This window comes from Salinibacter sp. 10B (assembly GCF_002954405.1).
GTDB lineage: Bacteria > Bacteroidota > Rhodothermia > Rhodothermales > Salinibacteraceae > Salinibacter.
Genome location: NZ_MQWC01000004.1, coordinates 4,076,790 through 4,134,460 on the forward strand (window position 1 = coordinate 4,076,790; position 57,671 = coordinate 4,134,460).

The window sequence follows — 57,671 nt, forward strand, 5'->3', positions numbered from 1 at the left end:
TGGTCGGCTGCTCGCCGGTGCCGGTAAGAAAGAAGCCGTCGGTGCCGACGAGCCCCTGCCAGGAGGTGCCGAACATGATCCCGAAGCCAACGCAGTAGAAGACCAGCGCCCCGGCGGAGGCGTCCATCACGTTTTTCATGATAATGTTGACCGCGTTTTTGGCGCGGGAGAAGCCGGCCTCCAGCAGGGCAAAGCCCGCCTGCATGAAAAACACCAGGGCCGCTGCGAGAATCGTCCACACGTAGTTGAGATTCGTTTGAACGCTTTCCGCCGCTTGTGGAACGCTTGCACACGGGTCGGCACCGAAAACGGAAGGGGCGATTCCCAGTCCGATCAACATGAGAACAACGGCCCGAAGAGACGTAGACATAAGCGAAGATCGATTTCGTGGAGGGACGTGGAGTGAACGCTGGCGGCCAGGCCGCCGAGCACGATCACTACCTTAGGCGATCTTCTGTTTTATGTCAAATAATAAGGGTGCGGAAGCGCTTTTAGGCGTGTAATTTTTCTGAGAGGTGGATTTGGGAGAAGAAACTTGTTTGGTAGGGCTTCCGGGAAAGCCCAAACGAAAATCTCTTCGATCAATTCTGTTGACTGCTGGCGCAAGAGAACGGGAAGAGGCGCGATCTCCTTCTCATTAGGATGAAAATAGCATAAACGGAGCGGGTCTCCACGTGAATGCCGTGAAGGACGGGAGGACGCAAGAGGGACAACAGTCTCGTTTGGGAAGGGACATATTCGGAGACACGTGCCCAGGATGAAGTGCTCCGCACCGTTGCCCGAAAGGGGGGGCAAAAGCATCTTGCTTCTGGGCACTCACCACAGCATCTGTTTGGGAGATGGATACGATTCTGAGACATTGGGCGAAGTGACAGAACGGTGCCCAAGTGCCCTCCTGTGGCGGAGCTGCTGGGGGAGCGCGGAAGCCGTTCTGCACGAGATCCACGAAAATAGCAGGCCGTAGACCATCCGCCAAACAGGTTCTCAACGTCAAGACAGGCAGACCGGAAGAGCCGCTCTCCCTTCCTCGTTCTCTGCTCGTGCTGAGTAGCAGATTACTTGAGGCGCTTCATTTGCAAGCACCGCTTCAGCCACTGTTTTTTTCGCCGCAAGAGCTTGAGACTCATATCCGACTGCGGCTTTCGGAATCGCTCTTTGGCCTTGGCGTGAACATCCCGAACATGAATATCCATTCCTCGATCCTGAAGGCTGCGGGCAAGCCGATTGGCCAGCTTGGCACACTCCTGCCGCAACTCCTCCTCCTGAGCCGACACGTCGAGGGAATTTGGATCCGGACGCTCAAACGGCTGGCGCTGCACCCGCAGATTCGAATTCGATCCGTTGTTCTCCAGTTCAAGCCGATGCGTTTCGATATCGCTCTCGTCCACGCCCGTCAGCGCCCACTCGGAGCGCTCGCTGTCCTCGGTCGATTTGTTGGGCGGCGTCTCATTGTTCTGCTTCTGCTGCCGCAAGCCCTCCTTCACCTCCCGCGTCATCCAGTCGAGGGTTTGGGAGAGCCCGAGATCGCCGGACGTGAACACGTCACAGACGTTGGCCTCCTCGTCCCAGCCGTCGTAGTACCGCATCCCCCGAAAGATCTGCTGCAGGGTCTTGGAACGGGCGCTCACCAGGTCTAGCTTCGCAATGACGCTGATCGTTTTAATGTCGGTCCCTTCCCCGATCATATCCACTTGCACCATGATGTCGACGTCGCCCTGACGGTAGGCATCGAGGCGCTTTTCGCGCTCGTCCCGGGGCACGTCCTGCCCAATGCGAGTGGCCGAGAGCCACGAGTAGCGCCGTTCGACAAAGTCGAGCACATCGGCCGCATGCCGGTTGCTCATGCAGGTGACGAGCATCTGGTGGTTGCGCACGTCCCCCGATCCAAAGAGCGTGGCGCGCTTCTCCTGAAGTCGGCCGATGGCCGGGCTCAGCAGAGTGTCGAGGTACACGTCGTGGAAGCGGAGGCTCTTCCGGGCGAAAAACTGGTCGAGATGGCTGGTGTCGCGCCCGACCTCGTCCTGGAGCTCCGCCAAGGTGAATTCGACTTCCTCACCGGTATCCTCCTCCACCATCGTGATCGTATAGTCGACCACGTGGGCCTCGATCCGCTTCAGGATCTCACCTTCAGCGTGAGCATCGCGGAGGCTCACCTCGTGGAGGGCCTTGTACTGCAGCTGCTCGTGTCCGCTGGGCGTGGTCTCGACCTCGTGCGGAACGCCGAAGAGAGGCTTGCCATCGCTGCGGAGGGGGGTGCCGGAGAGGCCGATCAGGGAGTCGTAGGGCAGCCGTCCCACGGCATCCGACCACGCGCTTTGTTCGGGAAGGTGGTGGATCTCATCAAGTACGAACAGGGGATTGCCGTCCCGACAGTAGCGCTGCAGGCTCCGGTTGCCAGACTCGCCGCAGGTGTACTGGTACGTTGCGATGACGATGGGGGTCGGATTTTTCAGGAAGACCCGGCTGGAGTCCGCCACGCAGAACTGCATAGGGGGCGCCCCAATCCAGCGCAGCATCCGCGCCATCTCCTCCTGGTCGGCGTACTGGTCGCGCAGGTTGCCGCGGGGAACGAAGACGACGAGTCGGTCGGCAACGCCCATGGCACGGGCCAAGGCAAACGACGCGAGCGCCGTCAGAGTCTTGCCGTAGCCGGGCACAAAGACGCCGAGATGATCGGTCCGGCCCTCCTGGTAGGCCTTCGCGAGCTTAATGAGAAAGGCCCGTTGGCCGTGCCGGAACGAGAAGTCGGGGGCAGGGTCAAGTCCGGGAAGGTCGGCGGCAGATACGGGCATGCGTTGCGTGTGTGGGTGTGGGCGTGTGGAGAGACGGACGTATCCAGGCGGAATGCCGGGTCGCACTGCACAAGACACAACTTGCGCAGAATAATCGGAACGTCCGGTCTTCTCACACGGAGATGCTGCGGAACGACAATTCGGAACGTACGGATCGGCGCGGGGAGGCGAAAGGCCCCAACGGCAATCTCACATTACCGGGAGTGGGGGAGAAGGAGCGTTGAGCGAATGAGAGCACTGGGAGAGGAGTAAGTGGGTGTGGAAGCGCGGAGGCAAGGAAGCGTGGAGGACGGCTACCGGTTGCGCATCACTCTCCAATTTCCAGATTTCTTACGCCCCAATCCGAACCCCGAATTCGTCAATAGTGCCAGGGCACATCGCTCCAGTCAGGATCGCGTCCCTCCAGAAAGGCGTCGCGTCCCTCCTGCGCCTCGTCGGTCATGTACGCCAACCGGGTGGCCTCGCCGGCAAACACCTGTTGACCCACCATCCCGTCGTCGACCGCGTTGAAGGCGTACTTGAGCATGCGGATGGCGGTCGGGCTCTTGCCGTTGATGGTCTCGGCCCAAGTGAGTGCCGTCGACTCCAGTTCGTCGTGCGGCACAGCCTCATTGGCCATGCCCATATCCACGGCCTCCACCGCCGAATAGGTCTTGCCGAGGAAGAAGATCTCGCGGGCCTTCTTTTGTCCCACCTGACGGGCGAGGAGGGCGGAGCCGAAGCCGCCGTCAAAGCTGGCCACGTCGGGGTCGGTCTGCTTGAACGCTGCGTGCTCACGGCTGGCGAGCGTCAAGTCGCAAATCACGTGCAGACTGTGTCCGCCGCCGACCGCCCAGCCCGGCACCACGGCAATGACGACCTTCGGCATGAATCGGATGAGGCGCTGCACCTCTAGGATGTGGAGACGGCCCGGCCGCGACTCATCGGGCTCGCCCTTTTCGTCCTCATATTGATAGCCGTCTTTTCCGCGAATGCTTTGGTCTCCCCCTGAGGAAAACGACCACTTTCCATGTTTCTCCGACGGTCCATTTCCGGTCAAGAGCACGCAACCCACGTCTGGGCTCTGACGCGCATGATCGAGGGCCTGATACAGTTCGTCGACCGTGGGGGGACGGAAGGCGTTCAGTACCTCCGGACGGTCGAAGGCAATGCGCACCGTCCCGTGATCCTGAGCACGGTGGTACGTGACGTCCTCAAAATCAAACCCGTCAACCGGCGTCCAGGCATCGGGATCGAACAACGCAGAAATCATTGGGGCGGGAGACTGTGCGGGAGAGAATGAGCGCCAGGCAGAAGGGGGCGTTACTTTGAGGGCCGCCCTGGCGACTCTATGGACGAAAGCACCTCCGAAAAAACTGCCGTAGCATCATGCGTCTACGATTCGTTCCAAAGAGCGTTCTGTGGAGCGCGGTCGTCAGTATTCTGCTGTTCGGGGTCGGACGTGCGGCTGTAGCACAAGTCGATTCGTCTTCGACGTCGCCTCGTTTGGGCCTTCGGGAGGAGACCGAATCCTCTCGTTCCATGTCGTCAATTCGCTCGGAGTCAAACGGGACCCAGTCCGGCCCTTCCCTCAATCCTTACGGATCGCTCGAACGGTTCGTCGCCTCTGGAGATAGGAAAACGTCGATCGGAGTCCCCCTCCATGCGCGCCCAAAATCCCACGTTGAACTCAGTCGAGGCGGACATCTCTTTTGGGGCACGGTCGGACTGGTCGTGCACTCGTATTGCGACGCGCGGACCGATGCGTCTTCCCCTGTGACGGATCCCCCGCCTGGGTATCCGATCTTAGATGACGATCGGTGCGATCAATGTGATCGGATTGGGAGTCGAGCGCTGGGAGCAGTGCTTGGAGGGCTGTTCGCCGGTGGGCCGTAGTCTGTTTCCGTTATTGTAATGGGCTCTATTAGCCACGAGTGCTTTTAAAAAGTAGCTTCAATTGCACCTTCGTCGCTCTAGAACATCTGAGATGTTCAGGGGCGACGACGGCAAGACATTTCCGCACTTAGAGTCCCTATCAAAACCGGGCACGTCCTCCTTACCATCGTGGAAGGAGCTCCCTAAACGTGGCTGCCCGCACCAAGAAGCTTCTTCGACAGGCTCAGAAGGACCTGCTCGTTGTTTTGATAGGGACTCTTAGCTCGACTTTGGCGCTTTCGAATGACCGAAAAACTGCCTATTCCAGCGGATTGAGGCACTTTTTGATTATTTCCATGTCGCGGTTTGCCCCCGACATCAAATAAATACTACGCCTACCGGCCTCCATCTTCTAGAAACGACGATTGGTCGAAGTCAAATGGCCAAAGTCGAGCTTAGAAGTGAATTCTACGCCGAGTCAATAGCACCATCCGTATTAGCCGGAGGGTGGAGACGCAGTGCCGGAGAACCAGCGTCGCAGCAGGGCCTCCGCGGGCTTGCCCTGCGGGGTAAAGGCCGTCGGGCGATGATTTCCCTCTGGGTGCCACTTCCAGATGATTGCCCCTTTAAACCACGGAACGCCTCGCATGGTAGAAAAGAAGGCACGAAAGCATCGGGCCTGGAGTGACGAGTCCGGCGGCACGTCATCATCGCGTTCGGGCCATTTCCATGGCGCTTCAGCGGCGTTGGGGGCGCTCCGGTAGCCGATCTCCGTAAACAACACCGGTTTCCCCGTCTCGCGGTGGAGTTGGGAGAGCGTCTGTCGGTGCGAGTGCCAGCGCGCCTGGAGGGTGTCGAGGGAGGGGTTGGCGACCTTGGAGAGTGGGAAATACGCCTGAATCCCCACGTAGTCGAGGGCGTCCCAGAATTCGATTTGCTGGTACTCCTTGTGCCAGTTGGCCGCGTAGGTCAGCTTTCCGTCGTAGACGGCACGGACCGTGTCGGCCAGGGCGCGCCAGTAGGCCGGGCGGGTGGTGGCTGTGCTCGTGAGCTCCGTGCCCAGCACCAGCACATCGGCGTCGATCTCCTGCGCCAGTCGGGCATAGTGCATCAGGAAGTGACGGTAGCTCTTCTCCCAGCGGTTCCACTGAGCCTCTGTTTCGAAGGTGATCTCGCTCCGGTTCTGGCCTTCGTCGTACCCCCCAATCCATAGGTGCGGTTTCAGGATGACGTTCATGCCCAGCGTGTCGGCCTGCCGGGATAAGGCCCGGATGCCGCGGTGAGACTCGCTGTACCAGCCCTCAGACGTGTCGACCCGCACGTTCGGGTCGTCGGTGCGCTCCTGCCAGCCGAACGACACAAGCGTGAGGTGCGTGACGCCGATCTCACTCAGGCGAACCAGCAGGTCCGGGTCGGGGCGGTTTCGGGCATCGAGGGTGACCGACCGGATGTCGAATATCGGGGCGTCCGGGGCCGAGTCGGGGACTGCCCGCGGGGCGTGCGAGGAAGGAGATGCAGACTCCGTGTCGGCGCAGCCCAGAAGGGCCACCGTGGTGAACACAGCGCCGAAGAGCAGACGAAGCGAGCGAGCCATAGTTGGGGGCGTTGATGAGGGCACATCGTCCAGCTAAACTCTCCCACCGCGTCCATGTTGCTTCGGGGAACGGACCATCGTAGGGAACGCTTTGTTGATGCTCCGTCTCAGGCCTCACGGATCAGTCCAATCATCGCTTGACGCATGTCCACGTACGACGTCGCAATCATCGGTGGGGGCATCGTCGGCCTCGCCACGGCCTACCGTCTGACCGAGCAGTATCCGGATCTCTCACTCACGGTATTGGAGAAGGAGGGCCAGCTGGCGGCCCACCAGACCAGCCATAACTCCGGTGTTATTCATTCGGGCGTCTTCTATGAGCCCGGCTCGCTGAAGGCCGAAAACTGCCGGGAGGGCAAGCGGGCCCTTGTCAAATTTTGTGAGCAGGAGGGGGTGGACTACGAGATGTGCGGGAAGGTAGTCGTGGCGGCAGAAGCCCACGAACTCCCCGAGCTTGACCGTATTCAGAAGAAAGGAGTTGCCAACCGCGTGGAATGCACACGGATTGGGGCGGAGCGGTTGCACGAGTTGGAGCCGCACGTCCGAGGCGTAGAGGCACTGCACGTGCCCGGAGCAGGCATCGTGGATTATCACGGGGTCGCACAGGCCCTGGCCGATCGGATTCGTGAGCACGGCCACACGCTGCGGACCGGTGCGGCCGTCCGCGATTTGCACCCGGAACCGAAGGGGGTTGCCATCGAGAGCACGGCAGGGACGACGCGGGCCCGGCACGTTGTGAACTGTGCTGGCCTATACGCCGATCGCGTCGCCGAAATGAGCGGGCAGGAGGGGCTTGACGTTCAGATTGTGCCGTTTCGGGGCGAGTACTACGAACTGGTCCCGGAGCGCCGCTCTCTCTGTCGCAATCTCATCTATCCGGTGCCCGATCCCAATTTTCCGTTCCTGGGCGTCCACTTTACGCGGATGGTGGATGGGCGGGTGGAGTGCGGGCCGAGCGCCGTTCTCGCGTTTGCGCGCGAAGGGTACCGGTTGGGGGATGTGCATTGGGACGAGCTCCGCGAGATTCTGACGTATCCCGGCTTTCAGCGGCTGGCCGCGAAGCATTGGCGAAAGGGGGTTCGTGAGCTCCTGCAGTCCATCAGTAAGGGAATGTACGTGCGGGCGGCTCGCCACTTGATCCCTGAGTTGCAGATGGACGACGTAGTGGCCGGCCGGGCGGGCGTACGGGCCCAGGCGCTGCATCCGGATGGTAGCTTAGAGGACGACTTCCTCATCATGGAGACGGACCGCGTGGTAAACGTCATCAACGCCGCGTCGCCGGCGGCCACCTCGGCGCTCAATATCGGCTCGCTCATTGTTCAGAAGCACCTCGCCGACCGGTTGAGGCAACTGCAGGTGCCATCGGATCGAAACGGGGCACTGGAGGGGGACCCCTCTTCGGATGCGTAACGTTTGGGGCCAGTGCACGACAGTTGCTTGTCTGTTTGTAACTTCAACCTGCACCTATTCCCATGGCCTGGATCGATACGATCGACCTCGATACTGCCGACGAGCAGCTCCGCGAACGCTATGAGGAGATTATAAGCGCGCGGGGGAAGGTGTCCAATATTATGAAGGCCCACAGCCTGAACCCGGCAGCAATGGCGTCCCATCTGGAGCTCTACGATACGCTGCTGTTTGACGGGTCTTCTCCTCTTTCCCGGGCGGAGCGAGAAGCCATTGCAGTCGTTGTTTCTGCCGAGAACGACTGCACGTACTGCATCGATCACCACCAGCAGGCGCTCGCGGCCTATTGGTCTCAAGACCGTGCCGAACGCTTGGCAACGGACTACCGCCTGATGTCAGATTTGAATGAACAGCTACAGGCCGCCTGCGAGACCGCAACGAAGCTTACCCGCTCGCCGAATGCGATGACGGAGGGAGACGTGGACACTTTACGCAATGCTGGATGGTCGGACCGGGCCGTTCTCGACATCGTTCTCGTCACGGCGTACTTCAACTTCGTCAATCGAATCGCGACGGGGCTTGGGGTCGAGGTCACGCCGGAGGAGGTATCCGGCTACGACTATGATCCGCACACGGCGCGGGATTCGGAGGAGTAGGGGCTACTGCTCGCCGTCGCCTTCCTCGCCCCGTTGAAGTCCGGGCTGTTCGAGACGGAGCTGGGCCGAGATGCGGTAGGAATAGCCGAGGTCCTGCGCCGTGAGCCCGGCAAAGTCGCCGAAGCTGAAGTCGATAGAGACCTGCTGCAGGTCGAGCCCGGCGCCAACGGAGGGCGTCAAGTCGAGCCCAATATTTTTGCCGTACTGGATGCGCTGAAGGCCACTTCGGAGCTCCACCACGCCCTTGTAGCTGAACGCGGCGCCGAGGCGCGGGTGGAAGGACACGTCGCCAACGTTGGGCACAAAGGCGCCCTGTCCGTCCACCGCCACGTCCACGTCGAGTCCCAGGGTGAGCCGGTGTCCGTCGCCGATTGGCCACACCGCCCCGGATCCAAGCCGCGCCACCGGGAGCACGAGGGCAGTGCCGCCGGACGGAATCTCCTGGGAGAACACGGCCTGGTATCGTGCCGCGTTGCCGGTATACACCGAGTCGGTTTCGGGGTTGATGCAGGCCTCGAACGGTTCGTTGTCCACTGGATTCGTGCAGTTGACGTCGAACGCACTGGGGTTTACGCTCCAGCTCTGCAGCATGGTCGACACGTCGCGAATGACAGCGCCAAAGCGGTAGGGACCGGTGCGGTATTGCGCCGCCACGTCCATGCTGTAGCCCCAGGCCTCGGCAAAGTCGCCGATGGAGCGATGAATGCCCTTGAAGTTGATCCCAAGGGTGAGACGGTCGTTCAGGCGGCGGCTGTAGTTGACGAAGAGGGCCCAGTCGGCTGCCGAGAAGCGCGTGATGCGGCTCTCGTAGCTTCCCACTGGCGTTCCGCGGTCCGGATTCCAGGCTTCCAGCGTATTGACGATGTCATTGACGCCGCTCCGGAAGGCCGAGATGCCCACGGTCGAGCGTTCGGTGACCGGGAGCGCCACGCCGCCGTAGTCGAACGAGACGGCCCCGGCGAACCGCTCGACGTGCATGTAGCTGATTTCGGGGTAGCTGAGGTGGCTCAGGCCGGCCGGATTCCAGTATCCCGCGCTCACCTCATCGGCGAGGCTCACGTAGGCTCCGCCCATGCCGAGGGCCCGCGCATCCACGCCGCCGGCGAGGAAGTCGGCCCCGTATTTGGCAATGCGTTGACCGTGGGCTGGGGCGATGCCGATCAGGGTCAGAAGAAGAACGACGACGCCCCGTCGGGCCATCCGGGAAGGAGACATGCTGGGCAGAATCGTGGAGAAGAGCCGACAGCAGTAGGACGAGCGAGGGCTCAGGATGTTACGTGTCGGAGGCGGACGGCGAAGGCCCCGTCGGTGCGGTGTCGATGGGGAAGGGTGGCAAGAAAGCCTTTGTCCGACACCACATCGTCGGGCACAAACCCCTCGGCCGACTCTATTGTGAAGTCGGGGTGGCGGGCGAGAAAGGCATCAATCCGCTGTTCGTTTTCTTCCGGCTCGATGGTGCACGTGCTGTAGACCAGAAGGCCGCCGGGCCGCACCATGGTTGCAGCCGCGTCGAGGAGGTCGTCTTGTAGCGCCGCGAGCTCGTCGAGATCCTCGGGCGATCGCTGCCAGCGGAGGTCGGCCCGTTTGGCGAGCACCCCCAGCCCCGAGCACGGTACATCAAGCAACACACGGTCGGCCTGCGGGGGCTCCGGAAGGTCGGCCATCGCCGTAAGGTCGGCGGCCTCCGTTTCGACCACATCCTCGGTGCCTTGTGCAATCGCGCCTTCCGTGACCTTCTCTAGACGACTCTCATTGGAGTCGATCGCGAGAATGGTGCCCTCACCGTCGAGGCGAGCAGCCATCGCCATCGTTTTCCCCCCAGGGGCGGCACAGCCGTCGACAATCGTGTCGCCCGGCTGCGGGTCGAGAAGCTGCACTACGAGGCCCGCACTCTCATCCTGAACTGCCACGTGCCCGTCGTCGAGAAGGTCGCCCTGCACGAGAGGCTGAAGCCGTTTTAATCGAAGATGGGTGTCGAGGTAGGGCGAGCCGGTAAAGATGACGTCGTGCTCGTCGAGCCAGTCCTCCACCGCGTCCCGATTCGTGCGAAGCGGGTTGATCCGGACGCTGTACATGGGCCGACGATTATTCCACTCCAGAAGGTCGGGCGTTTCGTCCAGCCCGAACCGGTCCAGCCACCGTCGGACCATCCAGGTGGGGTGGGAGTAGCGAATGGCCAGGTCCTCTGCGTCGTCTCCGGTGTCCGGGTTGGGAATGTGCTGCCGGTCCCGGTCGATGGTGCGGAGAAGGGCATTGACGAGGTTGCCCGCCCCCGGTCGGAGGGTCTGCTTTGCAAGCTCCACGTACTGGTGAACCACCGCTCGGGTGGGCGTCGACTGAAAGAGGAGTTCGTAAAGCCCAAGCCGCAGGATGTGGCGGAGGCGAGACTCCATCGAGTCGTAATCGTCGTGGTACGCTTCTGCAAGCACGAAGTCGAGCCACCGGCGCTGTCGAGTGACGCCGGCCACCAGCTCGCGCGCTTGTCGGCGGGTGCGGGCATCAGCATCATCGGCCTGTAGGCGCTCCACGAAGGCCTCATCGTGGTCGACCCGCTCCAGGTGTTCGAGGGCGAGGTAGCGGGAGGACGAGATCGAATCGGTCGAAGACGACATAGACGTTCGGACGTTCGGCGAGGACGTAAAAGCGCGGCTGGTACGATTCAGGCCCGGCGGCGTTTTCCCGATTCGTGCGAAAGTATCGCGACTTTTCTCGGAGTTGAAATTGAGGAGCTTGGGGGCAGAGCTCGAAGCCTGCGATTGCGTTCGCCTTTCCAGGAATCCGTCGTGCCCATCGGCTCGGAAATGTCCGGGCAAGGCAGAACGCAATCCACCTCGTCCGGCACACGTGCCGTTCACATAAAGTGCGGCGCATCCCGTAGCAGGGCACCGGACGGCAGTTGAGCAGGAATAGTCGCACCCGTGTTCACGGCTCCGCCCCACGCTGCGTGCACGAATGGACTCGTCACTGCGGGCTCACCTCGGCGGCCCGCTGGAGCGCGGCGTGAGCATTGACAACGGCCCCCGTACGGGACAACTGCCCGAAGGGAATTTTATCCGATCCTCCGGGTCTTCTTACCTGCACGTCCTTGTAGGACGTAGCGGTTTCCAGGATAATAGACCGCACCTGGGCCGTCGTGAGCTCCGGAAAGTAGGCCATGATAAGTGCCGCTACCCCCGACACCATCGGGGCGGCCATACTCGTGCCCGAATTGCGCTCGTACTTGTTTTCTGGCACGGTCGAGTAGATGGCGCGACCCGGCGCGAACACATCCACCGTCTCGTCTCCATAGTTGCTGAAAGGGGCAGCCAGGTCCGACTCGCCCTTCCACGAAGAGGCGCCAACCTCGATCCAGTGTTGCGCCTGTCCGCCCCCCAGGTAGTTTCGCGTCGGGTAGTTTTCGGTCGTGTCCACGTCGGCCCCGTCATTGCCCGCTGCGTGTACCATAAGCACGTCCATCGAGTCAGCGAACTGCACGGCAGCATCCACAACCTCTTTGGAGGGGGAATATCCTTTTCCAAAGCTCATGTTGATGACGTCCGCGCCGTTGTTGGCGGCGTAGCGAATGGCGTTGGCGACATCCTTATCGCGCTCATCGCCATTTGGCACGGTGCGGACGGACATGATACGCACAGCGGTGGCGATGCCGTTGATGCCGACGTCGTTGTTTCTGGCAGCAGCCACGATGCCGCCCACGTGCGTGCCATGGTTGGCATCGGGGCCGGTCACGTCGTTGTTGCCGTAGTACCGCTCCGTCTTGTCGGCGTAATCGTCACCCACGATGGAGCGCGGATTGAAGTCGGGGTTGTAGTTGTATTCCACCCGCCGCTTCAGGGCATCGTAGTACTCATAGATGTCTTCCGGCCCGAGATTCTGGTTGTAAAAGTACTGGAGGATCTCCCGGGCGCGAGACACCTTCTGCTCGGAGGTTGAGATGGTGTCGACGGCGGCCTGCGAGAGCGAGTCGGTCCCGAGGTACTCGGTGAGGATCTTTTCTGAGAACTGTACGGCATCCCGGGCCTTGCGGACGTTGGCGAGTTCCTGTTTTGCCTGCTGTCGTTTCTTCTGGAACTTTGCTTTGAGGGTCTGGAAGCGCTGATATGCATCGCGCTGGCCGGAGGGCACCTCTGCCGAGTCTACATCGGCAAAACGCTCCCGAAACTTGACGTAGAGCCGCGTCAACTCGTAGGTGTCTTGGTTGACATTTTTGCCGTTGGGGCCGCCGATGAAATTCCATCCGTTCACGTCGTCGACGTACCCATTGCCGTCATCGTCTTCGTTGTTGCCGGGCACCTCGTCGTCGTTCGTCCAGGTGGTCACACTCAGGTCCTCGTGCTCCACGTCGACGCCGGAGTCGATGATGGCAACCACGACAGTGTCTTGCGGGGAGCGGTTCTTCAGCACCGTCTCGTAGGCCGTGCGGGTGGCGAGGCCTGGAATGCGCGCCGATGCGCCATCGAGGTGAAACCAGTCTTGCGGGGCTTTCGAAGGAAGGGCCGTCTCCCGGGCGGACGTGTCGGATGCTGCCGATTGAGAGGCCGATGTGTTCGTTTCGGACTGGGGCGACTCGGATTGGGAAGGCGATTCCGTTTGGGGGGAGGAGGACGTTGTGGGCTGGCTGGAGGTGCACCCGGCCAGCAAGAGGGCACACGCAAGCGCGGCAATCGTGGGGAAGAAAACCGTGGGGCGGTACGTCATGAACAGAGGGGGGGACGATCGAGGGAAAAACACGAATCGGATCCCGAGCCGTCACCGGATCGGGGGGCGCCCAACGCAGTCGCGGTCGGGGCGGGGGCTATGCAAGCACCGGTCCCTGCAGGGTGCCCTTGAGCTCGGGAGGGAGTCCAAAGTGCTCGTCCCGGAAGCCCCCAAGCTCGTCTAACGTCTCATTCGAAAGGCGCTGCACGAGCTCATCGACTGCCGGCCCCCCAATCATGAGAGGAAGGTGCGTGAGCAGCATCTCGGTGCCCCGGCAATGGGCAAGAATCTGATATTCGCACAACTCTGCCTTCGGGGTGTCGTGGACGATGCAGTGTTGCGTCCAGCGTGTGGGGTCGAGGGAGTCCTGGTCGAGCAGCGAAGCAGTGCGCCTGGGAAGGTCGACGTGCTCGTTGAGGTAGGCCGTGCAGCGCTGCCTCGACTGTGCCGAAAACGACTGGCTCAGCGAGGCGTGGCAGCGAAGGCAGAGAGCATACCCAAAGACCGTTTCTTCCACGTCGTACGCCTCAAATGACCGATATCCCTTTTCGATGACGTACTCCGTCCCGTCCTGGTGGAGCGGACGGTCGCAGGCGAGGCACGTCTCGAATGGCGCCTCTGTGTCCTCGGCGTAGAACGAGGGAGGAATGGGAACCCGTTGGGGAAGCACAGGGAGGAAAGACACGTTCGGGAAAACCGGTTCACCCGTCGACAGTCACGACACTCCATTGTAAATACGATTCCGGGGGAAGTTCGGGCGGACGAGGGGCGCCCAGGCCTTTCGGCACGCTCGGGAGAGGAGTAGACGTTTCGCGATAGCGGGGCAGCATGTTGATTTTAGGGGGGATTGTTGACATTCCTTTTGAAAGGGGAGACCTTATAGAGTCCCTTTTACTGAGTATGGAGTTCATCCATTTTCGTCGTCGGAGAATCGCGGGCCCGAATCTCTGGGGACAGGGGTGTGACACGATTCTTGCCTCTTTCCTCAGAGCGTCTCTACCTGCAGTCGTCAATCGTTTTGTGACTTGGGGAGGAGAGGCTGGGGACAACTCCACAGCGATTGCTTCGCATCGCACGACAATCTCAAACAAGCCTCTTCCTGCGATGTCGTGGTTTCGGTTGGGCTGTACAGGGCTTACGCTCGTCGTTTTCGTATTCGTTGCCGCGTGTACGGCGTCGGAGACGGTCACACAGACGCAGACGCGTCTGCGGAGCGTAGAGAACTATCGTACGGTTGACGTTCAGGCGATGACAAATCTCCTGAAGGAGTACCGAAGGTCTGATGAGGATGAGGTGCTCTATGAGATGGAGAGCGGCATGCTACATCATTTTCGGGGAAACTGGGAGGAAAGTGCAGGCCATTTTCAACAGGCCGATCGGGCCATTGAACGTCACTACACGAAGGACATCTCCAAAAATCTAAAGTCGTTTCTGATCAATGATCTCCAGCTTCCTTATGAGGGGGAGCCGTATGAGAGCATTTACCTTACCACCTTCAATTGCCTGAACTATTTACACATGGGGGATATGCAGGGCGCCTTGGTGGAGATGCGGCGGATTAATCACAAGCTGGAGCTCTTAAATGACCGCTATCGAGGGATTGCCCAGTCCCTAATGAAGCGCGATACGGCCCTAACGGCCGTGAAAGAAGCCGACGAAAAGCTGGAAGGGGTTCAACTTCTCTCGAAAGATGGGATGGCGCCGGAGATTCGACAGAATAGCGCCCTGGGGCGGTTTCTTACCACCGTCCTGTACGGGAAGACGGGAGCGCCGGACGATGCTCACATTGAGCTTCAAAAGCTCCGGACGGCCCTCGAAGACCAGGGGCAGTTACGTTTTCTCTCGTCCCTCGCGCAGGCGAGCAGCTCCGAAAGGGAATCGGACAATGATGCGATCCCATCCACCTGGGCACAAGAGGAGTGGACAGCTTCGGATGTGCTTTCCTCTCTTTTCGAAATGCAGTACACGATGTCGGAGGAGCCGGCCGGGCCCACGACGGCTCCGGAGGCCAAGTCCGCTGCCGTGTCCATCCCGAGGCCCAGCCAACTTACGCAGGGGCGGCACTACAATACGCTTCTTCTCGCCTTTACGGGACAGGCCCCGATCAAAGAGGAGCGGGCCTTTCACATCCCGGTTCCCGTGAATGACGAAATCGTCCAGTTGCATTTTGCCGTCCCGATCCTGAAGTCGCCGGAATCCAGAGTAGAACAGGTACGAGTGCTTGCGGCCGGCGACACGGTGGACGTGCCAATGGTGGAAAATATGCAAAGGGTGGCCCACGAGATGTTCGATCAACGAAAGCCCATCGTGTACACCCGAGCGGTGGTCCGCGCATTTTTGAAGATGGGGGCGACGGAAGGAGCGCAAAAGTTGGCCAAAGATGAGTTGGGCGATACCGCTGGATTTCTCGCAAAGCACGCCGGGAATCTGATGAGCAGTCAGGCGGCACAGGCCGACACCCGGGGGTGGCAAACGATGCCGGGGCACGCACATGCCCTCGTGGCTCAACTGCCGAAAGGAGAGCAGACAGTCACCTTTGAGTATCTCTCCGATCGGGGCCACGTCCTGAAGCGACGAACCCGCACCGTGACCGTCCGCGAGGGAAACGATCTTGCCCTTGCGGAGTCGATCTATCTGAAATAGGAGCTCTCTACGTTGTTATGCATCGCCTCGATCGCGTCGTTCTCTCTGTGTTCGTTCTGAGCGGGCTCGCCTTTGGATTAACGGGTTGCTCCGGAGGGGCCACGGCCCAGCAAACCGCGTCGTCGCCACCGAACTGGTTTCTGAGTCCGGATGAGGCCTACAGTGAAAGTCGGTATCTCACCGCGGTCTCCTCCGCCTCGACGGCACAGGCCGCTCAGGACAAGGCGTTTGGCAACCTGGCCCGCATTTTTGAGGCCGACATTCAGGCAAGCCAGGCGCTCCGCGAGGAGTACGAGGAGGTACAACGGGGAGGCAACGTGACCCAGAGCCAACAGGACACGCGCATGATTACGCGTTCTGACATCCGGTCCAACCAGAAGCTGTTGAACTCAGAAGTGCTGGAGCAACAGCAAGTGGGAGATACCTATTACGCAATGGTTGGAATGGAACGCCAGGAGACGGTCAGTATCTACACCGAAGAAATTGAGACCAACCGGCGCAAGATCAAGGACTACCGGGCCACGGCCCAGCAGACGGAGAATCCGATTACTCGGCTTGCCTTTTTGCAGAAGGCCCTTGTGTTCGCCAAGGTCAATGATCGGCTGGTTACGCAGCGCAACATTGTGGCTGGCGGAGCGGCTCCGAGCACGGGCGCGTCCCCCGTCACGGCGTTGGAAAAATCCGTGCGAGAGGCTCAGGCGGCATGTCCGGTGGTCGTCCAGGCGGCATCCGACGATATTCCGTCGTCTATCGTGGACCAGGTGGGGGCCACCCTGGAAACGGCGGGCTTTCGGGTGGTTGCGTCGCCGGAGGAAGCAATCCTGGAGGCGCGAGTGAAGTACAACGAGCGTCCGGCCCTGGAAAGCCGGGACCAGGAGTTTTTACGGTGGACCCTTGCCATTGAGTTGACCGACCGTACGATTCAGCAAACCCTTGAAACCTTTACGACCGAGCAGCGCGCCGGGGCGATGTCGGAGGCCGCACTGAAGCGACGGGCCCACAATGGGGCGCGGCGAGCCGTGGAAAATGACTTCTCCACATTTCTTAATCAGACTCTTCTGAATATCAACCAGTAGTCGAATCCACTATGACCAGACCCAACGCCATGCTCGGTAGTCTTCGAATCTCGTCCTTTTTGCTTTTTGCTCTGTGCCTTTTCGTTGCGTGTGGCCCGTCGCGCACCACCACTCGGGTGAGTCCCGACCAGCAGACCGACCTGTCGGGCCGCTGGAATGAGACCGATGCCAAGATGGTGGTGGACGAAATGATTGGGGGAATGCTGGAAAGCGCGTGGCTACAGCGCTGGAATCAGGAGCACGACGACCGCCCGACGCTGATCATCGGGCCCATTCGGAACAAGACGATGCAACACATTGACGAGGAGATCTTCATCAAAGACATTGAGCGCAACCTCGTCAACTCCGGCAAGGTCCGATTCGTCGCGGCGGCTGATGAGCGGGAAGCCCTTCGGGCGGAGCGAGAAGACCAGCAGACCCATGCGACGATGGAGTCGGCCGCGCAGATGGCTCAGGAGGTCGGTGCCGACTACATGGTGTACGGCACCATCAGCTCTAACGTCCAGGAAAACCTTGAGGGGGACAAGTCGAGCTTGTTTTACACCGTCAACCTGGAGCTGCTGAACATTGAGTCCAACGTCAAGGCGTGGCTCAACGAGAAGGAAATCAAGAAGATCGTGGAGCGGAGCAAGGCGAGCTTGTAACCGCTATGTGCCGTGTCGTCGGGCGAGACGGAGGGGACCGGAGCGGCAAAAAAAGAAGGGGACGGCATGAGTGATGTCATGCCGTCCCCTTTGGAATGTGCGTCTACAGCGTGAACTGGGGCGTTACGTTGCCAGTCGGCTCCGGCGGGCCACCTGGGCGGGCGGTTCCACGTCTGGCGGCAGGTCGAGCTGCAGGTGAAGCGCCTCCAGTTGCTCCGGGTCGACCCAGTCAGGCGACTTGACCATCGGTTCCTGACCGCTCTGGTTTTTCGGGAACGCGATGACATCGCGGAGTGAGTTGGCGCCGGCCAAGAGCATGACCAGACGGTCGAGGCCGAGGGCAATGCCGCCGTGAGGCGGGGCCCCATGCCGGAAGGCATCCAACAGGAACCCGAACCGCTCCTGCGCCTCGTCTCGATCGATGCCGAGGAGATCGAACATCTGCTCCTGCGTCTCGCGATTGTGGATCCGGATGGATCCGCCACCGATCTCGTTGCCGTTGAGGACGAGATCGTACGCGCGCGCTTCTACGTCCTCCGGATTGTCTTCTAGTCGGTCGAGGTGTTCCGGCTTGGGTGCGGTGAACGGGTGGTGCATCGAGACGTAGCGCCCGGCCTCGTCGTCGTACTCCACGAGGGGGAAGTCCGTAATCCAGACGAACCGGTCCGGTCCTTCCCCGGGATCGGGGCGAAGGTTGAGCTTCTCGCCGAGGTGGAGGCGAAGCTGTCCGGCCTGGTGGTACACGGTGGGGGCCTGACCCGCAAGGACGAGCATGAGGTCGCCCGTTCCGGCCCCGATCTGATCGGCAGCGGCTCTGCCGTACTCCTTCGGCATGGCGTCGGTACTCAGATTCTGTTCCATGTCCGAGCCGTCGGACGGAAACTGGAAGTAGATGAGCCCGGCGGCTCCAATCTCCTCAGTGACGTGCTCTTCGAGGCGGTCCATTGCGGCGCGGCCGGTGTCGCCGGCGTCCGGCACCCGGATCGCGAGGATGTGGCCGCCGTCGTCCACGATGGACTCGAAGACGCGGAAGCCGCTGTCCGCAAAGGCGTCGGACACGTCGTTGAGCTCCAGGCCGAAGCGCAGGTCCGGCTTGTCGGTGCCGTACGTGCGGAGGGCGTCGTCGTAGCTCATGCGAGGGAAGGGGGTCTCCAGGTCCGTCCCCTCCAGATCGGCCCAGAGGTCCGCCATCAGGCCCTCGGTCAGGTCGTACACTTGTTCCTCCGTGGCAAAGGTCATCTCCACGTCGATCTGCGTAAATTCGGGCTGGCGGTCGGCCCGCAGGTCCTCGTCGCGAAAGCACTTCACGATCTGGAAATAGCGGTCCATGCCCCCCACCATGAGCAACTGCTTGTAGGTTTGGGGCGACTGCGGCAGGGCGTAGAAGCGGCCCGGCTGCAGGCGGCTGGGCACGAGGAAGTCGCGCGCGCCCTCTGGGGTCGATTTCATGAGCACCGGCGTTTCGACTTCCACGAAGTCCTTCTCGTCGAAGTAGTGTCGGGTGGTCTGGTAGAGGTCGTGGCGCAGAACGAGGTTGTCCTGCAGGGCCGGGCGGCGAAGGTCCAGGTAGCGGTGCTTCAACCGGACGTCTTCGCTCGTGTCCATCTGCCGTTCCTCATGGGCACTCACGAGGAAGGGGGGCGTCTCAGCCGTGTTCAGGACATTCAACTCCTGCACTTTCACCTCGATCTGGCCGGTACTCAGATCGGGGTTCACCATTTCGTCGCCGCGGGGGCGAACGGTGCCCCGTACGCTAATAACGTCCTCTCGCCGCAGGCGACCTGCCGCCTCGTAGGCTGCCTCGTTGTCCTGGGGCGAAAAGACGACCTGCGTAAGGCCGTAGCGGTCGCGCAGGTCGATGAAGATGAGACCGCCGTGGTCGCGGCGGGTATCGACCCAGCCCTTGAGCGTGACCTCCGCGTCCTCGTGGTCGGCTCGAAGGTCGCCGCAGGTGTGCGAGCGAGGGCCGTGGGTGTCAGGGGAAATGAGATCGGCACGGGGTTGCTCGGCCATTGGTGGTGTTCGGCTGCTGAGGGTTGTGTTCTGAATCGATGGGAGAATGTCTCCCTGCCAGGGGGCGGTGAGACGGAATCGTGAAGCGTGACTTGTGAGCACGTCCGGTCTAGCAGGCCGTCGTCTCGTTCATCATCTCACACGTGTCATGTGTTCACGTCTCACACAGAAAGCTACGAACGGCAACGGCAGAGTCAATCCCCGGTTCGTCCTCACGGTGAATTTAGACATGAAATTAGACAGAGCGAGCGCCAGCCGCTATCTTCGTTTCGTTCCGTTTTGATACGGTCCCTCTCAATTCGAGAAGAACGACGTTATGCGGCCATTTCTTTCTTTGGCGATCACGGGCCCTCAGGCGTCTCCGAATCGAGGGGCCGTGTACGGATGCGATCGGTCCCGTTCATTTTCACGAAACCGAGGCAGTTCATGGCTACGAGTGATTCGTCAGACGATTCGTTGCAGAATGGGGGTGGAAGCGCTTCCGCCAATACGGCCACGGTGCCCCAGCAGCAAGACTTTTTCGGCCACCCGCGCGGGCTCGCCACGCTCTTCTTCACGGAGTTGTGGGAGCGGTTCAGCTACTATGGGCTCCGGGCGCTGCTCGTCCTCTTCATGACCGCACCGGCAGGCGCGTCGGTTGCAAACCCCGGCCTCGGCTTCGGAACGGCCAAGGCGACCGCCATCTATGGTCTCTACACGGCCTTTGTCTACCTTCTGGCCCTACCGGGGGGATGGGTGGCCGACAACATCTGGGGGCAGCGGCGGTCCGTCTTCGTGGGCGGCTGCATCATCGCAGCCGGGCATTTTAGTCTCGCCATGCCCGCTGTGGGGCTCCCGGATACCTCGTTCTTTTATCTTGGGCTCGTTTTGATCGTCATCGGCACGGGGCTTCTCAAGCCCAACATCAGCACGATGGTGGGTGATCTCTATCCCGAAGGGGGAGCACGGCGAGATGCGGGCTTCTCGGTCTTCTACATGGGGATCAACTTTGGAGCCATCTTGGGGCCGACCCTCTGCGGCTTCTTGGGAGAAGGCTACAGCTGGCACTGGGGGTTCTCGCTGGCGGGGTTCGGCATGCTGGTTGGACTCCTCTCGTATAAGCTTGGGGTAGGGAATCTGGGGGAGGCAGGCACTCTCGACGTGGAGGACGAGGAAACGGTGCAACGGAAGAGTCGAAACTTCTACTTCAGTGCAGCCGCTGTTGCCGCCGCCCTCGTGGCCTTCGGGTTCCTGGCCACATCGGGCATCATCAATGTCACGCTGACCCAGGTGGCCGAGGCGGCAGGCGTCGGCATTGTGATCGTGACGGTTCTCTTCTTTGCACAACTGACCCTTGGCTGGCGATCGGTGGTGAGCATCGGAGCATTTTTCGTCGCGGCGACGTTTGTGACCGGGCAATTCGTGGACGGGATGGCGTTTGCGTCGCAGTTGGCTGTGGGGGCGACGGTTCTGCTCTTCATCATCGTCAACATCGTTCGGCTGGCCGCCCCCCAGTTTGATGTGACGCTGGAGAAGAAGCGCCTGTTCGTCATCTTCTGGCTGTTTCTACTCTCGGCCCTCTTCTGGTCGGGCTTTGAGCAGGCGGGCTCTTCGATGAACCTGTTCGCCAAAGACCTTACGGCCCGCGGCTTTGGCCCGTACGGTTGGATGCAGCAGACGACTCCGCTGCTGCCCGTGCTCATTTTGCTGATTCCAGTCGGGTACATCTGTTATCGCGTCTTTTCGCGGGACGATCTCTGGTGGATCGCCAAAGGCGGCGTGGCTCTCCTCAGTGTCCTCGTGCTCGGCTTTCTCGGATATGTGTCAATTCAGATGGCCGGAGGATGGACCATGCCGGCGAGCATTCTGCAGAACATCAATCCGACGTTTATTGTCCTGCTTGCTCCGGTCTTCGGAAGTCTGTGGACGTGGCTCGCCAACCGAAACGCCAATCCGTCGATTCCGGTGAAGTTTGGTCTCGGCCTGTTGGGATTAGCGGCTGGCTTCTTCGTCATCTCCTGGGGGGCCGTGCAGGCCTCGCCGGGCAGCCCGGTTGGGCCGCAATGGCTGGTGGTGACCTACTTTCTTCACACGTGCGGGGAGCTGGCCCTCTCGCCGGTGGGACTCTCGTCGATGACCAAACTCGCTCCGGACGACCGAGTCGGGCAGATGATGGGCATCTGGTTCGTGTCCACGGCCCTCGGGAACCTGTTTGCAGGATTGATTGCGGGTCAGCTTGAAGCCCTGGATCCCTCGGGGCTCTTTGGAACGGTGGCTCTGATTGCCGGGGGGGGCGGACTGATTGCTCTTCTCGCGGCTCCCCCGGTGAAGCGCCTCATGGGCGATATTGAGTAGCCTCCGTTTCGATTCCTGCGTACGCTACAACTGTAAAGGCGTCCCGTCCTCCGGGACGCCTTTACGATCGTTTTTTCTAGAGTCTATTTGTCTGTTCTCCGCCTATGCTTGACGTTGCCATCACGCGCCTGTCTCACGCGAAAGGGCTCGATCTACCGTCGCACGAAACCGATGCCAGTGCGGGGCTTGACCTGCGAGCGGCCGTGTCCGAAACGGAGCCCGTCACCCTCGATCCGGGGGAGCGGGATCTTTTGCCGACCGGCCTCAAGATCGCACTTCCGGAAGGCTATGAGGGGCAGATTCGTCCCCGTAGCGGTCTCGCGTATCGTCGCGGGGTGACGGTGCTCAACAGTCCGGGGACCATCGATGCCGATTACCGGGGCGAGGTGAAGGTCCTGCTGGTGAATCACGGAGAGGAGGCCTTTACCATTGAACGTGGAATGCGCATCGCGCAGCTCGTGGTGGCCCGGCATGCCCGCGTGTCGTGGGTGAGGCAAGACGCACTGGAGGAGACTGTGCGCGGGCCGGGCGGGTTCGGGTCGACGGGAACCGAGTGAATGTGCCGTTGGCGCTCGGTCCGGGCGGCCTTTGGGGATGCTATTCCGTTCCTGTGACTGTTCTGCTCGCGGGGGACTGATGGGAACGGACGGACGCCCGGCCTTTCTGGATCTCTTCTTGATTTTCGGTGACGGCTCTCCATGTCTCTCGTTGACGATGCACCCGCTAAAATCAACCTCGGACTTCACGTCCTCCGCAAGCGAGAGGACGGCTACCACGAGGTGGAGACGGTGCTCCACCGCATCGACTGGGTGGATACCGTCACGGTTGAGTCCGCGGATTCGCTGTCGATGACGTGCTCGGATCCGTCTCTCCCCACCGACACGGACAACCTGTGTCTGCAGGCAGCTCACGCATTGCGGGAGGCATTTGACGTGTCGGCGGGGGCCGCGCTTCATTTGGAGAAGCGGGTGCCCTACGGGGCTGGGCTCGGCGGCGGGTCCAGTGATGCCGCTACCACGCTGTACTTGCTTGCCCAACTCTGGGAGCTCGACGCCTCTCGTGAAGAGCTTCAAGCGGTGGCGAGCGGAATTGGCGCAGACGTGCCCTTCTTTCTTGGCGACACGCCGGCGGCCCTCGCCACGGGGCGAGGGGACGAGCTGAGTCCACTCCAAACGAACGGCACGCCGTATCGAGTGCCGTACCCCATTCTTATTGTCGTGCCGTCCGACGAAATTTCGACGCCGGAGGCCTATGCCCAGGTCACCCCCGACGAGGACTGGCGTCCTCCCCTCCGGGCTCTCGTGCAGTCGAACGACCTCGCGGCGTGGCGACGAGGTCTCCTCAACGACTTCGAGCGCCCGATCCGGCGCACCCATCCGGCGGTGGAGTCGGCGCGAGCGTGGCTGGCGGACGAAGTGGAGGCGGACTACGTGTCGCTCTCGGGGTCAGGGAGTGCGGTGTACGGGGTGTTTGAAACAGAGAAGGCAGCGGAGGCGGCACATCGAATGGGGCAGAATCGGGAGGAGCGCATGCATCTCATGAACGGGCTGGCTGACGAGTCAGACATGACGGGGCAGACGGGATCGTGACCCGAAATTCAACTGCGCAGTGTCTCCGAAGCGCTTCGCTCGTGAAACCGCTCGACGCTTCCACAGGTAGGTATCCCGATCCGCATTCCCTCCAAGTCACGCATCGAATACATGCTAGATGTCGTCATCATCGGCGCCGGGCCGGTGGGGCTCGCCGCTGGTATTGAAGCGCAGCGGAAGGACCTCGACGCGCTCATCATCGAGAAGGGTGCCCTCTGCAACTCGTTTCTTGGGTATCCCACCCAGATGGAATTCTTCTCCACGCCCGAGCGGCTGGAGATTGGGGGGTATCCGTTCTCGACACGTGAATACAAGCCGCGCCGTGAGGAGGCACTCGATTACTACCGGCGCGTGGCCGTGGCCGAGGACCTGAACGTCAACCTGTACGAGGCAGTGACGGGACTTCGGGGGAGCGACGGCAATTTTACGGTGGAGACTGAAGAGGGGACCTACGAAACCCGAAAGGTCGTGGTGGCCACCGGCTTCTACGACATTCCCAACCGAATGGACGTGCCGGGGGAGGACCTCGACAAGGTGCGGCACTACTACAAGGAGCCGTTCCCGTACGCTTTGACCGATGTGGCCATCGTGGGCGGGGGCAACTCTGCGGCGAAAGCGGCGCTGGCATGCTACCGCCACGACGCCAATGTGACGATGATCGTGCGGAGCGGGGCCCTCGACGACGGCGTGAAGTACTGGATCAAGCCGGACGTAGAGAACCGGATTGAGGAGGGGTCGATTGACGCCTACTTCAACACGACTGTGAGCGCCATCGAGGAGGATGCCCTCCACCTCGACACGCCTGAAGGATCCACACAGATCGACAACGATTTCGTCTTGGCCCTTACCGGGTACAAGCCCAATTATGACCTGCTGGACCGATTAGGCATTGCCATCCGAGACGACGAGGATCGTACGCCGGTGCACGACGAGGAGGGGGAAACCTTCGAGACGAACCGGGAGGGGGTGTATCTCGCCGGCACCATCTGCGGGGGATGCGACACGAGCCGATGGTTCATTGAGAACGGCCGGTTCCACGCGGAGAAGATTGTGGATCACATGGTCTCCCATCTCGACGCCGAGCCCGTGGCTGTTTGATTCTGTTTCGTGTGTACGTTTGTAAGTATGAAAGTGCGGAAGTGTGGTCGGCTTGCCCGAGATGTGATCGTCTGGAAAGACGTGGGAGACACCTCTGTACATCCATACTTCCAAACCTACATACGCCCATACAAAACCCCCACCCATCCGAGCAGACAGGTAGGGGGCTTTGCGGTTCGATAAGAGGAATTCCGAACAAACAGGTTACTCCACGTTCACTGCTCGAACGCCTTCCACGCCGTCGAGGTTGGCAATCGCCTCCAGCACGTCCTCGGGGATGTCGTCGTCCACGTTGACGGCCGTGAGCGCCATTTCGCCGCGCCCCTTTCGGCCGAGGGCGAGGGCGCCGATGTTGATGTCGGCCTCTGCCAGCAGGCTTCCCACCTTGGCCAGCATGCCGGGCCGGTCGATGTTGCGGTAAAAGAGCATCTCGCCCTCCGGCGCCGCCTCCAGGTCGTACTCGTCGACGCGGACAAGGCGCAGGTTTTTGCCTTCCAGAAGCGTACCGGCCACGACGTGCTCCGCGTCGTCGGTTTCGGCCACGACCTCAATGAGCGTCGTGTAGCTGCCGCCCTCGGCTTCTCGTTCCTCCCGAAAGCGGAGCCCGATTTCCTCCGCCAGCACGGGGGCGCTGATGAAGTTGACCGGCTCGTCGGTCCACTGATTGAGCGCGCCACGCAGGGCCGCCACCGAGAGTACTTCGGCGTAGCGACGTGGCACCTCGCCCCGGCAGCGCACCGTGAGGCTCTGTACGTTCTGATCGCTGAGCTGGTAGGCGATCTGCCCAAGTTTGTCGGCGAGCTGCATGTACGGTTGCACCTCGTCCTTCCCGGCCATCTTCAAGGCCATGCCGTTCACGGGCGTGTCCACCGGCTTACCGTTCAGGGCACTCACCACCTGTTCGGTAATCTGCTTGGCCACCTTCGCCTGGGCGGCTCCGGTTGTGGCGGCGATGTGCGGCGTAGCCACCACATTGTCGTGGGCGATGAGCTCGTGGAGAAAATCCGACTCTGGGGGCTCTTCGGAGTAGACGTCGACCGCGGCCGCCGCCACCTCTCCGTCGTTGAGGGCGTTCAAAAGATCCTGCTCGTCTACGATGCCACCGCGGGCGCAGTTTACGATGCGGACCTCATCCTTGCACTGGGCGAGCTCATCGGCCGCAATCATGCCCCGGGTCTCGTCGTTCATCGGGGCGTGGATGGTGATGAAGTCACTTGTCTCCAGCAGTTCGTCGAGCGAGACGAGCGAGACATCAAGCCGATTGGCGACCTCTTCCGACACGATCGGGTCGAAGCCGACCAGGTCCATGCCGTAGCCCTGCATGCGCTCGGCCACGGCGCGACCTACTTTGCCAATCCCGACAATGCCAAGCGTTTTGTCGTGGAGCTCCGCGCCGGCAAACTTGCTCTTGTCCCAGTTGCCGTCTCGCAGCGAGCGATTCGCCTGTGGAATGGTGCGAGCCATTGCCTGAAGCATTGCACAGGCGTGCTCGGCGGTGGAGATGGTGTTGCCGTCCGGGGCGTTGCAGACCAGAATGCCCTGGCGCGTGGCGGCGTCGAGGTCGATGTTATCTACGCCGACGCCGGCCCGACCGATGACCTCCAGGTTGTCGGCATGCTCAATGAGGTCCGGGGTAACAGTGGTGCCGCTACGCACGATCCATCCGTGAGCGTCCGCCAGATGCGCCTTGAGGGTCGCCTCGTCGTAATCGAACAACTCGACGATGTCCACGTCGTTCTCGGACAGAATTTCGTGCCCGAGAGGGTCGATGGGATCGGTGATGAGAACGGTGTGAGACATGTAGGGTCGGGGTGCTGGTTGGTCAAGAAAGCCAGAGGCCATCCTGTTAACTAAGGCCTGGGGTGGGGGGAATGGTAGGAGATCGGCGTAAAAAAACCGCCAAGTCTCCCGGAAGATGGTAGGGCAGGGCGGGAGAAAGCGGCGGAGCATTCCTCTGCGTTTCAGTTCGCCATCCGGCCTGGAAAACCGTCTGCGGCGAAGAGAAGGGAGAAATCAAAACAGGTTTTGAATCCAGTGACGAAGGTCGCCTACGCCGCGATTGGTGTTAGCAGAGGTGAGAATGACGGGGCGATCCAGGCCCAACTCGTCCAGGCACTCTCCGATGCGGCGCTGGGCCTGAGCGCGGCCGTTGCCGGAGAGCTTGTCCGCTTTGGTGAGGGCTAGCAGATGCGGACGTTCGGTTTGGGACAGGCGGTCGATGAGGGCAATGTCGCTGTCCATGGGCGGATGGCGGCTGTCGATAAGTTGCACCACCCCCCGGAGTGGGGAGCGTTCCGCGAGGTATCGTTCCTGCAATTGTGCCCACTGCGCGCGCTCAGATTTGGGGGCCTTCGCGTAGCCGTAGCCTGGAAGGTCGACCGCGTAAAAGCGGCTGTCGATCAAAAAGAAATTGAGTTGCTGCGTCTTGCCGGGCGTCTTGCTGGTGTAGGCCAGGTTCTTCCGGCCCAGCAGGGCATTCAGCAGTGAACTCTTGCCGACGTTCGATCGGCCGACGAAGGCAACCTCCGGCCGGCCGTCGTCAGGCAGCTGGTGCCAATGGGCAGCGCCGATTTCGAAGGTTGCCTGATCGAGCATTTCGGGGAGGGAGAAGGGCGTAGGGTACGGAGGGACCGGTGTCTGTAGACGCGCCGTCCCGATGTGGGATCCCAGTCTCCCGCGCATCAAGGGGATGGGAGCGTGGACGTGGGGGGGCGAGCGCGGAAGACTGGGCGTGGGGGCAAGCGACAGAGCGGAAGCCCTAGAGGCGAGGCAGAGCGGGGAAACAGCTTTTCCTCACGAACGCCCATACTCCCACACCGATCATGCAGCAAAGAATGGGGCCGATCCCGACCGCCAGCGATCACGGCAAGCAGGGAAGATCGGAGGCTATCCCATGACCTCCTTTACAGTCTCACCGATAAGCGCCGGGTTCTTCACGACCGTTGCCCCTGCCGATTCGAGGGCTTCGAACTTGGCTTCGGCCGTTCCGGAGCCGCCGGACACGATGGCACCGGCGTGGCCCATGCGTCGTCCCGGAGGAGCCGTGCGACCCGCGATGAATCCGAAGACGGGCGTATTCATGTGATCGCGGATGTATTTCGCGGCCTCCTGTTCGTCGGAGCCGCCAATTTCCCCAATGAGGACCACGCCTTCCGTCTCAGGGTCGTCTTCAAACATTTCTAGAGCGTCGATAAACCGCGTGCCGATCACCGGATCGCCCCCAATGCCGACGGCGGTGCTCTGTCCGTATCCGGCTCGGGTAAGCTGATCGACCGCTTCGTAGGTGAGGGTCCCGGATCGGGAGATGAGCCCAATCGGGCCGGGTTCAAAGATCATGGCCGGCATAATGCCCACTTTTGCCTCGCCGGGCGTAATGGCGCCCGGGCAGTTCGGACCGATGAGGTGGGCGCCCTGCTTCTTCACGTAATGATAGGTCGGCTTCATGTCCGCCTGTGGGATGCCCTCCGTGATGCACATGATGACCTCAATCCCCGCGTCGGCGGCTTCTTGAATTGCGTCCGCAGCAAATGGGGGCGGTACGAAAATGATCGAGGCATTGGCATTTTCGTACTCGACGGCCTCCGCCACGGTGTCGTACACCGGACGGTCGAGGTGGGTCTGGCCGCCCTTGCCGGGCGTAACGCCGGCCACCACGTTGGTGCCGTATTCGATCATCTGCTCGGCGTGAAACGAGCCTTCCGATCCGGTTAGGCCCTGGACTACCAGGCGCGTGTCGTCGTCGACGAGGATGCTCATGCGATTGAAGGGTTGTTGCGTGACACGTGAGGCGGGAGGCGAAGCCGGTCGTTCCGAAGAGGAGGAGACGACCTAGCCCATTGCACGGGTGATGGTAGGAGCCAGCGGGCGCAACCGCAAGATCTTTGCGCATTTCTATTCTGACGGGCGGTGTGGCCCAGGCGTGGCCCGATGGGAGGGGGCGTTGGGGTCAATTCAAGTGGTCGACGTGGCGGAGCGTAGTGGGCTCCAGCAGGCGGTTGATTTCATACTCCAGAAGATCACGGAGGCGCCAGCCGGTGGGTAACTCGCCTTGGGTGACCTCCGCGAATAGCGAGATGCGACCGCGCGTGGCGCGCATGGCCTGCTTCTCGGTTCCCTGCGGAGAGGGATGGAAGACTTCGAATGTAAAGCCGCGGTAGGAGTCGTCGTTCATGAGAGATCAGACCCGAGGGTGCAGAACATGGCGAAAGGACACTCGACCCCCCGACGATCGGTCGGGGAAGTCACCTCCTCACAACGTCCACCTTCAAATCGAGTTCGCTGTTGTGACCGTGATCGCTGGCTCCTACGTTACTAGCGGTTCCCATCAGAATGTTCAGAAACGCATGTCGCCATGGCCTGGAGTTCCATTCTTGACCAGGATCGGGTCGTCGAAACTCTGCGTCGTGCCCTTTCGCAGGATCGAGTAGCGCATGCCTATCTGTTCCACGGGCCGGAGGGGGTGGGGAAGCGGGCCGTAGCGCTGGAGATGGCTCGTGCACTCCAGTGCACGGAGCAGACCGAAGAGGCGTGTGGGGACTGTCAGGCCTGTCGAAAGACGGGGCGTATGGTGCACCCCGACGTGCATGTGCACCTTCCCCATCCGTGGAGCGAGGAGGCCGATCGGGACGAGGAGGACATTGGCAAGCGAATCCAGCGTCTTGGCGACAATCCGTACGCTGCCGTCGATTTTGTGCGGCGTCCCTCGCTTTCCGATCCCACGGAGACCTCGAACAAGCAGGTGCTTTACCGTATTGAGCAGGTACGGCAGGACTTGATCAAGCCCATGAGTCTGGCGCGGGGAGAAGGGCAGTACAAGGTCAATATTCTCATGGACGTAGAAAAGATGCGGGAGGAGGCGGCCAATGCCTTTCTCAAACTGCTTGAGGAGCCCCCGCCGCAGACGATTTTTCTGCTTACGACCAGCCGGCCCGAGCAGCTCCTGCCGACCATTCTCTCGCGCTGCCAGCGCCTACGATTCGATCCGCTGCTGCCGGAGTCGATCGAGTCCGCCCTCGTGGAACGGAATGAAATGGCCCCCGATGCGGCCGCCATGCTGTCTCGGATGGCCGACGGCTCGTACAGCCATGCCCTCGATCTTGCCCGAAACGAGGCGCTGATGACCAGTCGCGAGCGTGTGCTCGACTATTTTCGGGCGGCCTATACCCAAAAGGTTGAGTCGCTCACCGGTTGCATTCAAACTCTCTCTAATCAGGGGCGTGAGCAGGTGAAAATCGTCCTTCAACTGATGCTACGGTGGGTACGAGACCTCCTGCTGTACCGCTCGATGGGGGAGGAGGCCCCCCTCGTGAATGTGGATCAGAAGGAAGCAGTGGCGCGCTTCTGCAAAAACCTACCGGACGCCGACCTAAAGGGAATGGTTGGGCTGGTAGAAGAGGCCATTTATCTCACCGAGCGGAACGTGCAGGTCTCACTCGTGCTCACTGCCCTTGCACAGTCGCTGGGCAAAGCCATGCGGGGAGGAACGGTCGATTCGTTGTATGTGCCCCTGCCGGAGGCCGAACTCCGGACGGCGTAATCTGCTGTCACACGTCGGTTTTCCCTGCCAAAACGAGAAGCGAGCTGTGTTTACCCCATCTACCGAGTCGCCACTGCTCACTAACCGTTGTCGTCTCCCCCAACGGTCGCTCTGGTTTGGGCGCGCACTTCTGTACGAGGATCGAGTGCGGATTCAGGGATGGACGTGGCGTGGCCGATACGAACGCGTGATTCCGACGGATCGGATCGATCGGGTGCAGTGGTGGGCTGTGATTGACGATGTGAACTTTATGCTGCACCTGAAAGACGGCGGCGCCGTGCCTCTGCAGCTTTTGAAGGGGGCCGGGACCTGGAACGTAAAGCTTCACGATCTGCTCGGGCAGAGTCTGATGGCACATCATTCCCCCCCGTCCGTTCAACGAAAAGACGAGAAAGTGTCGTCTTGAGTGTCGGTGATTTTGAGCACCCCGCGTTTCTTTCTACACTTCTCGGTAAGGTGGTTATGGATCGGTCTGCGCCTACATGGCACCGTACGTTCTTGTTGAGGCGTTTTCTCCCGCTGCTCGCAGTGGGGCTTTTGGCTTCTGGGCCGGCACAGGCGCAGACGAGCCCGTCGCCGGAAACACCGGATAGTGTCCTCGTGCAGGTGGACGAGCTGCGGGGGGACGGGCGTTTCCAGAAGGCCATTTCCCGGCTCAAGACCCTTCGCCGTGAATACGGAGACGACGTCGAGATCCTCTGGCGGTTGTCGCTCACGGAGGTTGATCTTGCGAAAACACTGGAGGAGAAGGACGAACGGAAGCCCCACTATCGGACGGCACTGGCGTTTGCGGACACGGCCCTCACAGTGGACTCCACGAGTGCGCATGCTCATCTTGCGAAGGCCGTGGCGGAGGGGCGCATCGCGCTGGACGCGGGGACCCGCGAGCGCGTACAGCGGTCTCGGGCCGTGAAGACGCATGCCGATCGGGCAATCGAACTGGATGACACGTTGCCCGGCGCGTATCACACGCGCGCACGATGGAACCGAGAGGCGTCCGATCTCAATTTTTTCGAGCGTGCGATCGTGAAAACGGTCTATGGCGGTCTGCCTGAGTCTTCGTTTGAGCAGGCGGTTCGGGACTTCAAGCGAGCCATCGAGTTGGAGAATGTGCGCTTTCATCACCTGGAGTTGGCCAAAACGTATCTCAAGATGGACCGGACGGCCGAGGCACGAAGCGAGTTGCAGACCGTGCTCGAACTTCCGGCCCGGGAGCCGTTCGACCAGCAGTACAAAACGGAAGCGCAAACCCTTCTGGAGGAGTTGGAATAAAAAACGGAGACTCTGCATCTTCCGATTCCGTCCTCTCGTTCTCCGTGTGGGAGGGGGCAAAAGCTCTCTGTTCTTCTGTGGGGAGGATGAGGGATTGGGGAGACGAGTTAGCTACCGGACACTTTTCAATTTCGCGGTTGTGGGCACCGAAAAATCTCTGGCGATTCCGCTGATCTTTCTTTCGAGATCGCTACCTATGAGCGAAACTGCTCAAAAGTGCACCAACGATTTCCCGGTTCCCTAACGTCACTCCTGGACATCCGAGATGTCCAAACTTGATTTGGAGCCTATAAATTCGTAGGTCAGATAGGCTCTGGCCATCTAGATGGCCTAGATCGGGGTCTGGAGCGACGGCTGGAGAAGATTTTTCGGTGCTCTGAGCAAACTGTCCGGTAGGTAGGGAGACGAGTAAGTTTCCGGCTCATTTACATGCACGCCGGAACGACGGCGGGGGAGGGCAATGCGACTTTTGTTCGTTTTCGTTTGTGAACCCCGTTAGAGCGCATGCCGTATTCCGCCGAGATTAGCCGCCAGCAGCCCACCGCGTTTCTCTTTCTTCTCGATCAGTCGGCGTCCATGCAGGATCCGTTTGGGGGCGCCGAGCAAACGGGAGATGCGGCTCCGAGCAAGGCGCGCGTGCTCGCCGACACGGTGAACCAACTTCTGCAAAACCTGGTCTTGCGGTGTGCGAAAGAGGAGGGGGTGCGCGATTACTTCCACGTCGGCGTCGTTGGGTACGGCGAGCGGGTGCAGCCGCTCATCCAGCCAACCGGGGAGTATGAGACCGGCACCGGGCTGGTGCCCATTAGTCACCTCGCCGACCGTCCTCGTCGCATGGAACAGCGGGTAAAGGAGGTGGCGGATGGGGACGGAGGGATCACCGAGCAGCGCGTGAAAACGCCGATCTGGTTTGATCCACAGGCGAAAAATGGCACGCCGATGTGCCAGGCGCTCGATCTGGCCGCACAGACGGTGCGCGGCTGGATCGACGATCATCCTTCCAGTTTCCCCCCTGTGGTGCTCAATGTGACCGATGGGGAGGCGACCGATGGGGAGCCCCTTCGCTACGCGCAGCAGCTTCGCGAATTCGCGACGGATGACGGCGAGGTGCTTCTTTTCAATGTGCACCTCTCTGAGTCGGAAGCTCCTCCCGTTGAGTTGCCGTCGAGCCGGGCCGAGTTGCCGCCCGATGACGAGTACGCCGAGACGCTCTTCCAGATGTCGAGTCGGTTGCCGTTTTCAATGCGATCGGCGGCCGAGCAGGAGGGGTATACCGTTGATCTCGACACGCGGGGGTTCGTCTTCAACGCCGACCCGACGGCCCTGGTAGCCTTGCTGGAGATTGGAACGCGGCCCAGTAACCTACGGTGAGAAGAACCGTTGATAACCTGCTTCGTGGATCGATACGATGCCTGAGGCACCGTGGGCGACGTCACAGGCCGTAGACAATCCGCCAGACAGGTTCTGAGGCTCGTAATCTTCCTGCTAAGCGTTGCTCCCCCTTGTAATGACTGACGGAGTGTCCTCCTCGTCCCGTTCTCACAAGCGCATCGCGGTTGTGGGGCCGGTGCATCCGTACCGGGGGGGCATTGCCCACTTTACCGAGAAAACGGTCGAAGGGCTGGCCGGGCGCGGGCACGACGTTCTTCCCGTGAGCTTTTCGCGACAGTATCCGGAGCTGTTGTTTCCGGGAAAAACACAGTACGAACCGGATGAACAGGCCCCGCCGGCGGTACGGGGGGCCCCGCGCCTCCTCGACACGCTCAATCCGCTCTCCTGGCTTCGCACGGCCCAGTGGCTGCGCGAGCAGGCCCCTGACGCTGTGGTCTTCCAGTACTGGATGCCGTTCTTTGCCCCAGCCTACGGCATTGTCGCGTGGCTCCTTCGATGGGCGGGCATCCCGTCCTTCGCCGTGGTGCACAACGCGCTGCCCCACGAGCGGCACGTCGGCGACGCGTGGCTGAGCCGCGTCTTCCTGAAAGCGTGTGAGGGACACATCGTGATGTCCGACGCGGTGGCCGACAATCTTCGTCCCCTCCGTCGTCCGGAGGCGCCAGTGCGTCGGATCGAGCATCCGGTCTATGATCGATTCGGGGAGCCCATTCTTAAAGGAAAGGCCCGAGCGGCACTCGGGCTTCCCCTGGAGGCGCCGGTGCTTCTGTTTTTCGGCTTTGTGCGGGAGTACAAGGGGCTGCACGTGCTGCTGGAGGCACTGCCTGCGGTACTGGATGCGTTGCCGGATGCTACTCTCGTGGTGGCGGGGGAGCCCTACGGCGATCCGGAGCGCTACCGTCGTCTCATTCGGGCCCACGGCCTGGACGACCGGGTGCACTGGTACGACGAATACATTCCGTCCGGGGACGTCCCGACGTTCTTCTCAGCCGCCGACCTGGTGGTCCAGCCCTACGTGTCGGCCACCCAGAGCGGGGTGGCGCAGATTGCAACGCACTTCGAGGTGCCCATGATTGTGACGGATGTTGGGGGCCTTGCGGAGACCATCCCGCACGAGGAGGTGGGGTTCGTGGTCCCGCCGGAGGACCCGTCGGCACTCGCGGAGTCGGTGGTGCGGTTCTTCGACGACAACTGGCAGGAACGGCTCACCGACGGCGTTCGCGACCTCAAACAGCGCCAACACCCCGACCGCTTGTTCGAGGCCATCGAAGCGCTGATCACAGTCGCAGAGGACTGAGTTTGTCCCGTCCCGACCAATAGGAGGGAGAAGGACGGCCCCATGAGAATGGCGGTGCCCTGCGAAGTGTATTGCATGCCAATTCAATGGCACCAGCCGTATTAAAGGAAAATGGACGCCCCTGGGGGGAGGACTCTGTGGATTCGTTACAATTTGAAAGAGGCTCATTGCTGAGGGCTGTTATCTCTCGGGGCGCTTCTTTAGAATAGATCCAAATAAAATCCAGGATTAAGCGGAATGCCATTATGAAACGATTTCTCGGAAGCGGTCTCGTTTTTCTACTGTTGCTGACGAGCATTGGATGTCAGCAAAGTGAACAGGACGAGCTCGTTGTGTACAATGGGCGAAATGAAGCCCTCGTCGACACGCTGGTGAAGGAGTTCGAAAAGAAGACGGACATCCCGGTGAGCGTGCGGTATGGAACCGATCCACAGCTCTTGTCGGCCTTGAAGGAGGAGGGCGACCAGAGTCCGGCGGACGTGTTCTGGGCCAACACCACAGGAGCGCTCACGCAGGCACGGTCGGCGGGTATGCTGACGAAGCTGCCCGATTCGTTGCTGTCCATGCCGGGGTCGTTTGTGCCCGAGAGTGGCATGTGGGCACCGGTGACGGCGCGGTTTCGCGTTTTGGCCTACAACTCCGACGAGATCAATCCGGACGATCTTCCGTCGTCGGTTCTCGACTTGCCCGACCTCGATCAATATGAGGGACGTGTGGGGTGGACGCCGCCGTACTCCAGCTTCCAGGACTTCGTGACGGCGCTGCGAGTGCTCCACGGGCCGGACACGACGCGCACGTGGCTCAACGGGATGCAGGATCTGAATCCGAAGGGCTATTCGTCCAATACGCCCATGATTCGGGCACTTGCGGCCGGAGAGATCGACATTGCTCTTACGAATCACTACTACGTGCTCCGCCTCAAATACGGGGGGGCTGAGGGGTATTACGAGGAGGAAGAAGAGGGGGAAGAGGAAGAGCATGAGGAAGAAGAGGGCACTCCGTCTCCGAATGCGCCAGTCGAAACGTACCACTTCCAGGACGGAGACGTCGGGAATCTCGCGCTCGTGACCGGCGTGGGACAGTTGGCGACGAGCGACCAGCCGGAGGACGCACGACGGTTCATTCGCTTCCTGTGGTCGGACACCGCCCAGCAACTGGCCGCGACGCAGGTAAACGAGTATCCGGTCGTGGAGAACGTGCAGGTGCCGGAGTACATGACGCCCGTGAAGGAGGTTCTGCCGAAGAGTCCGACCTTTGATTTCGAGCGCCTGTCGGACCTCGACGCTACCCTCAAGCTGCTACGGGAAGAGGGGATCCTTTAACTTCCGACATCTCGCGCTCCACTTCCCGGTTTGCCTCTCGTTTCACCGTCAGGTGAGGCCAGGGCGCACCGGAGTGGAGCCCCCACCACGAGATTGGCTGTACGGTATCTGTGCCTGAGTTGCAGCAACATCCTTCTACAGACCAGGACACGCACGGGCGAGCGGCGGAGCACGAGACGGCTTCGTGGGCTCGCCCGTGGTCACTTGGGGTTGAGGTGCACGAATGGTATCTCTGGGCACCGGCCCTCTTTGTGGTCGTCGGGGTTCTGATTCCGATTGCCTACTTGGTGCTGCGGGCGCTAGAGGCGGAGCCGGCCCAGCTGGCAGATCTGGTGATTCGGACCCGCACGCTGTGGCTGCTTTGGAATACGGTCACGCTCACCGTTGGGGTTCTGGTGTGCACAACGGCGATTGCGTTTCCGATGGCCTGGCTCACGGCACGCACGAACCTGTGGGGCCGCCGGGCCGTCACCCTGCTCGGCGTGCTCCCGCTGGCCGTGCCGGGATACGTCATGGCCTACGTATTGCTGGCCACGACGGGAGGGCACGGCACGCTGGCTCAGTGGGTCGGAATCACGATTCCCCGATTGAGCGGATACACGGGGGCCTTGCTCGCACTCAGCCTCTACTTGTTTCCCTATCTGTTTCTCAATCTCCGAACGGCCCTGCTGGACCTCGATCCGGCTCTTGAAGAATCGGCTCGAGCGCTGGGGTATGGCCGATGGGAGGTGCTGTGGCACGTCATCCTTCCGCAGCTTCGCCCGGGCTTTTTGGCGGGCGGATTGCTTGTGGGGCTGCACGTGCTTGGGGACTTCGGCGTTGTGTCGCTGATGCGGTTTCGGACGTTCAGCTATGCGCTGTATTTGCAATATACGGCCTCGTACGATCGCATCTATGCGGCCTGTTTGGCCTTGATGCTGCTCGTGTTGACGATCGCCGTGTTGTTTTTGGAGGCTCGATTGCTCCGGGGACTGTTGCTGCACCGGACCGGAAGCGGGGCCGGTCGTTCGGCGACGCGCATCCAGCTCGGGGGCTGGAAATGGCTTGGCTATCTGTTCGTGGGAGTCGTGGGCGTGACGTCCGTTGGCATTCCGGTGGTTACGGTCCTGTACTGGATGGGAGCCGGAGCGACCATTCCGTGGGCGGGGCTCCAGGAGGCCCTCGTTGGGTCGGTTTCGGCCTCAGTTCCCGCCGCGTTCCTGGCCACAGCTCTCGCCCTGCCGATCGCGTATCTGGGCGTGCGGCGTGCGTCAAAAGGGACCCGGGTTCTGGAGCGGCTTGCCTACTTTGGGTACGCCACTCCCCCACTGGCCTTTGCCCTTGCGCTCATCTTCTTTACGCTACGCACGGTCTCACCGCTATATCAAACCCTGACCCTGCTCATTGTGGCCTATGCGCTTCACTTCTTGGCCGAAGCCATCGGGCCGGTCCGAACCGCTCTTTATCAGGCCTCCCCCCAGCTCGAGGAAGCCGCGCGATCTCTGGGACGGTCGCCCTTTCAGGCGTTCGTTGAAACGACCCTCCCGCTCCTGCGCAAAGGATTGCTGGTGAGTGTGGCCCTTGTGTTTCTGTCGGCGATGAAAGAGCTGCCGATTACGTTTTTGCTGTCGCCCATCGGCTTTCGGGCCCTTGCGTTGAAGGTGTGGAGCCACGCAGAAGCGGCGATGTTTGCCGAGGCGGCTCCGTATGCTCTCGCCATCATGGGCGTGTCTGCGGCGTTCGTTGGCCTGTTGCTGGTGCGTGAGCGATGAGTTTGGCGTCCCGACCCAGGAAACGCCCGCGTTACAATGCGGAAGGGGCATCCGGAGAAACGGTGAAGGCCGAACGTATTGCCGGGGCAGCAATTAGATCTACGGCGCAGACGGAGTGCTCTTCCCTTGCTTTGGATGGGAATCGATCTACTATGAACTCCATTCTCCAGGTGGACGCGTTGACGAAGCGTTTTGGCCCCGACATGCCTCCGGTGGTCGATCGGGTCAGCTTCGACGTAGAGGACGGGGAAATCTTTGCCCTCCTGGGGCCGAGTGGCTGTGGCAAGACCACGACGCTTCGGTGCATTGCCGGGGTGGAGCGGCTCACGCAGGGCACCATTCGAATGCGCGATCGAGTGCTTGATGGAGACGGTGCGCACGTTCCTCCCGAGAAGCGGGGGATCGGGCTCGTATTCCAGAATTATGCACTGTTTCCGCACCTCACGGTGCTCGAAAACGTGTTTTTCGGTCTGCGGGACGGCTCCGAGGCGGAGCGGGCGGAACGGGCGCGTGAGGCACTGGAGATGGTAGACCTCAAGGGGTTTGAGGATCGGCGTCCGCAAAACCTCTCGGGCGGACAGCAGCAACGGGTGGCTCTTGCTCGGACCCTTGCTCCCGAGCCAGATCTCATCCTATTAGACGAGCCGTTTTCCAACCTTGACGCGCTGCTTCGGGAAGAGACCCGGCAGGAGGTGCGGCATTTGCTCAAAGACAAGGGCATTAGCGCCGTCCTCGTCACACACGACCAGGAAGAGGCACTGTCGTTTGCCGATCGGTTGGCCGTCATGCGGAGTGGGCAGCTCGATCAGGTCGGCACGCCTGAAGACGTGTACTACCGACCCCGCACGCTCTTCGTGGCGCAGTTTCTGGGCCGAACCAATCTGCTTTTGTCTCAGGCCTCTGGCAGTGAGGCCGACACCCCCCTCGGCCGCGTGCGCCTTGACCGAGACGCCGACGGCACAGTTCTCGTCTCCTTGCGTCCAGAGCACCTCACGATTGCCGCGCCAGAGACCGCCGAAGGGCCCATCGGCACCATTGTCGATCGGGCCTTCAAGGGACACGACATTACATATCGCGTGTCCTGTGATGGCAATGAGTACCTCGTTCATACCAACAACCGAGAGTTGTATGAAGCGGGGGACACGGTGGGCCTACAGCCGCTGGAGCCCGCCGTGGTGCTGGAGCGGCAGTCTACCCCCGCCGACGTGCCCACTGGTGTGACGCCCGAACCGTCCGAGTCGGCGTAGACCCTGTTCGTACTGACGACGCTCGCTGGCCTCGCTGTCGGGACGTTTGCGCCGAATGGAGGAAGCGGGCCGAAGAGGCCGAGCCGGGAGCCGGTCGTGTCTATGGTCGGTTTTCCCGGCAGCATGACCGCGCGTGCACTGAAAGGAGCGCCGGAGACCGATTGGGAAAGGTGAGTCTTACTGGTTGGGCGTCAGCGGAATACGGAGATACGCGTGAGTATATTTGGGGCGCATATGGAGGGCTCTTGATTGCGCCCTCGGCAGTCCTTAGGTTCCTTTGAAATCAACATCGGAGCCCCCGTCGCATCGTCGCACCGATTCTCGTCTGCGAATCGGGGCTCTACCGGCGTACGCTTCCCTCTGCTCATTTCTGGACACTGCCCATGGACGCGCTGAACGTTTCTCTGTTGACCGACGCCGTGCAGGCCCTCCAAAATCCGGCGGCGTTTCTCGTTCTGTTCGTGGCTCTTTTTTTGGTGGGCAAGTGGCTCAACGATCTGGTAACAGATCATGCTCTGAACAAAGAGTTGACGGAGAAAGATAATCCTGCCCTCGCGATTAGCACAGCGGGCTACTACCTCGGGATCATCATTGTTTTTATCGGGGCCGTCATCGGGCCGTCGACGACGCTGCTGTGGGACGTGTTGCTGGTGGGAGGATACGGGCTCGGGGGTATTGTTCTGTTGCTGTTGTCTCGTGTGATTAACGACCGACTGATTCTTCGGGGCTTCTCGGCACAGCGAGAGCTCATTGAGGATCAAAATCCGGGCACCGGGGCTGTGCTCTTTGGCAGCTACGTGGCGTCGGCCCTTATCGTGGCGGGGAGTATTCAGGGAGAAGGTGGGGGGCCGCATACGGCACTCGTCTTTTACGCACTCGGGCAGGTGGCGCTCATCGTCTTTACCTGGCTGTACGACTGGATGGCTCCATACTCGCTTCTCGATCAGATCGAGCAGGACAATACGGCGGCCGGTGTGGGGTTTGGAGGGGCCCTCATTGCCATCGGCATTATCGTGATGCGGGCCGTGTCGGGCGACTTCCTGGGATGGGCCGCCGACCTGCAGTATCTGGGCTGGAATGTGCTGTTGGTCTTTGTCTACCTAGTGGTCGTGCGTCTCTTCTTCGACCGGGTTCTCATCCCGAATAGCGATCTCAGTGTGGAGATTACCCGTGATCGCAATGTGGGGGCGGGCCTGCTGGAGGGCGCTGTCTCGATTGGCTTTGCCGCGGTTCTCTTCTTCGTGCTCTAGCAGGCCGTTTCGGTCCCGATCTTCACTTCTGACGATCCTTCACATCAGTCATGGCTGCAGACGACACAGGCGATTCGGAGAGCGCAGGATGTCAGCAGTACGGGTGTGGGTGTGCCGGCGTTGGGGCAGCGCTCGTGGTGATTGCGATTGCGGTGTCCCTTCCGTCGGCAAGCTCATTCTCGACGCTCGAGGTGTTCTTTGTGCCCGCGTTTCTCCTCATTCCGGGGGCCATCTTGGGCTTGGTTGCCCGCAAGTTTGTTCCGGAGACCGACATCCGCGACTGGCTCGGCGTCGCAGGAAAGTACATGCTATGGTTTGCCGGCATTTGTTTAATCAGTGCCATTGGGCTGACGCTGCGGCCCGGGGGATTTTCGTATTACGAGGAGATTCCGGCCGACGGGGGGCTTGTGGGGCCGATTACCATTGAAAAGCAGGACATGCGGCTGGGCGTGGAAGTGGAGCAGTACATTGAGGAGGGGGCTGGGAGACGGTATCAGCGCTGGAGCTTCGTAACCATTGAGCTGCTGGACAATAACAAGGAGTATCTCTCCAGCTTTGGGGGAGAGTTTTGGCACTATGCCGGGTACGACGATGGGTACTGGGAGCAGGATGATACGGAGTACGAAGCGACTCTTGAGGTGCCGTCGTCTGGGACGTACTACCTCCAGCTCCAAACCGAGGCCAACGTCGACATGTCGGAGCTCTCCTCCATCGGGATCCAGTTGGAGGAGCAGGTCTGGTGGGGAAATCCAGCCCCCCTGCAGATGGCCGGGTATGTGGCGTTCTTTCTCGGGGTGATTCTCGTCATCCTTCCCACCGACGGGGCGGTCTCGCTGGGCTTTACGGACCTTTCGGGGCAGTTGAAAGAGGGAACGGAGTTCGACTACCGGGGGCACACCTGGACGGTGCGAGGACATGCCTACTACGATTATGGGGAGTGGCTGGCAGAGGAATGGACGGTCCAGTCGTCGGATGTGTCGGTGAAACGGCCCCGCTATCTCGAACGTGAATACGAAGCGGGCAGCGACTGGGAGGCGTGGTTCTGGTCGACCCCGATCGACATGGACACCCTCCGCTGCACCGATGCACAGGAGTCCGAAGTGCCCGTGGCCGACGTCATGACGGCGGAGGACGACGTCCCGGATCAGATTCAGTACGAAGACGCTGATTTCCGCCTCGACGATTCCGGGACGACCCAACGGGACGGTCGCTCCATTCGGTATCACACGTACAAGGAACGATGGGAGTCCGGCAGCCGGTCCATTACCATTGAGGGCGACCCGTCGGACGAGTGTAGTGCAGTGGTAACGGAGGAGATTAGCAGCAGTCAGATTGCGGTGAAGACGGAGGAGCGTGCCGCCGAGCCTGAATGGGAGGCTGGAGGGGGCGACCTTGGAGGGGAGTTTTAGAGAGGGGCGTCGGGGGGGGCAGGGGGACCGATGTTTTTCTGCACTTGGATAGACCATTTCCATCGGTATGAGTGAACGTGTTGTGCGAATTGCAGTGGCCGTGGTCCTGGGCGGATTGTATGTCGGGTTGCTGGGCTACAGCGTGATGGGCGCCCGCCAGCCGGCGACGGAGGCGGAGCAGCAGACCCGGCGAGGGACGGTGCCCCCGCGGGTGATGTATCACGATGACGATGTGGACGTGTACTCGCGTCGGAGTGTGCGCTCCAGCGGGCAGCGCGGTGGGGGGCTGCGGGGCGGAAAGTAGGGGGCGTCGTGCATTCTGTGTTGGCGCTGGAAGGGAGGCGGCAGTGGGGACCTCGAAGGAGTCATTTCTAAAGGTGTGATGGGATGCGACGGGTGTTGAGCAACAAGAATGTGGTGATCTTCTCGGTCTTTGTGGCCGGGCTGTGCTCCCTCGTCTACGAACTTCTAATCAGTACCACGGCGTCGTACTTTCTGGGGGACAGTGTCCAGCAGTTTTCGATCACCATTGGGCTGTACCTCGCGTCAATGGGGCTGGGGTCGTACATCTCCCGGTTCATCAAGACGAAACTGCTTCGCTCGTTCGTCGTCGTCGAAATCCTGCTCGGGCTGATTGGCGGGCTGGCCGTGCCGCTCTTGTACCTTGCCTATGCGTACGGCACGGTGTTTTGGCCCGTGGTGGTGGGCCTCATCATGGTGATTGGGGCGCTCACGGGACTGGAAATTCCACTTCTGACCCGCATCATGGACGGAGAGGAGTCGCTGGACGTCAATCTGGCGAACATCCTCTCGTTCGACTATTTGGGGGCGCTGCTCGCCACGCTTGCGTTTCCGTTCGTGCTGCTGCCGGTGCTCGGGACCTTTCGGGCATCGCTCACGCTCGGCCTGTTCAATCTCGTGGTGGGCCTCGTGAACCTCTGGTGGTTTGCCGACCGACTGGAGCGCCGCTCGCAGTGGCAGGGGTACGCCTTGTCGGCGGGGACTGCGGTGCTGCTGGGCGGACTACTGGCTGCGTCTGGTCCCATTATGGACCGGTGGAGCAACGATGTGTATGAGGACCGGGTGGTGTACCGCGAGCAGACGCCGTATCAGAAAATCGTGATGACGCGGTGGCAGGAGGACCTGCGCCTCTTCCTCAACGGCAACCTGCAGTTTTCGTCGCTCGACGAGCCCCGCTACCACGAGCCGCTCGTTCATGTGCCGATGGCCCAGGTGCAGGCGCCACGGCGGGTCCTGATTCTCGGTGGGGGCGATGGGCTGGCCGCCCGGGAGGTCCTGAAGTATGAGAGCGTCGAGGAGGTTGTGATCGTCGACCTCGACCCCAAGATGTTCGAGATCGCGCGGACGCACACGGCCCTCACGCGCCTCAACGATCGCAGCCTTCACAGCCCGCGGGTGCGGACCGTGGCACAGGACGCGTTCGTGTTCCTGGAGGAGACGGACCGGCGCTTTGACGTCATCCTGGCCGACCTGCCGGACCCCAACAACGTCTCTCTCGCACGCCTCTACAGCCGCACATTCTACGGCCTTGTCCGTACCCATCTGACTGGGCAGGGCGTTTTCGTCGCGCAGTCCACGAGTCCGTACTTTGCCCGGGAGGCGTTCTGGACGATCCACGAGACCATCGGGGCGGCGGACTTCCCGCACACCTATCCGTTTCACGTCAATGTGCCGTCGTTTGGGGAGTGGGGATTCGTTCTAGCGGCCGAGCGTCCGCTGGACCCGGATGCCGCGGGGCCGTCGGTGGACACCCGGTACCTAAACGCGGCCATCCTGCCCGGGCTCTTTCACTTTCCGAAGGACCTGCGCCCCGACACCGATCACCAGCCGTCGACGCTCGATCGTCCCCGTGTGCTGGACGCCTACCTCGACGGCTGGCGGTACTGGAACTGAAGGGCCGGTGCCGGAGGATCTGCCTCTGGTGGCGGTTCGTTACACACATCGATCTCCTACTTCACACATCCACGCAACCCCATGGGCTTTTTCGATTCACTCTTCGGCGGCAGTGCAGACGAGGACACGTCCTCGGAGGACCCCATTGAGGATCCCTCGCTCGACCAGCTGCGTGAGGGCTATATGCTCGACTACGAGATGCGCACGTGGGAGGTGACCAAGCACGCCAAGTACGACTACGAGGGCTGGCCCGCCGACGAATGGACGCTGGAGACCGGGGACGATCTGATGTTTTTGGAGTACGAGTACGACGACGGCGATGTCTTTCTCCTGTCCGAGCCCGTGGAGATTACGGCGGTAACGGCCGATGGGGAGCCGTTCCGGGCCGTGGTGCGCGAGCAGGAACCGCCCACGACAGTAACGTACGATGGACAAGAGTACGTTCTCTCCGAGGAGGGACCGGCCACGCGCACGGTGGATGACCGGACGAATGAGCTACACTACTGGGTGTACGACGGGGAGGAGGGCTTCGTGGCACTCGAACGCTACGGGTCCAGTGACTGGAACGTGTACGCGGGGCGAGAGGTGGAGCCGTTCGAATTTGACAATATTCTTCCCCGCGCGGCGTCGTAATTTGGGGCGGAGCCCGGAACCTACGTCCGGGCTTCCAATTCGACAGTCGCACTTCTGATGGGCATGCACACCGAGGGCATTCATTCCCCGAATGGATCGTCGTTGTGCAAGGCCTTCGACATGCCAGCCCGAGTGGCGGAATTGGCAGACGCGACGGATTCAAAATCCGTTGCCCTTCACAGGGCGTGAGGGTTCAAGTCCCTCCTCGGGCACTGCTTCTTTCAGCGGTAATCGCCCCTGAGCGGCACTGAAGGCCGGTTCAGGGGCGTTTTCTATTTCGACCGCATCGATGCCGAATTGCACTGAGTTGCATCGAAAAGGAGCTCTGTGGGCAACAGGCGGGAAACGGGGTTCTGGGAATCGCCGCGTCCAGACGCCGACGGCCGACTGTATATTCGTTTCCGATAGGGGCACCCCGAGGTCCGTCACAGGGCGTGAGGGGGCGAGTCTCTCTTCGAGCTCCGACAAGCCCCCACGCCCGCCATCGTCCGAGCGGTCAGGAGTCGGCTGGCACGCGAAGCACCATCGCCAGCCGAGCGTTCGCCGAAAGAATCCGATCGGGAGGACGTAGCCGGACGGCCAGAACCTCTTGGTTGGGAAGATCCACATCGGAGACGTGTTCAACGCGTACGGTGTCCGGTTCCAGCACGTCGTTCATTTCAGCGGCGACCCGCGCCTGTAGGTCAGTCAGCGGCGCCGTAAGGTCCAATGTGCGTCGCAGCGTGAAGAGGCGGTGCGCGACCCTGGCCAAAAACAAGCGGCACGGAAGGGACGCCTCCGCCCGGGCTTCCGCGGCGGCGGAGGGATCGTCGTAGACCGTCGGTTCGTGGACTGACGGAGCGTGTGCGATGCGAAGATCACCGTCGTCGGTTTCGTCCAGAACGACGAAGCCGGCCCGGGCCAACTCTGACTGCATACTTCCCGAAAACTGGGCCGAGAGCAAAGAGGCGTCGTTGGCAGATCCCCCGCAGCCGAACGTCTGTTGCGTCAGGTGCGTGGACCATCCGGTTTCTGCGTAGCTTTGGGCCGCGGCCACGCCCACTGCGAGCGCTCCGCTGCCAAACACCCCCTCATTCTCGTCTACAGCGATGACGGAATCGGAGGCGCTCTTCGTATGAGGGGGGCGGAGCTGTACAGAGGGAAGCGCAAGGGATAAGAAGGAGCTTGCGTCTTCCGAGCGGAGCTGGTCCCACTTGATGTACTCGTCTCCCTGCAGGTGCGGGCGAAGAGAGGGCAACTGGGTCAAGCCCCGCAGGTGCTCCAGGCCAAAGAAGTCTGCGCTCACCGACGCCACCACGGGGGTCTGAAGGCTTTGCCCCGTCCCCGCGAGATCAGCTAGTTGATCGACCTCGACGTGTGAATGCCCGAAGGCGTGGTCGATCATCAGCAGGGAGGTGGGCGGCTCGTCGTTTGCTTCATTGTGCTCGGGCTGTAGCACCTGGTGGTGCAGGGCGTCGTGCAGGTCAGCGCGCCTGCAGGGAAGCACGAGAAGATCGACATTGCCATTCAGGTCAATGTGGGACTCCAGGAAGCGAAGCCCTCGCCACGCAGCCTCCAGTTGCCGAAATTCCGGCACCGTGAGTACGGCGTGCACCTGCGCCGCGATTGCCGAATCCAGCCGATGGAGAATAGAGTCAGCAGCGTCGCGGATCGGGGCCGGATCCGCAGGAGGAGTCGTCTCCGGCTCAGGGGTATCGCCGGTATCCACCATGCTCATGACGCGGTCGAGAGCATCCTCCGGTTGTTGCTGCGGGGACGACACTTCGCGCGAATTGCCGTTTGCCGGTGGCGGTTCCTCATTAAGAAGCCGGTACAACTCGTCGGCCCAGTCGATGCTGAAATCGATCTCATCTAGCTGGTTCCGAAACGCCGTCGGACTCAGTTCGCCAGTTTTGACCTTCTGGACGAGCGAGCGGACGGACAGCAGGCGAGCCGTCGGTGGCATTTGCTGGGCAATCTGCCGTGGGGAAAACGCCTCCAGGGTTGGGAAAGAAAGTGAAACCGTCCATTGGTCCGGCTGATCGCTGAGCCGATTGGGAACCTCTACCTGAAGCTCCGGCCCAAGCTCAGCCTGAAGGTCCGCTACGGTTTTTGGACCGATATGGTGACGGCGGTCCGTTTCCGACCAGTCGGCGGGTGAGCGTTGGGGAGTGAGGTTGCTGACGAAAAGGAGCCGAAACGGCAGGGGAGAGCTCGACGAGGAGTGCGGATCTTCCCGGGGAGTCGTGACAACCTCCGAATCAATTTGGACGTCAGAGGGAGGATCCGATGCAGGAGCGGTCCGAGAGGACGAATCGTCAGTCATGTTTTGAGAAATCGCAATAGGGAGAAGAGGAGAGAACGGAGAGGCGCGCTCCATCACGCTTCGTCTTCAGGGGCAACAGGGCGGAAGGTTCGCATCATTCGTTCGATCTTGGGACCAAGCGTCTTCCGCGTTTTGGGCGTACAACCGGCGATCAGCACGTATCCGGTGGTTTTATGAAGGACGTACATGTGCTCCTGGTAGAGCGTCCGATGAGCGTCGGGGTGCCAACGGTAGATCAGTCGGTGGGCAGGGTGCCCACAGTCAAGTGAGATGGGGTCGTCGATAAGGATACGACACCCGTCGAGCTGTTCAGTCAGACGCCCCCGCTCGTGCTGGGCCAATGCAGATGCGTCTGACGCTTCGACGTCGGGGATTGTCGTAATAGAAAGTCGATGCGTCAGTCCATCGTGCGTAGGCCCTGTGAGCATGTGAGTGGACCGATCGGTCCACCCGTCGTGCGGAAGCGTACAGTGAAACGCATCTGCGTAGTACGGGCAAGGCTCGGCCGTCAACGATGCTGTCGGTGCGTTTCGCTGATTGTCGGGGTGTTGGTCAGTCGACGAGGCGAGATTTTGATAGTACTCGGGAAGATCGTTGCTCACGATGTGTAGTCAATTGTGCAGAACGGAGGGTAAATGTTCAAATAGTGAAAATAGATAACAGGTAAAAATACGGGTATTCCCGATTGAGGGGGGAATGGACGTTCACGACCGCCCAATTCGGGATCCTCGTCTCTGTGGCGGATTGAGACTAGCGGCGTCGGAGGGGGAAGTGCGGGTCGAAGCTTCGGATGATGTGCTCTACCGTTGGGCCGACGATGGGAAGACTATGTTCAGTAAATTGCGCCGATAACCGGTAGCCGACTCCGTGATGGACGACGTACCAGTCTTCCTGGTAGAGCAGTCGGTCGTCTCCTGACATTAACGAAAAGATGCACCGCGATGCCGGACGGTCGTTGTCGAGTTTGGTGCGAGAGCGGGCAAGAAGGTCACCGGGGTCGAGCGATGCGGTCTGTTGTGCAACCCGACGCTCAGCGTAATCAACCACAGAGATTTCCCCTACTTCCGGATTGACACTGATCCGGATGACGTGTTGAAAATTGTCCTGAACGGGGCCTTCTAGGCGGTACGCTGTGTCATTACACCAGAGGTCTCCGACAGACATTGTGAATCCGTCGGCGATGTACGTTGTGGACGGATCGGAGATCAGGTTCTCATGAACTGGGAGCTGCGAACCACGAATCGAGGCAGGGTCCGGCTCTGTTTGGGGAGGAGGCATATCCGTTCCAGCGATTACGGTCACATTCAGCATCGAAGATGTAATGGGCTGAATTTACACCGTTCTAGCGATTCAGGTTTATAAAAATACGGGCTTACGCGTTAATTCACTGTAGGAGAGGGGGCGACTCTGTCAGAATAGGCGAGAGAGGGGAATAGGTAGCCGGAGGTCTACCAGGGGCTGGTACCAACGGGGCAAGCGTTAAAAGACGTTTGGGAAGGGGGCGCTGAACTTAGAGTGTATACCAGCAACCAGGGGACGTGCACGTGCGTGTTCAGCATCGGAGAGAAGGACCATCGGGGGCCGCACGGGGAGGACCCTGATCCGGAGGCGTCGGGGATCCGAGGGCGAGAAGGACGATGAAGACGAAGAATGCGAAGTACCCCTGGGGGCTCCCCGGGCGCGTCGTTGGACGATGAGGGTGCGAGATGATTCGCCGGACGTGGGGGCCCTGTGGCGCACTCTAAAAGTACTTCCTCCCTTCGGTCAGGGCGCACTCTAAAACTGCGTCTAGGACGCCGTTCGACTCCAAGGACGCCATGAGGGTGCAAGCCTTTCAGAGGGCCCATGTCCGTGCGTTATGCCAGCGGTTACTCCCAGGAGAGTATACGCCCTCGACGGCCGGGGGGCAAAGTCCAGATACGACTACGCGGTTTCCACCATTGGGGACGCCTCGAACGCCCGGTTCACAAGCGCCTGCGCATCCTCGTGCAGTCGTTCGAGGTGGGCCTCGCCTTTGAAGCTCTCCGCGTAGATCTTATAGATGGCCTCTGTGCCGGAGGGCCGTGCGACGAACCAGCCGTTGTCGGTTTCCACTTTCAGGCCGCCAATTGGGGCATCGTTGCCGGGCGCTTTGGTTTGGATTGACGTGATCGGGTCCCCCGCGATCTCGTCTTGCGTGACCTGATCCGGCGAGAGGGTTTTGAGTGCCTTCTTTTGGGCAGGCGTGGCCGGAGCGTCCTTGCGCTCGAAGATCGGAGATCCGAGATCTGCCGTCAGTTCCTCGTAGCGCTCGCTCGGGTCTTCGCCCGTGCGGGCCGTAATCTCAGCAGCGAGCAGGCCGGCGATAATGCCATCCTTGTCTGTCGTCCAGACGTGCCCGTTGCGGCGCAGGAAGGACGCGCCGGCGCTTTCTTCACCAACGAAGCAGCACGTTTCGTCTAGCAGCACGTCCACGAACCACTTGAATCCGACCGGCACCTCGTGCACGTCGCGCCCGTGTTTTTCGGCCACGCGGTCGAGGAGGCTGGTGGTGACGACCGTCTTCCCCACCGAGAGATCAGTTGACCAGTCGTCGCGACTCTCGAGCAGGGCGTCGAGGGCCACGCAGAGGAAGTGGTTGGGCGACATGAGGCCGCCGCTGGCCGTCACGATGCCGTGGCGGTCGTGGTCGGTGTCGCAGGCGAAGGCCACGTCGTACTGGTCCTTCAAGTCGATGAGCGACCGCATGGCGGGCGCCGACGACGGGTCCATGCGGATGTTGCCGTCCCAGTCCAGCGTCATGAAGCGGAATGTGGGATCGACCTCCGTGCGGAGCACCTCCAGCGGCAGGTCGTAGTGATCGGCGATGGTCGTCCAGTAGTGCACGCCGGCGCCGCCGAGCGGGTCGACCGCGAAGGAGAGCCCCGAATCGCGGATGGCCTCCATGTCGATGACCGCGTCGAGGTCCTCCACGTAGTTGCCGAGGAAGTCGTGCGTCTGTGTGGTGGCCGCGGCCGTCGCCTGGTCGTAGGGAAGGCGCTCAACGTCCTCCAGGTCGTTTTCCAGTATGTCGTTCGCCCGATCCTCGATCCAGGAGGTCGTTTCCGGACTTGCCGGGCCGCCGGTGGGCGAGTTGTACTTGATGCCGCCGTCGGCGGGGGGATTGTGCGAGGGCGTGATGACGATACCGTCCGCCTGCCCGGCCGAGCGGTCGCGGTTGTGGGTGAGGATGGCGTGCGACACGGCAGGCGTGGGCGTGACCCCATCGTCGGCCGCAATGCGGAGGTCGACCTCGTGGGCCGCCAACACCTCCATGCAGGTGGCGTGGGCGGGGGCCGAGAGGGCGTGGGTGTCCATCCCCAGAAACAGCGGGCCGTCAATGCCGGCCTGCGAGCGGTATTCCGCAATGGCCTGCGCGATGGCCAGAATGTGGTCCTCATTGAAGGTGGTGTCGAACGCCGATCCACGATGGCCCGAGGTCCCGAACGATACGCGCTGCGAGGGAACCGATGGGTCCGGCGTTTTCGTCTGGTAGGCTTCGAGCAGAGCAGAGACGTCAATAAGGGAGGAGTCCGGCGCCGGTTGGCCGGCGAGGTCGTGTGCGCTCATGGTCGGGGAAGCGGATTGGGGAGGATACGGCGTAAAGGGGACGGTCAACAGTAAACGGAATTTCTATCGGAGTCTCCAGGGGCGTTCATGGCGGGCATCGATCATCAGCAAGGAGCGTTTCCCGTTCTCCGCTTTCCATTTCACGCCCAGTGGTGAGCACTACAACAATGTCCCATGTGGGGGCGGGGTCGTAGGCTTTTGCCACATCTTCGTGGCGGCAGCCCGAAACTTTCAGAAAAGCGCGTCGTGTAGCGAAGGTACTAAACATCGACGCCCCAACTTGAGCGACTGACATTCACGCCTGCGTTATGAAAAAGGACCTGCACCCGGAGTACAACGAAGTGACCATCAAGCTGGCGGACGGAACCGAGATCGTCACCCGCTCGACGATGGACAAAGACACTCACGAGTCCGAAGTTGACTCGACGAATCACCCGTTCTACACCGGTCGGCGCCAGTTTGTCGATACTGCGGGCCGCGTCGAGAAATTCAACCGCCGCTACGGCCTCAATCAGGACGACGAGGACGAGGAGGACGACGAAGAGTAGCTGCTGGGCCATCCAAACTGCGAGACTGGGGTCATCCGTCCGCCGGATGGCCCTTTTCTTTTTCCGTGGGAGTACCGCTGCGGACCCCCTCTGGGAGGAGGGCGAGCGGGACGTTCCAACGGTTCATGTCATCTCGGTTTACCGCCATGTCTGATTTCAATCCCGTCCGCTTGATCGCCACAAAACGGGACGGAGAGGCCCTTGCCCCGTCGGATTTGAAGGACCTAGTCGAGGCGTATACCAACGGTTCGGTGCCCGACTACCAGATGAGTGCCTTCCTTATGGCGGCCTACATCAACGGCCTCTCGGACGGGGAGGCGGCGGCGCTAACCGAGGCGATGCTCCATTCGGGCACGCACATCGACCTCTCCGACGTGCCGGGCATCAAGGTGGGCAAGCACTCCACCGGCGGCGTCGGCGACAAGGTGTCGCCCATTCTCGTTCCCGTGGTGGCCAGTTGCGGCGTTCCGGTGGCCAAACTCAGTGGGCGCGGCCTTGGTCACACTGGCGGCACGCTCGACAAACTGGAGTCCATTCCCGGCTTCCGGACGTCCCTGTCCGTAGAAGAGTATCGACGGCAGATTGAGGAGCTTGGGCTCGTTCTTGCCGGACAGACCGGCGACGTGGCCCCGGCCGACAAGAAGATCTACGCCCTGCGTGACGTCACGGCCACGGTCGACTCCATTCCGCTCATTGCTGCGTCCATCATGAGCAAGAAGCTCGCGGAGGGCAATGACGCCCTCGTCCTCGACGTGAAGTGTGGGCGCGGGGCGTTTATGAAAACAGAGCCCGAGGCGCGATCGCTGGCCGAAACGATGACGGCCATCGGAGCGAGGCACGATGTGCCCGCCACGGCGGTTCTCACCAACATGGACGTGCCCCTGGGGCGAACGGTGGGAAACTGGCCGGAGATGGTAGAGGTTATTGAGTGTCTTCGGGGAGAGCACACCGACACGCGACTCATGATGATTGTGCGGGCCCTCGCGGGAGAGATGATTGCGCTTGGGGGAAAGGCGGAGTCGGCTTCGGCGGGACGCGAGCAGGCGCAGCAGGCCCTCAACAGTGGGGCGGCCCTGGAGCGGTTCCGTCAGTTTGTCGAGGCACAGGGGGGCGATCCGCGTCTGATCGACGACCCGAGTGCCCGTCCCGATAGCGACTCGATCGCGGTGGTACGTGCACCGGAGGGAGCGAAGGGGTACGTCGACGATCTGGATGCACTTGCCATCGGGCACGCGGCGGTGGGGCTTGGGGCGGGCCGTCGGACCAAGGAGGAGGAGGTCGATCCGGTTGCGGGCCTGTCGGATTTGAAGAAGCCAGGCGATCCAATTGCGCCCGGGGAGGCGCTTGCCCATCTTCACACGCAATCGCCCGAGGCGGTGGAGCGAGCACAAGAGGCTGTTCGGGACGCCTACACGTTTGCTGATACGCCGCCCGACCGCGCCGCCCCGGTGCACGCGCGATACTCGGCTGAGGGATGGACCCAACTCGGATGAATGGGCGACAGAGGGGACGACTGAACTTTTGCCGACAGTGCGAAGTCCAATCCTTCAGAACAGCTCCTTCGACAAATTCCCGTATCGGCACGTGCGGTGCCCATGACGCGAACCGATTGGATTGGACTTACCGCGAGTATCCTCCTTCACGTTGGGATTGGGCTCCTGGCGGCCTCCCTCACCGCTTCGAAGCCTCCGCCCCGGCAGCTTGGGTACGTGGAGGTTGAGTTTGGAGAGTTTTCGCCGGGGCAGCCCGTCGACGCCACCCAGACCGTCGAGGAAGAGGCGGCCCCGGAAGCGCAGGAGAAGACGCCTGAGCCTGAGACCGAACCGGAGGAGGCGGCGGAGGAGCCTCAGACTGAGCAGGTTGAGCTTCCCGACGCCAATGATCCGCCCGAGGAGGAAGTCCCGCCCACAGAGGAGGAGGCCGAGCCCCCGCAGACCGAGCCGCAGCCAGAAGAAGAGACCATTGCTGATCAGCAGGAGCCCAGCGAGCAGCCGAGCGAAAATCAGCAGGGGGATGCGGGAGAAGGGGCGACCGAGCAGGCCTCTGCGCCCTACAACATCGAAGGCCTCGACCGCAATCCTGAGCGTGCACCGCTTCCCGCTTATACCGAGCAGGTCAATGCCCGCATCCGGGTGCGCATTACCGTTAATCCCGAGGGCCGCATCGTCCGGCGTATTCCGTTGATTAAGGGCGATCCGAAGCTGGAAGCTGCCGTGATGGATGCGTTGCAGCGCTGGAAATTCAATTCCCTTCCCCCGGGCGCCCCGCAGGAGAATCAGACGGGGACGATTACGTTTACCTTTCGGCTGGAGTAAACAGCACTGGCGGAAACGGGAGCGATTGACGACAGCTCGTTGCTGGTGTGGGGCGGCGTCCTGGATTCTGGACCGATAAGAGAGCCGGGGGCGGCAAACGTTCATGCCTCCGTCCCTACTACGTCAATGGGCGGCGCATTTTCGGTTTCATTCGATTCTTTTCGCTTTATGGCCTCACCATCGATCGATGCTCAGGAAAATCTTGATCTCCACGCCCTTGCCCGTGCGCTTCTTGAGCCGCGCGCGATCGAAGAGAAGATGTTGACGTTGCTCCGTCAGGGCCGCCTGTCGAAGTGGTTCAGCGGCATTGGGCAAGAGGCCATTGCGGTGGGGGCCACGTGGGCGCTCGAGGACAGCGACTATCTCTTGCCGATGCACCGCAACCTCGGCGTCTGGACGACGCGGGGAGTGGACCGGGAGCGCCTCTTCTGCCAGCTGATGGGCAGGGAGGGGGGCTTCACGAATGGGCGCGATCGCACATTCCACTTCGGCCTCCCGGAAAAGAACCTCATCGGGATGATTTCGCATATGGCCGCCATGCTTCCAGTGGCGTGTGGGATCGGGCAGGCCCTGCGCTACCGGGAGGAGGATCGGGTTGCGTGTGCCTTCTGCGGCGATGGAGGCACGCGGGAGGGAGACTTTCACGAGGCGCTCAATCTGGCGTCCGTCTGGAATTTACCCGTCATTTTCCTCGTGGAAAACAACGGGTACGGCCTCTCCACGCCAACGGAGGAAGCGGTGGCGCCGGACGATATTGCCGATGCGGCGGCCGGCTACGACATGCCGGGAACGGTGGTGGACGGCAACGACGTCTTTGCCGTGATCGAGGCGGTCCGAGAAGCGCGGGCCCATGCCCGGGATCAGGGACCGGTGCTCTTGGAGATGAAGACGTTCCGTGTGCGCGGACATGAGGAGGCGTCCGGCACTGCCTACGTGCCCGATGAACTGATCGCGGAGTGGAAAGAGAAGGATCCGATCGATCGGTTTGCCGCCGATGTGCAGGAGGAGGGGGCGCTTGGGTCGGAGGATCTGGACGCCATCCGTACGGAGTTGGAGACGGAGATTGATGATCGGGCGGAGTGGGCGCTCGACCAGCCTGCCGTCACAAGTACGCCCGAGGCAGAGCGGGACGCCGTCTTTGCCCCATCGCCTGTAGCGGATCCGCCGGCGTCCGACGTCGATACGGCGGAGGCGCGCTTCATTGACGCCATCCATGATGGGCTTTGGGAGGCGATGAGGGCAGATGAGGACGTGGTCCTGATGGGACAGGACATTGCGGAATATGGGGGGGCATTCAAGGTGACCGATGGATTCGTGGAAGTGTTTGGAGAAGAGCGTGTCCGCAACACCCCCATTATTGAGGATGGGGCCATCGGGGCGGGAATGGGGCTGGCGATCGAGGGACTCACGCCGGTCGTGGAGATGCAGTACGCCGACTTTATCTCCTGTGGCTTCAACCAGACCGTCAACAATCTGGCGACCACACACTACCGATGGGGGCAGCCCGTCAATGTGACCATCCGCGCGCCGTTTGGGGGCGGCATTGGGGCCGGCCCGTTTCACTCGCAGTCCCGAGAAGCATGGTTTGCCCACACGCCAGGATTGAAGGTAGTCATTCCTGCTACACCCCATGACGCTAAGGGGCTGCTTCGCACCGCGTTGGCCGATCCGAATCCGGTGCTCTACTTCGAGCACAAAAAGCTCTATCGCTCCATCCGCGGCGAGGTGCCAATCGGGTCCTATGGTCTGCCGTTCGGCGAGGCCCGGGTGGCACGATCGGGAACCGACGCGACAATTGTCACCTACGGCGTGGGGGTGCACTGGGCACTGGCGGAGGCTGACCATCAGGCGGAGGCCCACGGCGTGGAGCTGGAGGTGATCGACCTGCGGACCCTGGTGCCCTGGGACCGGGAGACGGTCCAGGAGTCCCTGCAGAAAACGAATCGTTTGCTTGTGCTGCACGAAGCGACGCGGACGGCCGGGTTTGGGGCCGAGGTCGCGGCGGAGCTCGGCGAGACGGCCTTCGAATGGCTGGATGCCCCCATCACGCGGGTGGCCGCGGAAGATCTGCCGGTGCCCAACGCCAAGCCGCTGGAGGACGAGATCTTCTCGGCGAAGGGCCGGCTGCGGCCAAAGGTGGAAGAGCTGTTGGCGTTTTAAAAAAGATGAGAGGACGGGCGAGCACGTCGGCGACGATAGTGGGACGGGGAGATTCTCCGCTCTTACCGAAGAGGAGCATACATTTCCGAGCTCCGGCTCATACAGACACCGCCGTCCTTGCGAAGAGCGTCATGCCACACCCGATGCGGGATTGACACCGGTTGAAAGGGGCGATTGAGGCCCGGCGATGTGTGTAATGACCGACGGGGGTTGAGGTCAGGCCCGGAACGCATCCGAGATGCGGGACAGGCTCTTCCGGACGGCAGGCCCCGGATCAGCCGTCCCTTCAAATTCCAGCGTCACGTATCCCTCAAACCCCGCGTCCCGGAAAATCTGGGCAATGCGCTCGTAGTCAAGATCGAGCGTGTACCACTCCCCGCCGCCGTAATAGGTCTTTGCGGACACCAGAATGCTGTGGGAGGCGAGCGCTTCGAGCTGAGAGTAGGTCTGGTCCGGAAAGTTGCCGGTGTCTGCGAGGACCTGGAGCCACGGCGAGTCGACGGCTTCTACGATCCGGAGGACGCCGTCGGCGGAGCTCGTAAGGCCCCAGTGGTTTTCGAGTGCCATCACCACCCCTTTGTCCCGAGCAACCGGCACGCACTTCTTAAAGGCGTCGATGCACCATTGGAATGCGTCCTCTCTCGTGTAGCCGTCGAGCGGCGGCTCGTTGCCCCCCTCGGCCATGAGTTTGTCGAAGGAGTCGATCGTACCCCAGCGCCCGGAGTTGACGCGAATGCAGGGAATGCCCATCTGAGCAGCGAGATCGAGCGCGTACTTCGTGTGGTTGATGTTATGCTCGCGCTGCCGTTCGTCCGGCGTCACGAAGTCCTGATGGATGGACAGACAAATCAGATCGACGCCCTGTGAAAAGGCGTAGCGACGAAGCTCCCGGGCGTACTCGGGAGTCTCGCGCGGCATTTGCCGGTGCAACACGTCGACGCCGCCCACCCCGATGGCCGAGGCTTCGTCAATCACATCTTTGATGGGAACCGGGGGACCGTCGAAGTGCCAGTACGAATAGGTCGAGATGCCAAGCTTTGAGCCTCGTGCCCATCCGTTGTCTGCGGCCGGACGGGTCAGGGAGACCGCTGAGGAGGACGCTCTGGCCCCGAGGAGGCCGCCGGCAGACCAGGCGCCTGCAGTTTTGAGGAAACCACGTCGAGAAGGCATGTCAGAAGAAGGGGGAATAGCAGCATCGGAGTGAAAAAATCGAACCGGGGGAGGATTGGGCTGTTTCTCCGGCTGAGGAGGAAGCCGAGGCCGAACCAATGTCACGAGTACGTGATTTGGATGACAGAAATTGAAATTTGTTATCTGTAAGGATAGAGTGTATTGCGCGCTTCTCATCCAAACACCTGCATTCCGATGCCGACTGTTCGCGTTACCATTCCGCAAGGCGACCTCAGCGATGAACAGACTGCCCGGTTTGTGGAGCGTCTCACCGATGCCGTGCAGCAGTTTTATCTTGACGAGACGGGAGAGGACCTTCGAGATGTCGTCAACGTGCAGATTCAAGAGACCGCTGAGAATGGGTATGCCGTGGGGGGAGAAATCATTGGTTGACGGTCTCGACTTGAGATGCGGCGGGTTGGGTCAATACATTGGGGGGCGAGTCGGGGGCTCTTGTTTGATGTGAATTGGAGGAACCGCATGCCCACGCCGGACGACATTCTGAATGCGACCGAACGCGTGCTCCGGCGCTTTGGGCCGGAAAAGACGAATGTGGTGGACGTGGCCCGTGCGTTGGACGTGAGTCACGGTGCCCTTTACCGCCATTTTTCGAGCAAGGAGGCCCTCTTTGATGCTGTGACCCGCCGGTGGCTGCGAGAGGTTGAGCGGCCGCTTGCGGCAATCAGGAGCAAGGAGGGCGCTGCCGACGAGCGTCTCTACCGGTGGCTCGACACCCTCATCCGTACCAAGCGTGAAGCTCGACACGACGATCCGGAGATGTTTGCGACGTACTACCAGCTCGCGCAGGAGGCTGAGGGAATCGTCGATCAACACGTGGAGGTACTGGTGGGGCAGTTGACCGATATTCTGGAAGACGGTCGGGCACAGGGGGTTTTCTATGTGAGCGACGCAGAGGCTGCGGCCCGAGCGGTTTTTCAGGCGACCTCTCGGTTTCATCATCCAGCGCGATCCGACACCTGGGACGAGCCGGCCATCGACGATCAGTTTGAGGCGATCTGGCAGATCGTGCGCACCGGCCTGACGACCGAAGGGTAGGCAATACCCAGGACGGGCACAGGCGCCAGAGTCCAGCAGGAGACAGTCCATGCTCCCATTAGCCGGCGACCCATGACCACAGAGACCTTTTACGACCAGTTGCCGCTCCTGAACGACTTCACGGAGGTCGCGAATCCGGAGCACTATCGGCCCGTCCCGGACGACTGGGTGGTTGCGGTGGGAGACGTGCGGGATTCGACCGGGGCAATCGATCAGGGGCTCTACAAAGACGTGAACGTGGTGGGGGCATCTGTGATTGCGGCCGTGCTCAATGCCCTCGGACACCGGTCGGTCCCCTATGTCTTTGGGGGCGACGGGGCCGCCCTGTGCGTCCCGGGAGAGCAAGCCGAGGCCGTGACGCAGGCGCTGGGCGGGGTGCGACGGATGGCCCGAGAAGAGTTTGGGCTCCGGCTGGACGTGGGAGTGGTCCCGGTGGAGGACCTCATCCACGAGGGACACACCGTCATGGTGGCCCGGTATCGGCTCTCAGAGGTGATTGAGCAGGCGGTCTTCATCGGGAGCGGGCTCTACGTGGCGGAGGAGCGGGTAAAGGCCGATCCGGACGGACCGTTTGGCGTGCCGTCCACAGTGACGGGCCCGGCAGATTTTTCTGGTCTCGAATGTCGCTGGGATCAGGTGCCCAGCCATCGAGACGAAATTGTGGCACTGCTGGTCCACGCCACAGGGGCATCCCTGCAGGATAATGCAAACATCTACGATGAGGTCATCACTCGTCTGCGCCAGATTTATGGAGGCGATGACACTCGACGACCGGTTCTGCATGGGCAGCTCCGCATGAGTTTCTCGCCCCGGAAGCTTTCCACGGAGCAGCGGGTCCGAACGCATAGACGAGGACGGCTTGATCGCCTGCTCTACTGGCCCAGGGTCATGGTGAAAAACCTGATAGGGTCGGCTCTCATGGCCCTGGACTGGTCCACAAGTGCGACCCAGTGGGGCAACTATAAACAGGACCTGGAGCGACACACCGATTTCCGCAAGATGGACGGGACCCTGCGGCAGGTAATCGCCGGCACGGTAGAACAGCGAAACAAACTCGAGGCCTATCTTCAGGAGCAGTACGAACGAGGGAATCTAATCTACGGCCTCGACG

The 57,671-nt window shown here is 61.3% G+C and carries 46 protein-coding genes, 1 tRNA gene and 1 pseudogene (1 of these 48 only partly in view); 30 read left to right on the plus strand and 18 right to left on the minus strand.

The genetic code is table 11. The features are described 5' to 3' along the window. The 4 genes and pseudogenes from BSZ35_RS16675 to BSZ35_RS16690 all read right to left on the minus strand — a co-directional run. A pseudogene (locus BSZ35_RS16675) lies at positions 1–370 on the minus strand (ammonium transporter); the annotation flags it as partial. A 685-nt stretch (positions 371–1,055) separates the two neighbouring features. Beyond that, positions 1,056–2,792, minus strand: coding sequence for a DEAD/DEAH box helicase family protein (locus BSZ35_RS16680; protein ID WP_105013500.1), 1,737 nt, complete (start codon positions 2,790–2,792; stop codon positions 1,056–1,058). Positions 2,793–3,150: 358 nt separating this feature from the next. Further along, the gene (locus BSZ35_RS16685; protein WP_105013501.1) at positions 3,151–4,044 is read right to left on the minus strand and encodes a 1,4-dihydroxy-2-naphthoyl-CoA synthase; all 894 of its coding nucleotides are present in this window, start codon (positions 4,042–4,044) and stop codon (positions 3,151–3,153) included. A gap of 1,098 nt (positions 4,045–5,142) precedes the next feature. After that, positions 5,143–6,240 (minus strand): hypothetical protein, encoded by a 1,098-nt coding sequence (locus tag BSZ35_RS16690; protein WP_105013502.1) that lies wholly within the window; start codon positions 6,238–6,240, stop codon positions 5,143–5,145. A gap of 144 nt (positions 6,241–6,384) precedes the next feature. On the opposite strand from BSZ35_RS16690, the gene lhgO reads away from it, so the two are divergent. Next, a complete protein-coding gene (lhgO, locus tag BSZ35_RS16695) occupies positions 6,385–7,650 on the plus strand; it encodes an L-2-hydroxyglutarate oxidase (RefSeq protein ID WP_105013503.1) in 1,266 nt (421 codons plus the stop codon). A 62-nt stretch (positions 7,651–7,712) separates the two neighbouring features. Continuing rightward, positions 7,713–8,303 carry a peroxidase-related enzyme gene (locus BSZ35_RS16700; protein ID WP_105013504.1) on the plus strand — a complete coding sequence of 197 codons (591 nt, stop codon included), beginning with the start codon at positions 7,713–7,715 and terminating at the stop codon, positions 8,301–8,303. A 3-nt stretch (positions 8,304–8,306) separates the two neighbouring features. On the opposite strand, the gene BSZ35_RS16705 is transcribed toward BSZ35_RS16700, so the two are convergent. The 4 genes from BSZ35_RS16705 to BSZ35_RS16720 form a co-directional block, all read right to left on the minus strand. Then, positions 8,307–9,518, minus strand: coding sequence for a PorV/PorQ family protein (locus tag BSZ35_RS16705; protein ID WP_146110140.1), 1,212 nt, complete (start codon positions 9,516–9,518; stop codon positions 8,307–8,309). A 50-nt stretch (positions 9,519–9,568) separates the two neighbouring features. Continuing rightward, a complete protein-coding gene (gene rsmB, locus BSZ35_RS16710; RefSeq protein WP_105013505.1) occupies positions 9,569–10,915 on the minus strand; it encodes a 16S rRNA (cytosine(967)-C(5))-methyltransferase RsmB in 1,347 nt (448 codons plus the stop codon). Positions 10,916–11,264: 349 nt separating this feature from the next. Then, entirely contained in the window at positions 11,265–12,998 is a 1,734-nt protein-coding gene (locus tag BSZ35_RS16715; RefSeq protein ID WP_105013506.1) for a S8 family peptidase, read from the minus strand. Positions 12,999–13,095: 97 nt separating this feature from the next. Continuing rightward, positions 13,096–13,683 carry a hypothetical protein gene (locus BSZ35_RS16720; RefSeq protein WP_258096756.1) on the minus strand — a complete coding sequence of 196 codons (588 nt, stop codon included), beginning with the start codon at positions 13,681–13,683 and terminating at the stop codon, positions 13,096–13,098. Between the two features lie 419 nt (positions 13,684–14,102). On the opposite strand from BSZ35_RS16720, the gene BSZ35_RS16725 reads away from it, so the two are divergent. From BSZ35_RS16725 to BSZ35_RS16735, 3 genes are read left to right on the plus strand one after another with little or no spacing between them, the layout of a single operon-like run. Then, on the plus strand, positions 14,103–15,641 hold the full coding sequence (locus tag BSZ35_RS16725; protein ID WP_105013508.1) for a hypothetical protein: 1,539 nt from the start codon (positions 14,103–14,105) through the stop codon (positions 15,639–15,641). A gap of 17 nt (positions 15,642–15,658) precedes the next feature. Continuing rightward, positions 15,659–16,717, plus strand: coding sequence for an LPP20 family lipoprotein (locus BSZ35_RS16730; RefSeq protein WP_105013509.1), 1,059 nt, complete (start codon positions 15,659–15,661; stop codon positions 16,715–16,717). An 11-nt stretch (positions 16,718–16,728) separates the two neighbouring features. Continuing rightward, on the plus strand, positions 16,729–17,361 hold the full coding sequence (locus tag BSZ35_RS16735; protein WP_105013510.1) for a penicillin-binding protein activator LpoB: 633 nt from the start codon (positions 16,729–16,731) through the stop codon (positions 17,359–17,361). 123 nt (positions 17,362–17,484) lie between these two features. Here the strand turns inward: BSZ35_RS16735 and aspS are convergent, their stop codons facing one another. Beyond that, a complete protein-coding gene (gene aspS / locus BSZ35_RS16740) occupies positions 17,485–19,374 on the minus strand; it encodes an aspartate--tRNA ligase (protein ID WP_105013511.1) in 1,890 nt (629 codons plus the stop codon). 426 nt (positions 19,375–19,800) lie between these two features. On the opposite strand from aspS, the gene BSZ35_RS16745 reads away from it, so the two are divergent. The 4 genes from BSZ35_RS16745 (at position 19,801) to BSZ35_RS16760 (ending at position 24,395) form a co-directional block, all read left to right on the plus strand. Then, positions 19,801–21,708: a peptide MFS transporter gene (locus BSZ35_RS16745; protein WP_258096757.1), complete on the plus strand. Its 1,908-nt coding sequence runs from the start codon at positions 19,801–19,803 to the stop codon at positions 21,706–21,708. 104 nt (positions 21,709–21,812) lie between these two features. Continuing rightward, positions 21,813–22,265 carry a dUTP diphosphatase gene (gene dut, locus BSZ35_RS16750; RefSeq protein WP_105013512.1) on the plus strand — a complete coding sequence of 151 codons (453 nt, stop codon included), beginning with the start codon at positions 21,813–21,815 and terminating at the stop codon, positions 22,263–22,265. A 141-nt stretch (positions 22,266–22,406) separates the two neighbouring features. Continuing rightward, positions 22,407–23,297 carry a 4-(cytidine 5'-diphospho)-2-C-methyl-D-erythritol kinase gene (gene ispE / locus BSZ35_RS16755; RefSeq protein ID WP_105013513.1) on the plus strand — a complete coding sequence of 297 codons (891 nt, stop codon included), beginning with the start codon at positions 22,407–22,409 and terminating at the stop codon, positions 23,295–23,297. Positions 23,298–23,408: 111 nt separating this feature from the next. Continuing rightward, complete coding sequence (locus BSZ35_RS16760; RefSeq protein ID WP_105013514.1) at positions 23,409–24,395, plus strand: YpdA family putative bacillithiol disulfide reductase; 987 nt, start codon at positions 23,409–23,411, stop codon at positions 24,393–24,395. Positions 24,396–24,599: 204 nt separating this feature from the next. On the opposite strand, the gene serA is transcribed toward BSZ35_RS16760, so the two are convergent. The 4 genes from serA to BSZ35_RS16780 form a co-directional block, all read right to left on the minus strand. Next, positions 24,600–26,195 (minus strand): phosphoglycerate dehydrogenase, encoded by a 1,596-nt coding sequence (gene serA / locus BSZ35_RS16765; protein WP_181149388.1) that lies wholly within the window; start codon positions 26,193–26,195, stop codon positions 24,600–24,602. Between the two features lie 213 nt (positions 26,196–26,408). Beyond that, entirely contained in the window at positions 26,409–26,990 is a 582-nt protein-coding gene (gene yihA, locus BSZ35_RS16770) for a ribosome biogenesis GTP-binding protein YihA/YsxC (RefSeq protein WP_105013516.1), read from the minus strand. Positions 26,991–27,281: 291 nt separating this feature from the next. Next, positions 27,282–28,151, minus strand: a complete 870-nt coding sequence (gene sucD, locus BSZ35_RS16775; RefSeq protein WP_105013517.1) for a succinate--CoA ligase subunit alpha — start codon at positions 28,149–28,151, stop codon at positions 27,282–27,284. A 190-nt stretch (positions 28,152–28,341) separates the two neighbouring features. Beyond that, positions 28,342–28,566 carry a hypothetical protein gene (locus tag BSZ35_RS16780; RefSeq protein ID WP_105013518.1) on the minus strand — a complete coding sequence of 75 codons (225 nt, stop codon included), beginning with the start codon at positions 28,564–28,566 and terminating at the stop codon, positions 28,342–28,344. A gap of 180 nt (positions 28,567–28,746) precedes the next feature. On the opposite strand from BSZ35_RS16780, the gene holB reads away from it, so the two are divergent. From holB to BSZ35_RS16850, 14 genes are all read left to right on the plus strand, one after another. Beyond that, the gene (gene holB / locus BSZ35_RS16785; protein WP_105013519.1) at positions 28,747–29,931 is read left to right on the plus strand and encodes a DNA polymerase III subunit delta'; all 1,185 of its coding nucleotides are present in this window, start codon (positions 28,747–28,749) and stop codon (positions 29,929–29,931) included. Between the two features lie 46 nt (positions 29,932–29,977). Continuing rightward, positions 29,978–30,337 (plus strand): hypothetical protein, encoded by a 360-nt coding sequence (locus BSZ35_RS16790; RefSeq protein ID WP_146110141.1) that lies wholly within the window; start codon positions 29,978–29,980, stop codon positions 30,335–30,337. Between the two features lie 56 nt (positions 30,338–30,393). After that, positions 30,394–31,203, plus strand: a complete 810-nt coding sequence (locus tag BSZ35_RS16795; RefSeq protein ID WP_258096758.1) for a hypothetical protein — start codon at positions 30,394–30,396, stop codon at positions 31,201–31,203. Positions 31,204–31,707: 504 nt separating this feature from the next. After that, the gene (locus tag BSZ35_RS16800; RefSeq protein WP_105013522.1) at positions 31,708–32,574 is read left to right on the plus strand and encodes a vWA domain-containing protein; all 867 of its coding nucleotides are present in this window, start codon (positions 31,708–31,710) and stop codon (positions 32,572–32,574) included. Between the two features lie 136 nt (positions 32,575–32,710). Further along, complete coding sequence (locus BSZ35_RS16805) at positions 32,711–33,892, plus strand: glycosyltransferase (RefSeq protein WP_105013523.1); 1,182 nt, start codon at positions 32,711–32,713, stop codon at positions 33,890–33,892. Between the two features lie 245 nt (positions 33,893–34,137). Further along, the gene (locus tag BSZ35_RS16810; protein ID WP_105013524.1) at positions 34,138–35,214 is read left to right on the plus strand and encodes an iron ABC transporter substrate-binding protein; all 1,077 of its coding nucleotides are present in this window, start codon (positions 34,138–34,140) and stop codon (positions 35,212–35,214) included. Between the two features lie 215 nt (positions 35,215–35,429). Then, positions 35,430–36,965, plus strand: coding sequence for an iron ABC transporter permease (locus BSZ35_RS16815; protein WP_105013525.1), 1,536 nt, complete (start codon positions 35,430–35,432; stop codon positions 36,963–36,965). A gap of 152 nt (positions 36,966–37,117) precedes the next feature. Then, positions 37,118–38,212, plus strand: a complete 1,095-nt coding sequence (locus BSZ35_RS16820; RefSeq protein WP_105013526.1) for an ABC transporter ATP-binding protein — start codon at positions 37,118–37,120, stop codon at positions 38,210–38,212. Positions 38,213–38,595: 383 nt separating this feature from the next. Then, the gene (locus BSZ35_RS16825) at positions 38,596–39,462 is read left to right on the plus strand and encodes a DUF350 domain-containing protein (protein WP_105013527.1); all 867 of its coding nucleotides are present in this window, start codon (positions 38,596–38,598) and stop codon (positions 39,460–39,462) included. Positions 39,463–39,512: 50 nt separating this feature from the next. After that, positions 39,513–40,871, plus strand: a complete 1,359-nt coding sequence (locus BSZ35_RS16830) for a DUF4178 domain-containing protein (protein WP_105013528.1) — start codon at positions 39,513–39,515, stop codon at positions 40,869–40,871. 67 nt (positions 40,872–40,938) lie between these two features. Then, positions 40,939–41,175, plus strand: coding sequence for a hypothetical protein (locus BSZ35_RS16835; RefSeq protein WP_105013529.1), 237 nt, complete (start codon positions 40,939–40,941; stop codon positions 41,173–41,175). 92 nt (positions 41,176–41,267) lie between these two features. Continuing rightward, a complete protein-coding gene (locus BSZ35_RS16840; protein WP_272483064.1) occupies positions 41,268–42,785 on the plus strand; it encodes a polyamine aminopropyltransferase in 1,518 nt (505 codons plus the stop codon). 81 nt (positions 42,786–42,866) lie between these two features. Continuing rightward, positions 42,867–43,418 carry a DUF4178 domain-containing protein gene (locus BSZ35_RS16845; RefSeq protein ID WP_105013531.1) on the plus strand — a complete coding sequence of 184 codons (552 nt, stop codon included), beginning with the start codon at positions 42,867–42,869 and terminating at the stop codon, positions 43,416–43,418. A 126-nt stretch (positions 43,419–43,544) separates the two neighbouring features. Continuing rightward, a tRNA-Leu gene (locus tag BSZ35_RS16850) sits at positions 43,545–43,630 on the plus strand. A gap of 284 nt (positions 43,631–43,914) precedes the next feature. Here BSZ35_RS16850 and BSZ35_RS16855 read toward each other — a convergent pair. The 4 genes from BSZ35_RS16855 to pgm form a co-directional block, all read right to left on the minus strand. Continuing rightward, on the minus strand, positions 43,915–45,723 hold the full coding sequence (locus BSZ35_RS16855; protein ID WP_181149389.1) for a type VI secretion system contractile sheath large subunit: 1,809 nt from the start codon (positions 45,721–45,723) through the stop codon (positions 43,915–43,917). A 53-nt stretch (positions 45,724–45,776) separates the two neighbouring features. Next, positions 45,777–46,325 carry a DcrB-related protein gene (locus tag BSZ35_RS16860; RefSeq protein WP_105013533.1) on the minus strand — a complete coding sequence of 183 codons (549 nt, stop codon included), beginning with the start codon at positions 46,323–46,325 and terminating at the stop codon, positions 45,777–45,779. A gap of 148 nt (positions 46,326–46,473) precedes the next feature. Beyond that, on the minus strand, positions 46,474–46,887 hold the full coding sequence (locus BSZ35_RS16865; protein WP_146110142.1) for a hypothetical protein: 414 nt from the start codon (positions 46,885–46,887) through the stop codon (positions 46,474–46,476). A 759-nt stretch (positions 46,888–47,646) separates the two neighbouring features. Continuing rightward, positions 47,647–49,311, minus strand: a complete 1,665-nt coding sequence (gene pgm / locus BSZ35_RS16870) for a phosphoglucomutase (alpha-D-glucose-1,6-bisphosphate-dependent) (protein WP_105013535.1) — start codon at positions 49,309–49,311, stop codon at positions 47,647–47,649. Positions 49,312–49,619: 308 nt separating this feature from the next. Between pgm and rpmE the strand changes: the two genes are divergently transcribed. The 4 genes from rpmE (at position 49,620) to BSZ35_RS16890 (ending at position 54,334) form a co-directional block, all read left to right on the plus strand. Beyond that, entirely contained in the window at positions 49,620–49,859 is a 240-nt protein-coding gene (gene rpmE, locus BSZ35_RS16875; RefSeq protein ID WP_105013536.1) for a 50S ribosomal protein L31, read from the plus strand. Positions 49,860–50,005: 146 nt separating this feature from the next. Then, positions 50,006–51,352 (plus strand): thymidine phosphorylase, encoded by a 1,347-nt coding sequence (locus BSZ35_RS16880; protein ID WP_105013537.1) that lies wholly within the window; start codon positions 50,006–50,008, stop codon positions 51,350–51,352. A 102-nt stretch (positions 51,353–51,454) separates the two neighbouring features. Continuing rightward, a complete protein-coding gene (locus tag BSZ35_RS16885) occupies positions 51,455–52,174 on the plus strand; it encodes an energy transducer TonB (RefSeq protein ID WP_105013538.1) in 720 nt (239 codons plus the stop codon). Positions 52,175–52,342: 168 nt separating this feature from the next. Continuing rightward, complete coding sequence (locus tag BSZ35_RS16890; RefSeq protein WP_105013903.1) at positions 52,343–54,334, plus strand: dehydrogenase E1 component subunit alpha/beta; 1,992 nt, start codon at positions 52,343–52,345, stop codon at positions 54,332–54,334. A gap of 216 nt (positions 54,335–54,550) precedes the next feature. Here BSZ35_RS16890 and BSZ35_RS16895 read toward each other — a convergent pair whose 3' ends face one another. Continuing rightward, entirely contained in the window at positions 54,551–55,504 is a 954-nt protein-coding gene (locus tag BSZ35_RS16895) for a TIM barrel protein (RefSeq protein ID WP_105013539.1), read from the minus strand. Positions 55,505–55,699: 195 nt separating this feature from the next. Here BSZ35_RS16895 and BSZ35_RS16900 point away from each other — a divergent pair, with 195 nt between their 5' ends. From BSZ35_RS16900 to BSZ35_RS16910, 3 genes are all read left to right on the plus strand, one after another. Continuing rightward, entirely contained in the window at positions 55,700–55,897 is a 198-nt protein-coding gene (locus BSZ35_RS16900; protein WP_105013540.1) for a tautomerase family protein, read from the plus strand. A gap of 87 nt (positions 55,898–55,984) precedes the next feature. Further along, complete coding sequence (locus BSZ35_RS16905) at positions 55,985–56,560, plus strand: TetR family transcriptional regulator (RefSeq protein WP_105013541.1); 576 nt, start codon at positions 55,985–55,987, stop codon at positions 56,558–56,560. 72 nt (positions 56,561–56,632) lie between these two features. After that, a protein-coding gene (locus BSZ35_RS16910; protein ID WP_105013542.1) for a DUF3095 domain-containing protein crosses the window boundary here: on the plus strand, positions 56,633–57,671 show its 5' portion. It continues 137 nt past the right edge of the window; the window shows 1,039 of its 1,176 coding nt (coding positions 1–1,039); its start codon is at positions 56,633–56,635; the stop codon falls past the right edge of the window.

What these genes read in the sequence shown, in the direction of transcription:
- BSZ35_RS16885 (WP_105013538.1), top strand. Translation starts at nt 51,455, where the DNA reads ATGACGCGAACCGATTGGATTGGACTTACCGCGAGTATCCTCCTTCAC.
- rsmB (WP_105013505.1), bottom strand. Translation starts at nt 10,915, where the DNA reads ATGTCGTCTTCGACCGATTCGATCTCGTCCTCCCGCTACCTCGCCCTC.
- BSZ35_RS16880 (WP_105013537.1), top strand. Translation starts at nt 50,006, where the DNA reads ATGTCTGATTTCAATCCCGTCCGCTTGATCGCCACAAAACGGGACGGA.
- pgm (WP_105013535.1), bottom strand. Translation starts at nt 49,311, where the DNA reads ATGAGCGCACACGACCTCGCCGGCCAACCGGCGCCGGACTCCTCCCTT.
- BSZ35_RS16795 (WP_258096758.1), top strand. Translation starts at nt 30,394, where the DNA reads ATGGATCGGTCTGCGCCTACATGGCACCGTACGTTCTTGTTGAGGCGT.
- BSZ35_RS16780 (WP_105013518.1), bottom strand. Translation starts at nt 28,566, where the DNA reads ATGAACGACGACTCCTACCGCGGCTTTACATTCGAAGTCTTCCATCCC.
- BSZ35_RS16690 (WP_105013502.1), bottom strand. Translation starts at nt 6,240, where the DNA reads ATGGCTCGCTCGCTTCGTCTGCTCTTCGGCGCTGTGTTCACCACGGTG.
- rpmE (WP_105013536.1), top strand. Translation starts at nt 49,620, where the DNA reads ATGAAAAAGGACCTGCACCCGGAGTACAACGAAGTGACCATCAAGCTG.
- BSZ35_RS16685 (WP_105013501.1), bottom strand. Translation starts at nt 4,044, where the DNA reads ATGATTTCTGCGTTGTTCGATCCCGATGCCTGGACGCCGGTTGACGGG.
- sucD (WP_105013517.1), bottom strand. Translation starts at nt 28,151, where the DNA reads ATGAGCATCCTCGTCGACGACGACACGCGCCTGGTAGTCCAGGGCCTA.
- BSZ35_RS16680 (WP_105013500.1), bottom strand. Translation starts at nt 2,792, where the DNA reads ATGCCCGTATCTGCCGCCGACCTTCCCGGACTTGACCCTGCCCCCGAC.
- BSZ35_RS16715 (WP_105013506.1), bottom strand. Translation starts at nt 12,998, where the DNA reads ATGACGTACCGCCCCACGGTTTTCTTCCCCACGATTGCCGCGCTTGCG.
- lhgO (WP_105013503.1), top strand. Translation starts at nt 6,385, where the DNA reads ATGTCCACGTACGACGTCGCAATCATCGGTGGGGGCATCGTCGGCCTC.
- BSZ35_RS16905 (WP_105013541.1), top strand. Translation starts at nt 55,985, where the DNA reads ATGCCCACGCCGGACGACATTCTGAATGCGACCGAACGCGTGCTCCGG.
- yihA (WP_105013516.1), bottom strand. Translation starts at nt 26,990, where the DNA reads ATGCTCGATCAGGCAACCTTCGAAATCGGCGCTGCCCATTGGCACCAG.
- BSZ35_RS16800 (WP_105013522.1), top strand. Translation starts at nt 31,708, where the DNA reads ATGCCGTATTCCGCCGAGATTAGCCGCCAGCAGCCCACCGCGTTTCTC.
- dut (WP_105013512.1), top strand. Translation starts at nt 21,813, where the DNA reads ATGCTTGACGTTGCCATCACGCGCCTGTCTCACGCGAAAGGGCTCGAT.
- aspS (WP_105013511.1), bottom strand. Translation starts at nt 19,374, where the DNA reads ATGGCCGAGCAACCCCGTGCCGATCTCATTTCCCCTGACACCCACGGC.
- BSZ35_RS16890 (WP_105013903.1), top strand. Translation starts at nt 52,343, where the DNA reads ATGGCCTCACCATCGATCGATGCTCAGGAAAATCTTGATCTCCACGCC.
- BSZ35_RS16895 (WP_105013539.1), bottom strand. Translation starts at nt 55,504, where the DNA reads ATGCCTTCTCGACGTGGTTTCCTCAAAACTGCAGGCGCCTGGTCTGCC.
- BSZ35_RS16830 (WP_105013528.1), top strand. Translation starts at nt 39,513, where the DNA reads ATGGCTGCAGACGACACAGGCGATTCGGAGAGCGCAGGATGTCAGCAG.
- BSZ35_RS16820 (WP_105013526.1), top strand. Translation starts at nt 37,118, where the DNA reads ATGAACTCCATTCTCCAGGTGGACGCGTTGACGAAGCGTTTTGGCCCC.
- BSZ35_RS16825 (WP_105013527.1), top strand. Translation starts at nt 38,596, where the DNA reads ATGGACGCGCTGAACGTTTCTCTGTTGACCGACGCCGTGCAGGCCCTC.
- BSZ35_RS16845 (WP_105013531.1), top strand. Translation starts at nt 42,867, where the DNA reads ATGGGCTTTTTCGATTCACTCTTCGGCGGCAGTGCAGACGAGGACACG.
- BSZ35_RS16760 (WP_105013514.1), top strand. Translation starts at nt 23,409, where the DNA reads ATGCTAGATGTCGTCATCATCGGCGCCGGGCCGGTGGGGCTCGCCGCT.
- BSZ35_RS16700 (WP_105013504.1), top strand. Translation starts at nt 7,713, where the DNA reads ATGGCCTGGATCGATACGATCGACCTCGATACTGCCGACGAGCAGCTC.
- BSZ35_RS16705 (WP_146110140.1), bottom strand. Translation starts at nt 9,518, where the DNA reads ATGTCTCCTTCCCGGATGGCCCGACGGGGCGTCGTCGTTCTTCTTCTG.
- BSZ35_RS16735 (WP_105013510.1), top strand. Translation starts at nt 16,729, where the DNA reads ATGACCAGACCCAACGCCATGCTCGGTAGTCTTCGAATCTCGTCCTTT.
- holB (WP_105013519.1), top strand. Translation starts at nt 28,747, where the DNA reads ATGGCCTGGAGTTCCATTCTTGACCAGGATCGGGTCGTCGAAACTCTG.
- serA (WP_181149388.1), bottom strand. Translation starts at nt 26,195, where the DNA reads ATGTCTCACACCGTTCTCATCACCGATCCCATCGACCCTCTCGGGCAC.
- ispE (WP_105013513.1), top strand. Translation starts at nt 22,407, where the DNA reads ATGTCTCTCGTTGACGATGCACCCGCTAAAATCAACCTCGGACTTCAC.
- BSZ35_RS16865 (WP_146110142.1), bottom strand. Translation starts at nt 46,887, where the DNA reads ATGTCTGTCGGAGACCTCTGGTGTAATGACACAGCGTACCGCCTAGAA.
- BSZ35_RS16805 (WP_105013523.1), top strand. Translation starts at nt 32,711, where the DNA reads ATGACTGACGGAGTGTCCTCCTCGTCCCGTTCTCACAAGCGCATCGCG.
- BSZ35_RS16725 (WP_105013508.1), top strand. Translation starts at nt 14,103, where the DNA reads ATGTCGTGGTTTCGGTTGGGCTGTACAGGGCTTACGCTCGTCGTTTTC.
- BSZ35_RS16855 (WP_181149389.1), bottom strand. Translation starts at nt 45,723, where the DNA reads ATGACTGACGATTCGTCCTCTCGGACCGCTCCTGCATCGGATCCTCCC.
- BSZ35_RS16900 (WP_105013540.1), top strand. Translation starts at nt 55,700, where the DNA reads ATGCCGACTGTTCGCGTTACCATTCCGCAAGGCGACCTCAGCGATGAA.
- BSZ35_RS16810 (WP_105013524.1), top strand. Translation starts at nt 34,138, where the DNA reads ATGAAACGATTTCTCGGAAGCGGTCTCGTTTTTCTACTGTTGCTGACG.
- BSZ35_RS16730 (WP_105013509.1), top strand. Translation starts at nt 15,659, where the DNA reads ATGCATCGCCTCGATCGCGTCGTTCTCTCTGTGTTCGTTCTGAGCGGG.
- BSZ35_RS16835 (WP_105013529.1), top strand. Translation starts at nt 40,939, where the DNA reads ATGAGTGAACGTGTTGTGCGAATTGCAGTGGCCGTGGTCCTGGGCGGA.
- BSZ35_RS16745 (WP_258096757.1), top strand. Translation starts at nt 19,801, where the DNA reads ATGGCTACGAGTGATTCGTCAGACGATTCGTTGCAGAATGGGGGTGGA.